General features: G+C 75.1%; 56 protein-coding genes, 1 tRNA gene, 1 pseudogene and 1 riboswitch (2 of these 59 running past the window's edge). Of the genes and pseudogenes, 12 read left to right on the plus strand and 46 right to left on the minus strand.

The genetic code is table 11. From position 1 onward, the window contains the following. The 7 genes from ACRYRX_RS09395 to ACRYRX_RS09425 all read right to left on the minus strand — a co-directional run. A protein-coding gene (locus tag ACRYRX_RS09395) for an ABC transporter permease (protein ID WP_432511593.1) crosses the window boundary here: on the minus strand, window positions 1-665 show its 5' portion. The gene continues 193 nt to the left of window position 1, outside the view; only the first 665 of its 858 coding nucleotides appear in the window; it begins with the start codon at window positions 663-665; its stop codon lies beyond the left edge, outside the window. Continuing rightward, complete coding sequence (locus ACRYRX_RS09400) at window positions 662-1,597, minus strand: ABC transporter permease (RefSeq protein WP_432511594.1); 936 nt, start codon at window positions 1,595-1,597, stop codon at window positions 662-664. The genes ACRYRX_RS09395 and ACRYRX_RS09400 overlap by 4 nt, the downstream gene beginning before the upstream one ends. A 37-nt stretch (window positions 1,598-1,634) precedes the next feature. Then, entirely contained in the window at window positions 1,635-3,287 is a 1,653-nt protein-coding gene (locus tag ACRYRX_RS09405) for a TIGR04028 family ABC transporter substrate-binding protein (RefSeq protein WP_432511595.1), read from the minus strand. 355 nt (window positions 3,288-3,642) lie between these two features. Beyond that, a riboswitch (SAM riboswitch) is annotated at window positions 3,643-3,737 on the minus strand. Between the two features lie 110 nt (window positions 3,738-3,847). Further along, window positions 3,848-4,780, minus strand: coding sequence for an ABC transporter substrate-binding protein (locus ACRYRX_RS09410; protein WP_432511596.1), 933 nt, complete (start codon window positions 4,778-4,780; stop codon window positions 3,848-3,850). Then, entirely contained in the window at window positions 4,777-5,532 is a 756-nt protein-coding gene (locus tag ACRYRX_RS09415; RefSeq protein WP_432511597.1) for an ABC transporter permease, read from the minus strand. Before ACRYRX_RS09415 ends, ACRYRX_RS09410 begins: the two co-directional genes overlap by 4 nt. Window position 5,533: 1 nt before the next feature. Continuing rightward, window positions 5,534-6,190: an ABC transporter permease gene (locus tag ACRYRX_RS09420; RefSeq protein ID WP_432511598.1), complete on the minus strand. Its 657-nt coding sequence runs from the start codon at window positions 6,188-6,190 to the stop codon at window positions 5,534-5,536. Further along, window positions 6,187-7,140 (minus strand): ABC transporter ATP-binding protein, encoded by a 954-nt coding sequence (locus ACRYRX_RS09425; protein WP_432511599.1) that lies wholly within the window; start codon window positions 7,138-7,140, stop codon window positions 6,187-6,189. Before ACRYRX_RS09425 ends, ACRYRX_RS09420 begins: the two co-directional genes overlap by 4 nt. A 137-nt stretch (window positions 7,141-7,277) precedes the next feature. Between ACRYRX_RS09425 and ACRYRX_RS09430 the strand changes: the two genes are divergently transcribed. Continuing rightward, window positions 7,278-8,768 carry an aromatic amino acid lyase gene (locus ACRYRX_RS09430; protein WP_432511600.1) on the plus strand — a complete coding sequence of 497 codons (1,491 nt, stop codon included), beginning with the start codon at window positions 7,278-7,280 and terminating at the stop codon, window positions 8,766-8,768. Between the two features lie 85 nt (window positions 8,769-8,853). Here the strand turns inward: ACRYRX_RS09430 and ACRYRX_RS09435 are convergent, their stop codons facing one another. Both ACRYRX_RS09435 and ACRYRX_RS09440 read right to left on the minus strand, forming a co-directional pair. Next, window positions 8,854-9,366: a cysteine dioxygenase gene (locus ACRYRX_RS09435; protein WP_432511601.1), complete on the minus strand. Its 513-nt coding sequence runs from the start codon at window positions 9,364-9,366 to the stop codon at window positions 8,854-8,856. After that, window positions 9,363-10,268: an amidohydrolase family protein gene (locus ACRYRX_RS09440; protein WP_432511602.1), complete on the minus strand. Its 906-nt coding sequence runs from the start codon at window positions 10,266-10,268 to the stop codon at window positions 9,363-9,365. The genes ACRYRX_RS09435 and ACRYRX_RS09440 overlap by 4 nt, the downstream gene beginning before the upstream one ends. Window positions 10,269-10,363: 95 nt before the next feature. On the opposite strand from ACRYRX_RS09440, the gene ACRYRX_RS09445 reads away from it, so the two are divergent. Next, window positions 10,364-11,428, plus strand: coding sequence for a LacI family DNA-binding transcriptional regulator (locus ACRYRX_RS09445; RefSeq protein ID WP_432511603.1), 1,065 nt, complete (start codon window positions 10,364-10,366; stop codon window positions 11,426-11,428). Here the strand turns inward: ACRYRX_RS09445 and ACRYRX_RS09450 are convergent. Both ACRYRX_RS09450 and ACRYRX_RS09455 read right to left on the minus strand, forming a co-directional pair. Then, entirely contained in the window at window positions 11,365-12,789 is a 1,425-nt protein-coding gene (locus ACRYRX_RS09450; RefSeq protein WP_432511604.1) for an aromatic amino acid lyase, read from the minus strand. The two genes, ACRYRX_RS09445 and ACRYRX_RS09450, sit on opposite strands and share 64 nt — an antisense overlap. Further along, the gene (locus ACRYRX_RS09455) at window positions 12,786-14,165 is read right to left on the minus strand and encodes a serine hydrolase domain-containing protein (RefSeq protein ID WP_432511605.1); all 1,380 of its coding nucleotides are present in this window, start codon (window positions 14,163-14,165) and stop codon (window positions 12,786-12,788) included. Before ACRYRX_RS09455 ends, ACRYRX_RS09450 begins: the two co-directional genes overlap by 4 nt. Window positions 14,166-14,352: 187 nt before the next feature. Between ACRYRX_RS09455 and ACRYRX_RS09460 the strand changes: the two genes are divergently transcribed. Continuing rightward, window positions 14,353-15,981 (plus strand): ABC-F family ATP-binding cassette domain-containing protein, encoded by a 1,629-nt coding sequence (locus ACRYRX_RS09460; protein ID WP_432511606.1) that lies wholly within the window; start codon window positions 14,353-14,355, stop codon window positions 15,979-15,981. Further along, window positions 15,978-16,244, plus strand: a complete 267-nt coding sequence (locus tag ACRYRX_RS09465; protein WP_432511607.1) for a hypothetical protein — start codon at window positions 15,978-15,980, stop codon at window positions 16,242-16,244. The genes ACRYRX_RS09460 and ACRYRX_RS09465 overlap by 4 nt, the downstream gene beginning before the upstream one ends. Window positions 16,245-16,627: 383 nt before the next feature. On the opposite strand, the gene ACRYRX_RS09470 is transcribed toward ACRYRX_RS09465, so the two are convergent. Genes ACRYRX_RS09470 through ACRYRX_RS09480 form a run of 3 tightly spaced genes read right to left on the minus strand, consistent with a single transcriptional unit; the run spans window position 16,628 to window position 19,268 of the window. Beyond that, window positions 16,628-17,587 carry a co-chaperone YbbN gene (locus ACRYRX_RS09470; RefSeq protein WP_432511608.1) on the minus strand — a complete coding sequence of 320 codons (960 nt, stop codon included), beginning with the start codon at window positions 17,585-17,587 and terminating at the stop codon, window positions 16,628-16,630. A 35-nt stretch (window positions 17,588-17,622) separates the two neighbouring features. Beyond that, entirely contained in the window at window positions 17,623-18,624 is a 1,002-nt protein-coding gene (locus ACRYRX_RS09475; RefSeq protein ID WP_432511609.1) for a hypothetical protein, read from the minus strand. Then, window positions 18,621-19,268: a hypothetical protein gene (locus ACRYRX_RS09480; protein WP_432511610.1), complete on the minus strand. Its 648-nt coding sequence runs from the start codon at window positions 19,266-19,268 to the stop codon at window positions 18,621-18,623. The genes ACRYRX_RS09475 and ACRYRX_RS09480 overlap by 4 nt, the downstream gene beginning before the upstream one ends. Window positions 19,269-19,526: 258 nt before the next feature. Between ACRYRX_RS09480 and ACRYRX_RS09485 the strand changes: the two genes are divergently transcribed. Then, window positions 19,527-20,000 (plus strand): DoxX family protein, encoded by a 474-nt coding sequence (locus ACRYRX_RS09485; RefSeq protein ID WP_432511611.1) that lies wholly within the window; start codon window positions 19,527-19,529, stop codon window positions 19,998-20,000. 16 nt (window positions 20,001-20,016) lie between these two features. On the opposite strand, the gene ACRYRX_RS09490 is transcribed toward ACRYRX_RS09485, so the two are convergent. Further along, window positions 20,017-20,358 (minus strand): thiamine-binding protein, encoded by a 342-nt coding sequence (locus ACRYRX_RS09490; protein WP_432511612.1) that lies wholly within the window; start codon window positions 20,356-20,358, stop codon window positions 20,017-20,019. Between the two features lie 105 nt (window positions 20,359-20,463). Here ACRYRX_RS09490 and ACRYRX_RS09495 point away from each other — a divergent pair, with 105 nt between their 5' ends. After that, complete coding sequence (locus ACRYRX_RS09495; RefSeq protein WP_432511613.1) at window positions 20,464-21,558, plus strand: coiled-coil domain-containing protein; 1,095 nt, start codon at window positions 20,464-20,466, stop codon at window positions 21,556-21,558. On the opposite strand, the gene ACRYRX_RS09500 is transcribed toward ACRYRX_RS09495, so the two are convergent. The 3 genes from ACRYRX_RS09500 to ACRYRX_RS09510 are packed head-to-tail and all read right to left on the minus strand — an operon-like array spanning window position 21,552 to window position 23,640. Beyond that, window positions 21,552-22,259 carry an alpha/beta hydrolase gene (locus tag ACRYRX_RS09500; protein ID WP_432511614.1) on the minus strand — a complete coding sequence of 236 codons (708 nt, stop codon included), beginning with the start codon at window positions 22,257-22,259 and terminating at the stop codon, window positions 21,552-21,554. The two genes, ACRYRX_RS09495 and ACRYRX_RS09500, sit on opposite strands and share 7 nt — an antisense overlap. Next, window positions 22,252-23,319 (minus strand): threonine aldolase family protein, encoded by a 1,068-nt coding sequence (locus ACRYRX_RS09505; RefSeq protein WP_432511615.1) that lies wholly within the window; start codon window positions 23,317-23,319, stop codon window positions 22,252-22,254. The genes ACRYRX_RS09500 and ACRYRX_RS09505 overlap by 8 nt, the downstream gene beginning before the upstream one ends. A gap of 24 nt (window positions 23,320-23,343) precedes the next feature. After that, window positions 23,344-23,640, minus strand: coding sequence for a hypothetical protein (locus ACRYRX_RS09510; RefSeq protein ID WP_432511616.1), 297 nt, complete (start codon window positions 23,638-23,640; stop codon window positions 23,344-23,346). Window positions 23,641-23,834: 194 nt separating this feature from the next. Between ACRYRX_RS09510 and nucS the strand changes: the two genes are divergently transcribed. After that, on the plus strand, window positions 23,835-24,530 hold the full coding sequence (gene nucS / locus ACRYRX_RS09515) for an endonuclease NucS (RefSeq protein WP_432511617.1): 696 nt from the start codon (window positions 23,835-23,837) through the stop codon (window positions 24,528-24,530). A 98-nt stretch (window positions 24,531-24,628) separates the two neighbouring features. Here nucS and ACRYRX_RS09520 read toward each other — a convergent pair. After that, window positions 24,629-24,916, minus strand: a pseudogene (locus tag ACRYRX_RS09520) (STAS domain-containing protein); the annotation flags it as partial. A 355-nt stretch (window positions 24,917-25,271) separates the two neighbouring features. Here ACRYRX_RS09520 and ACRYRX_RS09525 point away from each other — a divergent pair. Next, entirely contained in the window at window positions 25,272-25,604 is a 333-nt protein-coding gene (locus ACRYRX_RS09525) for a hypothetical protein (protein WP_432511618.1), read from the plus strand. A gap of 13 nt (window positions 25,605-25,617) precedes the next feature. Here ACRYRX_RS09525 and ACRYRX_RS09530 read toward each other — a convergent pair whose 3' ends face one another. From ACRYRX_RS09530 to argS, 23 genes are all read right to left on the minus strand, one after another. Next, window positions 25,618-26,058 (minus strand): DUF2550 domain-containing protein, encoded by a 441-nt coding sequence (locus ACRYRX_RS09530; RefSeq protein ID WP_432511619.1) that lies wholly within the window; start codon window positions 26,056-26,058, stop codon window positions 25,618-25,620. A 16-nt stretch (window positions 26,059-26,074) separates the two neighbouring features. Then, window positions 26,075-26,350, minus strand: coding sequence for a F0F1 ATP synthase subunit epsilon (locus ACRYRX_RS09535; protein ID WP_432511620.1), 276 nt, complete (start codon window positions 26,348-26,350; stop codon window positions 26,075-26,077). Then, on the minus strand, window positions 26,350-27,810 hold the full coding sequence (gene atpD / locus ACRYRX_RS09540; RefSeq protein ID WP_432511621.1) for a F0F1 ATP synthase subunit beta: 1,461 nt from the start codon (window positions 27,808-27,810) through the stop codon (window positions 26,350-26,352). The genes ACRYRX_RS09535 and atpD overlap by 1 nt, the downstream gene beginning before the upstream one ends. A gap of 59 nt (window positions 27,811-27,869) precedes the next feature. Further along, on the minus strand, window positions 27,870-28,778 hold the full coding sequence (locus ACRYRX_RS09545; RefSeq protein ID WP_432511622.1) for a F0F1 ATP synthase subunit gamma: 909 nt from the start codon (window positions 28,776-28,778) through the stop codon (window positions 27,870-27,872). Between the two features lie 52 nt (window positions 28,779-28,830). Next, a complete protein-coding gene (atpA, locus tag ACRYRX_RS09550) occupies window positions 28,831-30,471 on the minus strand; it encodes a F0F1 ATP synthase subunit alpha (RefSeq protein WP_432511623.1) in 1,641 nt (546 codons plus the stop codon). An 85-nt stretch (window positions 30,472-30,556) separates the two neighbouring features. Then, window positions 30,557-31,384, minus strand: a complete 828-nt coding sequence (locus tag ACRYRX_RS09555; RefSeq protein WP_432511624.1) for a F0F1 ATP synthase subunit delta — start codon at window positions 31,382-31,384, stop codon at window positions 30,557-30,559. Next, the gene (locus ACRYRX_RS09560) at window positions 31,381-31,947 is read right to left on the minus strand and encodes a F0F1 ATP synthase subunit B (protein ID WP_432511625.1); all 567 of its coding nucleotides are present in this window, start codon (window positions 31,945-31,947) and stop codon (window positions 31,381-31,383) included. Before ACRYRX_RS09560 ends, ACRYRX_RS09555 begins: the two co-directional genes overlap by 4 nt. A gap of 48 nt (window positions 31,948-31,995) precedes the next feature. Further along, entirely contained in the window at window positions 31,996-32,217 is a 222-nt protein-coding gene (gene atpE, locus ACRYRX_RS09565) for an ATP synthase F0 subunit C (protein WP_432511626.1), read from the minus strand. 64 nt (window positions 32,218-32,281) lie between these two features. Further along, a complete protein-coding gene (atpB, locus tag ACRYRX_RS09570) occupies window positions 32,282-33,070 on the minus strand; it encodes a F0F1 ATP synthase subunit A (RefSeq protein ID WP_432511627.1) in 789 nt (262 codons plus the stop codon). 88 nt (window positions 33,071-33,158) lie between these two features. Further along, a complete protein-coding gene (locus ACRYRX_RS09575; RefSeq protein ID WP_432511628.1) occupies window positions 33,159-33,380 on the minus strand; it encodes a hypothetical protein in 222 nt (73 codons plus the stop codon). Between the two features lie 5 nt (window positions 33,381-33,385). Beyond that, a complete protein-coding gene (locus ACRYRX_RS09580) occupies window positions 33,386-33,823 on the minus strand; it encodes an ATP synthase subunit I (RefSeq protein ID WP_432511629.1) in 438 nt (145 codons plus the stop codon). A 143-nt stretch (window positions 33,824-33,966) separates the two neighbouring features. Further along, on the minus strand, window positions 33,967-35,130 hold the full coding sequence (locus tag ACRYRX_RS09585) for a glycosyltransferase family 4 protein (protein ID WP_432511630.1): 1,164 nt from the start codon (window positions 35,128-35,130) through the stop codon (window positions 33,967-33,969). After that, window positions 35,127-35,861: an L-threonylcarbamoyladenylate synthase gene (locus ACRYRX_RS09590; protein ID WP_432511631.1), complete on the minus strand. Its 735-nt coding sequence runs from the start codon at window positions 35,859-35,861 to the stop codon at window positions 35,127-35,129. The genes ACRYRX_RS09585 and ACRYRX_RS09590 overlap by 4 nt, the downstream gene beginning before the upstream one ends. 58 nt (window positions 35,862-35,919) lie before the next feature. Further along, window positions 35,920-36,765, minus strand: coding sequence for a peptide chain release factor N(5)-glutamine methyltransferase (prmC, locus tag ACRYRX_RS09595; protein ID WP_432511632.1), 846 nt, complete (start codon window positions 36,763-36,765; stop codon window positions 35,920-35,922). A 1-nt stretch (window position 36,766) separates the two neighbouring features. Beyond that, window positions 36,767-37,873, minus strand: a complete 1,107-nt coding sequence (locus ACRYRX_RS09600; protein ID WP_432511633.1) for a serine hydrolase domain-containing protein — start codon at window positions 37,871-37,873, stop codon at window positions 36,767-36,769. Window positions 37,874-37,993: 120 nt separating this feature from the next. Continuing rightward, the gene (gene prfA / locus ACRYRX_RS09605) at window positions 37,994-39,055 is read right to left on the minus strand and encodes a peptide chain release factor 1 (RefSeq protein WP_432511634.1); all 1,062 of its coding nucleotides are present in this window, start codon (window positions 39,053-39,055) and stop codon (window positions 37,994-37,996) included. 96 nt (window positions 39,056-39,151) lie between these two features. Then, entirely contained in the window at window positions 39,152-39,367 is a 216-nt protein-coding gene (rpmE, locus tag ACRYRX_RS09610; RefSeq protein ID WP_432511635.1) for a 50S ribosomal protein L31, read from the minus strand. A 134-nt stretch (window positions 39,368-39,501) separates the two neighbouring features. Next, entirely contained in the window at window positions 39,502-41,553 is a 2,052-nt protein-coding gene (gene rho, locus ACRYRX_RS09615; RefSeq protein ID WP_432511636.1) for a transcription termination factor Rho, read from the minus strand. A 361-nt stretch (window positions 41,554-41,914) separates the two neighbouring features. Further along, complete coding sequence (gene thrB, locus ACRYRX_RS09620) at window positions 41,915-42,892, minus strand: homoserine kinase (protein WP_432511637.1); 978 nt, start codon at window positions 42,890-42,892, stop codon at window positions 41,915-41,917. A 40-nt stretch (window positions 42,893-42,932) separates the two neighbouring features. Continuing rightward, window positions 42,933-44,012, minus strand: coding sequence for a threonine synthase (gene thrC / locus ACRYRX_RS09625; RefSeq protein ID WP_432511638.1), 1,080 nt, complete (start codon window positions 44,010-44,012; stop codon window positions 42,933-42,935). Next, on the minus strand, window positions 44,012-45,310 hold the full coding sequence (locus ACRYRX_RS09630) for a homoserine dehydrogenase (protein WP_432511639.1): 1,299 nt from the start codon (window positions 45,308-45,310) through the stop codon (window positions 44,012-44,014). The genes thrC and ACRYRX_RS09630 overlap by 1 nt, the downstream gene beginning before the upstream one ends. Before the next feature lie 79 nt (window positions 45,311-45,389). After that, complete coding sequence (gene lysA, locus ACRYRX_RS09635; RefSeq protein ID WP_432511640.1) at window positions 45,390-46,781, minus strand: diaminopimelate decarboxylase; 1,392 nt, start codon at window positions 46,779-46,781, stop codon at window positions 45,390-45,392. A gap of 3 nt (window positions 46,782-46,784) precedes the next feature. Then, window positions 46,785-48,449 (minus strand): arginine--tRNA ligase, encoded by a 1,665-nt coding sequence (gene argS / locus ACRYRX_RS09640; RefSeq protein WP_432511641.1) that lies wholly within the window; start codon window positions 48,447-48,449, stop codon window positions 46,785-46,787. A gap of 131 nt (window positions 48,450-48,580) precedes the next feature. On the opposite strand from argS, the gene ACRYRX_RS09645 reads away from it, so the two are divergent. From ACRYRX_RS09645 to ACRYRX_RS09655, 3 genes are all read left to right on the plus strand, one after another. Next, window positions 48,581-48,652: transfer RNA gene (locus ACRYRX_RS09645), tRNA-Arg, on the plus strand. A 55-nt stretch (window positions 48,653-48,707) separates the two neighbouring features. Further along, a complete protein-coding gene (locus tag ACRYRX_RS09650) occupies window positions 48,708-49,385 on the plus strand; it encodes a DUF1345 domain-containing protein (protein WP_432511642.1) in 678 nt (225 codons plus the stop codon). 50 nt (window positions 49,386-49,435) lie between these two features. Beyond that, window positions 49,436-50,134, plus strand: coding sequence for a SprT-like domain-containing protein (locus ACRYRX_RS09655; protein WP_432511643.1), 699 nt, complete (start codon window positions 49,436-49,438; stop codon window positions 50,132-50,134). Here ACRYRX_RS09655 and ACRYRX_RS09660 read toward each other — a convergent pair. Then, window positions 50,121-51,173, minus strand: coding sequence for an NAD(P)-binding domain-containing protein (locus tag ACRYRX_RS09660; protein ID WP_432511644.1), 1,053 nt, complete (start codon window positions 51,171-51,173; stop codon window positions 50,121-50,123). The two genes, ACRYRX_RS09655 and ACRYRX_RS09660, sit on opposite strands and share 14 nt — an antisense overlap. A gap of 77 nt (window positions 51,174-51,250) precedes the next feature. On the opposite strand from ACRYRX_RS09660, the gene ACRYRX_RS09665 reads away from it, so the two are divergent. Next, window positions 51,251-51,751 (plus strand): phosphoribosyltransferase, encoded by a 501-nt coding sequence (locus ACRYRX_RS09665; RefSeq protein WP_432511645.1) that lies wholly within the window; start codon window positions 51,251-51,253, stop codon window positions 51,749-51,751. Here ACRYRX_RS09665 and hrpB read toward each other — a convergent pair. The 3 genes in view from hrpB to ACRYRX_RS09680 are tightly spaced (at most 24 nt apart) and all read right to left on the minus strand, a layout consistent with a single transcriptional unit that may run on beyond the window. Further along, the gene (hrpB, locus tag ACRYRX_RS09670; RefSeq protein WP_432511646.1) at window positions 51,743-54,214 is read right to left on the minus strand and encodes an ATP-dependent helicase HrpB; all 2,472 of its coding nucleotides are present in this window, start codon (window positions 54,212-54,214) and stop codon (window positions 51,743-51,745) included. The two genes, ACRYRX_RS09665 and hrpB, sit on opposite strands and share 9 nt — an antisense overlap. Window positions 54,215-54,218: 4 nt before the next feature. After that, entirely contained in the window at window positions 54,219-55,022 is an 804-nt protein-coding gene (locus ACRYRX_RS09675; RefSeq protein WP_432511647.1) for a hypothetical protein, read from the minus strand. A 24-nt stretch (window positions 55,023-55,046) separates the two neighbouring features. Next, window positions 55,047-56,573: the 3' portion of a DEAD/DEAH box helicase gene (locus tag ACRYRX_RS09680; protein ID WP_432511648.1), read on the minus strand. 21 nt of this gene lie beyond the right edge of the window; only the last 1,527 of its 1,548 coding nucleotides appear in the window; the start codon falls outside the window, past its right edge — the gene reads right to left on this strand; its stop codon occupies window positions 55,047-55,049.

Below are 56,573 nucleotides of genomic sequence, written 5' to 3' on the forward strand. Positions count from 1 at the left end.
AGGACGGCCGAGCCGAACTGCAGCGCGGCCAGCGCCACGACGGGGGTCAGGGAGTTCGGCAGGACGTGCCGGCGCAGCACCGAGCCGAAGGTGCCGCCGGAGCCGTAGGCGGCCTCCACGTACTCGCTGACGCGCACCCGCACGACCTCGGCGCGGGCCAGGCGGGCGAAGACGGCGATGGAGGTGACGCCCACGGCGACGGCGGCGTTGGTGGTGCCGAAGCCGAGCAGGATGACGACGCTGAGGGACAGCAGCAGGCCGGGGACGGCGAGCAGGACGTCGACCAGGCGCATGAGGACGTCGTCGACCGCGCCGCCCAGCGACCCGGCCAGGACGCCGGTCAGGGTGCCGACGGCGAAGCCGACGGCGACGGCCACGACGGCGCCGAGGATCGAGTGCGAGGCCCCGTGGACGACGCGGGTGAACAGGTCCCGCCCGGTGGCGTCGGTGCCGAACCAGTGCTCGGCGCTGGGGGCCTGCAGCGACGGGGCCACCGTCGCGGTGGGGCTGCCGGGGGCGAAGACGCCCGGGACCAGCGCCCAGGCCAGGGCGAGCAGGACGACGGCGGCGGGGACCAGGACCCCCGCCGGGACCCGGCGCCGTCGCCGGCGCGGGGCGTCCGGGGCCGGCACGGGCGGGGTGGGTGGGGTGGTCGTGGCGCTCATCGGGCTCCTCCGGTGCGCAGCCGCGCGTCGAGCACGGGGTAGAGCAGGTCGACGACGAGGTTGATCACCACGTAGGCCACCGTGGACAGGACCACGACGGCCAGCAGGACGGGGGTGTCGCGGTTGGCGACGGCCTGGGCGGTGAGCTGCCCGATCCCGGCGCGGCCGAAGACAGCCTCGGTGACCACGGCGCCGCCGACGAGCTCGCCGAACAGCAGCCCGGCCATCGTCAGCGCGGGCAGGACGGCGTTGCGGCTGACGTCGTGCCACAGCAGCCAGCCGGTGCCGGCGCCGCGGGCGCGCACCACGGGGACGAACGGCATCCGGACGACGTCGTCGACGCTGCGCATCAGCACCTGCGCCAGCGGCGCCGCGATGGGCACCGCGATGGTGAGGACGGGCAGCACCAGCGCCTCGACGGGGCCGGCGCCGATGACGGGCACCAGCCCCAGGCGGAAGGACAGGACCTGGATGAGCAGGATCCCGATCCAGAACACCGGCAGCGACACGAACAGCGGCGGCAGGTTGCGGAACGCCCGGCGCAGCCAGCGGCCGCGGCCGTGGGTGGCGACGACGGCGATGACCACGGCCAGGACCACGGCCAGGGCCAGGCCCAGCGCGGCCAGCACCAGGGTCGAGGGCAGGGCGGCGGCCAGGAGGGTGGAGACCGCGGCCCCGCTCTGCACCGAGTACCCCAGGTCCCCGCCGAGGAAGGCCCACGCGGACTCGGCGAACCGCACGGGCAGGGGCCGGTCGGCCCCGTAGGCGGCGCGGATGTCGGCCAGCTGCTCGGGGGACAACCCCAGTTCGGGGCTGCCGAAGCGGGCCAGGACGGCGTCGCCGGGCAGCGCGGCGAGCAGGACGTAGGTCAGCGCGTAGGCCAGGACCAGGACGACGACGGCCTGGCCGGCGCGCCGCAGCACGTACGTCACCGCCGTCCTCCCGGTGCGCCGGCCGGGGACGGGGTGCTCACCGGTTCAGCCACGTGGCGTGGAACAGGGGCCGGCCCACCGACTCGGTCGCGAAACCCTGCACGTCGGAGCGGAAGCCGAACACCTGCGGTTCCTCGAACAGCGGGACGACGTAGGCCTGCTCGGCCAGCCGGCGCTGCGCGGCCTCGGAGGCGGCCTGACGCGCGTCGGTGGTGGGTTCGGAGGCGATGTCGTTCAGCAGGGCGTCGAGCTCGGGGTCGCCGAGGGACCCGTCGGTGGTGTCCAGGTTCAGCAGGGTGTTGCGGTTCCTGGAGAAGAACTGCGACTTCAGGACGTCGTAGTCGGCCCGCCCGACCATGGAGTGGTAGACCTGCACGGTCTCGGGGTCCAGGGAGGCGGCGGTCTGGGCGGCCTGGTCGCCGGGGAACAGGTCGACGCGGATCCCGAGGTCGGCCAGCTGCTCCTGGACCAGGGTGACGACCTCCTTGGAGCGCGGTTGCGGCAGGGCCTCGTTGAACGTGATCGCCAGCGGGACGCCGTCCTTCGCGCGGACGCCGTCGGCGCCCACCGTCCAGCCGGCCCCGTCGAGCAGCCGCGCCGCCGCGGCCGGGTCGTGCCGGTACTCCTCCGAGGTGTCGACGTACCCGAGCGCCGACTTCGCCAGGACGCCGGTGGCCAGCACGTAGCTGTCGCTGAACAGGGTGTCGATGACGGCCTGCCGGTCGATGCCGGCGACGATCGCCTGCCGGACGGCGAGGTCCTGCAGCTGCGGGGTCCGGAACCGGAAGCTGAACCCGTTGTTGACGCCGTTGGTGGCGGCGGCCAGCAGCGCCAGTCCGTCGGCGCTGAACTGCGCCTCGTCCGGCGCCTCGATCTGGCGGGCGAGGTCGGCCTGGCCGGCGACGACGGTGCCGACGCGGACGCTGTCCTCCCCGGCGACGACGACGTCGATGCCGTCGAGGTACGCCCGGCCCTGGTGGGGCCGCGACGGCGGCGCCCAGGCGTAGTCCTCGCGCGCCACGAGGGAGATCCGGGTGCCGACCTCCTCCGAGTCGACCACGAACGGCCCGGAGCCGATGACGGTCGCGGCGCTGCCGGGCCCGAAGCCCTCGCTGTCCTGCGCCAGGGTGGACGTGGCGAGCAGACCGGAGTTGATGGTCGACACGGCCTGCGCGAAACCCGGTGCGGGAGCGGTGAAGTGGAACCGGACGGTGCGTTCGTCGACGACCTCGCCGCGGTCGTAGTTGTTGATGGCCTCCGACACCGTCAGGGCCCGGGCGGGGTCGCCCTTGCCGAAGAGGTCGAGGTTGGCGACCACGTTGGCCGCGTCCAGCGGGGACCCGTCGGAGTAGGTGACGCCCTCGCGCAGCGTGAAGGTGTACTGGGTGGCGTCGGCGTTCACCTCCGGCAGCGCGACCGCGATCCACGGTTCGAGCTCGAGGGTCTGCGGGTTCTGCCACAGCAACCGGTCGGTGATGTTGTTGACGATCCCCCCGTTGGGGTAGAACCCCGCGGCGGGCGGGTACAGCGTGGTCCACGTCTGCGGTTCGAGGTAGGTGAGCTTGCCGCCGGTCTTGGGCTCCCCCACCGGTTCCTGCTCACCCGCGGATCCCGAGGAGCAGCCGGCGAGCATCCCGCCGAGGGCGGCGGCGGCTGCGGCGGCGAGGGTGGTGCGGCGACGGACGAGCATGGCGGGCTCCAACGGTGGGGCGCCCGGTCTCCTGGCGCGCAGGACCGGGTCGGCGGTGGGGTTCGTGAGGGGCGGGCGGGGACCGGGGGGTGGTCACCGCGCGCGGGTGCGTGCGAGGCGGTTCGGCTGCCGCGCAGCCCACCTCACCGGCGCCCCGGGCAGGGCTGCGCCGTGCCGTCGGGTCGTGCCCCGCGGGGACGGCGGACGGGCCGGGCGGACGGTCGTCCGCCCCGGCCCCGGGTCAGCGCCGGTGAGCGTGGGGGGTCAGGAACAGAACGTGGCGCCGCAGCGGCAGTAGTCGATGTGACGGCGGCGCGAGGCGAAGAAGCCCCGGGCGCAACTGCTCGACAACGTTCCTCCATCGGTTCTGGCGGAAGCACCCACGCCCGCTCGCGCGGAGGGTTGCTGCGGAGTCACGGAGCCAGATCTCTCAGCCGCTCTGGATGGGTGTGCGCGGGCCACACTGCCCGACGCGTTCGCCGCGTGTCAACACCCGCCGGCCCCACCGGGGGGTGCGGGGGTCGCGGGCCGGACGCGCCGTCCGGCCCGCGACGGGCGGCTCAGACGAGCCCGTTGGCCGTCAGGAAGTCCTTCGCCACGGCGGCGACGTCCTTCTTGTCCACCTGGACCTGCGCGAGGTACTGGGTGAGGTTCTCGGTCGTGAGCTTGGCCGAGAACGCGTTGAGCGCGTCGGTGATCGTCTGGTCGTTCTTCGACGACCGGATGAGGGGCAGGACGTTCTGGGCCAGGAACAGGTTCTTCGGGTCCTCCAGCACGACGAACCCGTTCGTCGTGATGGCGGAGTCGGTGGTGAAGATGTTCGCGACCTGGATGGTGCCGTCCTTGAGGGCGCCGACGGTGAGCGGGCCACCGGGGTCCAGCGGCTTGAACTCCTTGAACTCCACGCCGTACAGCTCCTTGAGCCCCTCCAGGCCCTGGTAGCGCTCCTGGAACTCCGGGCCGCCGCCGGCGACGAGGTCCTTCGCGACCGGGGCGAGGTCGGCGATCGAGGTCAGGCGGTACTGGGTGGCGGTGGCCTCGGTGACCGACAGCGAGTCCTTGTCCTCCGCGGCGGACTGCTCGAGCACCTCGGTGCCCTCGGGCAGCACCTGCTTCAGCGCCTCCAGCACCTGCTCGGGGGTGGAGACCCCCTCGGGGGCGCCGCCCTCGGACAGCGCGGCGAGCAGCGCCCCGTTGTACTCGGGGATGAGGTCGATCGAGCCGTCGTCGAGGGCCTTGAGGTACAGCTCGCGCGCACCGATGTTCGGCTTGCGCTGCACCTCGACGCCCTCGGCCTCCAAGACCTGCGCGTACATCTCCATGAGCAGTTCGCTCTCGGGGAAGTTCGCCGAGCCGACGATGACGGCGGAGGTGGCGGTGGAGTCCCCCGAGCCGGCGTCGGAGGCCAGCGGGTCGTCGCCGCCGCCGCACGCAGCCAGCCCCGCCGTGAGGGAGCCCACGAGGGCCAGACCGAGCAGGTTCCTGCGGTTCATGACGTGCCTTTCGACGTTCCTGCGCTGACGAGTTCGGGTTCCGGGCTCGCCCCGGACTCTCCCACGGATCGCGTGCCCCGTGCGCGCCGCAGGCCCCGGCCGGTCAGGCCGGGTGAGACGGCGTACCGCTGGACCAGGCCCAGCAGCAGGTCCAGCGCGATCGCCAGGACGGCGACGACGACGGCCCCGGCGACCATGCGGCCGTAGTCGTTGAGGGCCAGGCCGTCGATGAGCAGGCGGCCCAGCCCGGACAGCCCGACGTAGGCGGCGACCGTCGCGGTCGCCACGACCTGCAGGACGGCGGCGCGGATGCCGCCGAACACGACGGGCAGGGCGATCGGGAGCTCGACGCGGAACAGGACCTGCGCCGAGCTCATCCCCATCCCCCGGGCCGCGTCCACGGCGTTCGGGTCGACCGCGCGCAACCCCGCGTACGTGGACGTGAGGATCGGCGGGATCACGAGCACGACGAGGGCGATGAGCACCGGGGTGAAACCCAGCCCCATGAGGACCACGAGCAGGCTCAGCAGACCCAGCGTCGGCAGCGAGCGCCCGGCGTTCCCGGCGTTGATGGCCAGGAACGACCCCTTGCCGGTGTGCCCGATGAGCAGCCCGACGGGGAACGCGATGAGGAAACCCACGAGCACCGAGATCGCGGTGTAGCCCAGGTGGGCGACGATCAGGTGCGGGATGGTCCCCGGGCTCGACCAGGCCCAGTGGGCCGCGTCGAGCAGGTACGGCGCGTCGTCCACGTCAGGCCCCCTTCACGGCGCGGGTCCAGGGCGTCACGGCCCGCTGGAACCCGACGATGAGCAGGTCGGCGACCGCGGCCAGGGCGATCGACAGCACGATCCCCACGATGATCGGCGCGGTGTAGTCCAGCTGGAAACCCCGGGTGAACAGCGCCCCGAGGCCACCGACGCCGAGCAGCGCGCCGACGCTGACGAGGGAGATGTTCGACACCGCCGCGACCCGGGCCCCGGCCAGGATCACCGGTGCGGCCAGCGGCAGCTCGACCTCCAGCAGCCGGCGGGTCCGCTGGTAGCCCATGGCGGTCGCGGCCTCGGTGAGCGCGGGGTCCACCGAGCGCAGGCCGTCGGCGACGGTGCGGGCCATGAGGGCCACGGTGTAGAGCGCGAGCGCCACGACGATGTTCACGGGGGACAGGATCTTCGTGCCCAGCACGTACGGCAGGGCGACGAACACGGCCAGCGACGGGATCGAGTAGATGAGCCCGGAGACGTTGAGCAGGGGGTGGTACAGCCACCCGAAGCGCACTCCGAGGTACCCCAGGGGCAGGGCGACGGCCACGCCGAGCAGCAGCGGCAGCACGGCGAGGACGACGTGCTGGCCCAGGGCGTCGAGGATCGTGGCGGAGTTGTTCCGCGCGTACTCCAGGACCTGGTTCACCGACGGGTCTCCAGCAGGTCGACGACGTCGCGGTGGTGCACGGTGCCGATGGGGGTCCCGTCGCCGTCGACCTTCACGGCCGTGCCGGACGGGGAGGTGAGGGTGAGGTCGACGACGGTGCGCAGGGAGTCCCCGGCGCGGAAGACGCCGTCGGGCCCCGGGGCCGGGGAGGCGCCGTCGAGGGGGCGGACCGGCAGGTCGTCGCTGCTGAGGAAGCTCAGGCCGCGGTAGCCGCGGTCGCGGCCGACGAAGCCGCGGACGAACTCGTCGGCGGGTTTCGTCAGCAGTTCCTCCGGGGTCCCGACCTGGGCGAGGTGCCCGCCGGCGCGGAAGACGGCGATGCGGTCGCCGAGGACGACGGCCTCGTCGATGTCGTGGGTGACGATGGCGATGGTCTTGCCCAGCTCGGCCTGCAGGCGCAGGAACTCCTGCTGCAGCTGGCCGCGGACGACGGGGTCGACGGCGCTGAAGGGCTCGTCCATGAGCAGGACGGGCGGGTCGGCGGCCAGGGCGCGGGCGACGCCGACGCGCTGCTGCTGGCCGCCGGACAGCTGGGCGGGGTACCGGTCGGCGAGGGCGGCGGGCAGCCCGACGCGTTCGAGGAGTTCCAGGGCGCGGGTGCGGTCGCGGCCGCGGCCGACGAGGCGGGGCACGGTGAGCACGTTGTCGAGGACGGTCCTGTGCGGGAACAGCCCGGCGTGCTGGATGACGTAGCCGATGCCGCGGCGCAGCCGGGCCGGGTCCTGGGTGCGGACGTCCCGGCCGTCGACGGTGACGGTGCCGCCGGTGGGTTCGACCATCCGGTTGATCATGCGCAGGGACGTCGTCTTGCCGCAGCCGGAGGGCCCGACGAAGACTGTGGTCCTCCCCGTGGGGAGCTCCAGGTGGAGGTCGTCGACCGCGACCGTCCCGTCGGGGAACTGCTTGCGGACGGCCTCGAAGGTGATCACTGCGGCGGCTCCCGGGTTGGGCCTGTCGGCGGGTACATGCTGAGCACAGGCCGGTGAGCGGTCAACGGGGCGCGGTCGGCCGTCATCCGATCGTGACCTCACCCAGCCAGGTCCGGCGGCGGTCGTGCGGAGGTCAAGTGGAGCACCAGGGGGTTCCGGACGCGACCCGGGGGGTCGCGGTCGCCGGCCGGGCGCTGTCCCCGGCGGACCTGGACGACGTGGCGCACGGCCGGGCCCGGCCGGTGGTGGACGGGGCGGCGCTGGCCTCCCTGGGCGCGGTGCACGCGGCGATGGAGGCGGCCCGCGCGGCGGGGGCGGTGTACGGGGCGACGACCGGGGTGGGGGCGAACAAGGACGTCGGGGTCGGCGAGGAGCAGGGCGAGCACCCCCGGGCCCACGGGCTGCGGTTGCTGCGCTCGCACGCGGCGTCGCTGGGGCCGGTGGAGGACGAGCCGACGACGCGGGCCGCGCTGGTGGTGCGGCTGAACCAGCTGCTGGCGGGGGCGCACGCGGGACTGGGCGCGGGGATCAGCCCGCCGGTGCTGGGGGCGCTGGCGGAGGCGGTGCGCTCGGGGGCGCTGCCCACGATGCACCGCTTCGGCGGGATCGGGACGTCGGACCTGGCGCCGCTGGCGGAGCTGGGCCTGACGCTGGTCGGGGAACGCCCGTGGCGCACCGGGTCGGTGGACCCGGTGCCGCTGGGCCCGGCGGACGCGCTGCCGTTGATCTCCTCGCACGCGCTGACGCTGGCGACGGCGTCGCTGGCGCTGGTCCGGGTGCGGCAGCTGCTGCTGGCCGGGTTGGGGGTCTCGGCGCTGTCGTTCCTGGCGCTGCGCGGCAACGGGCAGGCGTGGGCGCCGCGGGTGCACGCGGCGCGCCCGCACCTGCGCCAGCCGCAGGTGGCGGCGGCGCTGTCGGCGCTGGTCGCCGGCGGCCCGCCGCCGGCGCGGTTGCAGGACCCCTTCGCGCTGCGGACCGTCCCGCAGGTGCTGGCGCCGGCGTTCGCGGCGGCCGACGCCCTGGCCGACGTGCTGGCGCTGGAGGCCTCGACGCCGGGGGAGAACCCGCTGGTGGGCGCCGACGGGGTGTTCCACCACGGGCAGTTCCACGCCGCCTCGCTGGCGACGGCGCTGGACACGTTGCGCGCCACCACGTTCGGCGTGCTGACGTTGTCGGCGGCGCGGCTGGCGCTGCTGCTGCGCCCCGAGCACACGGGGCTGCGGGCGTTCCTGGCCGCCGGCCCGCGCGGCAGCTCGGGGCTGATGATCGGCGAGTACGTCGTGCAGGACGTCCTGGCCGAGCTGCGGCCGGGGACGGCGCCGATGACGGCGGGGACGGTGTCGATCTCGCTGGGGCTGGAGGAGCACGCCAGCTTCGCGACGCAGGGGGCGCGGGCGTTGCGGCACACGGCGGAGCTGGCTCCGCTGGTGCTGGCGGTGGAGGCGCTGGCGGCCGTGCGGGCGCTGCGGTCGGCGCCGGACCGGCTGACGCCGGGGGCGGCGGCGCTGTTCGCGGTGTTCGACGAGGTGCTGGACCGGGACGCGCGGGACGCCCCGATCGGGCCGGACGTGCAGCGGGTGGTGGAGCGGGTGCCGCAGCTGGCGCTGCTGCTGCGGCTGGAGGGCTGAGGCCGCGGCGGCGGGTTCGGATCGTTGGACCCGCGCTCCCGATGATCGAGAGCGCGGGTCCAACGATCCGAACCCCCGCGACCGGCTACTCCCCCAGCGGGCGCAGCTCGTCGGCGTAGCTGACCGACAGCCGCCGCATCACCCCCGAGGGGCTGATCGAGTACTGCCCCATCCGCCACAGCGGCGGGGAGTAGGCGTGGATCGAGACCGACCCGTCGACGGCGCCGCTCATGCGGTGGATGTGGTCGGGGCCGAAGGCGAACGACCGCCCGGCCGCGACGGTGCGGACCACGGGGTCGCCGCCCATCCGGGGGTTGGCCTCGGTGACGGCCCCGCGGGTGACGGCGACGGCACCGGCGGAGGTGTCGTGGTCGTGCCAGCCGGTGTCGTCGGCGGTGTTCCAGCACAGCACCCAGACGTCGAGGTCGCCGTCGCGGTACAGGCTGGCGAAGTGCCGTCCGCCGGTGTCGTGCCGGACCAGGTGCTCCCACGCCCCGGGGTTCCGGGCGGCCTCGTCGACCCAGTCCTTCAGCTCGCGCGGGCTCAGGGTCCGGCCGGGGGCCTCGGGCAGTCCCGGGGTCTGCGGTGCGATCGTCACGGTCGGCTCCCTTCGAGGAGGTGGGTGGGGTTGGCGACGGTCAGGGCGTGGGCGAAGGCGGCCCCGAACCCGGGCAGGCCGGTGGCGTCGAACGCCTCGGCGTAGGGGCGGTCGGTGCCCAGGACGACGGGGTCGACGCCGACGACGCGGACGACGGCGTCGATCGCGCGGGGGCCGTAGGAGCTCGTCTCGTAGTGGACGCCGGGGTCGAGGCGGCCCAGCGCGCCGCCGCGGGCGCTGAGCCGCTCGTGGTGCAGGGGGGCCAGCCCGGCCAGGGCGACGAAGGCGATCCGCAGCCGGGGGTGGCCGGCGCGGCCGGCGACGTGCCAGGCGAGCCAGGCGGCGTGCAGCTGCTGCACGTAGGGCACCAGCGCGGGCCACCAGCCGGGGACGTCGTGGCCGGCGCCGGCGGGGCCGGGGTGCACGAGGACGGGCCGGTCGGCGTCCTCGCACTCGGCCAGCAGGGGGCCGAGGCGCTCGACGGCGCGCGGGTCGGCCAGCGCGGTGGCGGGCAGCTGCAGCCCGACGACCTCCTCGCGCCGGAGGGTCTTGCCCAGGGCGACGGGGTCGAGGTCGGTGACGCCCGCGGCGGCCCACACGCCGAACGGGGCGCCCAGGCGCGCGGCGCCGTCGTGCCAGGCCTCGAGCAGGGGTTCGGCGTCCTCGCCGGGCAGGTGCTCCAGGCCGAGCGGGGACGACAGCGAGACGAGGGCGCGGCCGGTGCCGTCGGCGCGCTCGCGGGCGCGGCGGGCCTCGACGTCGTGGGCGGCGGGGTCGATCCGGCACGGGGGCTCGCCGGGCAGGTGCAGGGTCCAGCCGCGCAGGAGCGGCGGTTCGCGGCGGGCGCGCAGGGCGTCGAGGAGCTCGGGGGGCCACAGGTGCTGGTGGCAGTCGGTCCGCACGGCGACCTCCTCTCGTGAAGCGCTTCACCGTTGAGTGAAGCGCTTCACGGCCGAGTCGTCAAACCGGCCGCGCCGCCGCGGGCTACTGTGCAGCCGTGCCGAGGGGGACCCGCCGGACGCTGCAGGACGTGGCCGACGCCGCCGGCCTGTCGCTGGCCGCCACCTCCTACGCGCTGCGCGGCACCCGCGGCTCGGCCGCCACCATCGAACGCGTCCAGGCCCTCGCCGACCAGCTCGGCTACCGCGTCGACCCCATCGCCCGGGCCCTGGCCAGCGGCCGCACCGGCACCGTCGGCATCAGCGGCTCGCTGCGCGACCTGTGGCAGCAGGACCTGTCCGTGCAGCTCACCCGCGCGCTGCGCACCCTCGACAAGGACGCGACCATCGCCGACGCCGACGCCGACCCCCACGCCGAGCGGCGCGTCGTCGAGCGGTTCGCCGCCCAGCGCGTCGACGGCGCCCTGGTCTCCCCCGTCGACCCGTCGGCCGACTACTGGCGGCTGCTGACGCCCTCCACCGCCGTCGTCTCCCTCGGCGACGCCCTCACCGCCCGGCCCGGCAGCGGGGCCGTGCTCTTCGACAACCGCTTCGGCATCGCCTCGGTGCTGGACCACCTGCACGGCCTGGGCCACCGCCGCGTCGCCCTGCTGACCCCGTCGCTGCCGACCACCCCCGGACGCCCGTCGGAGCTGCTGGCCGTGGAGCTGGCCGCCCCGCTGGGCGTCGACCTGCTCGTCGTCCCCGCCCCGGCCTCCCCCGCCGGTGCGGCCGAGGCGGCGGCCGGGCTCCTGTCCGGCCGCGACCGGCCCACCGCGGTCTTCTGCCTGTCCGACTCCCTGGCCTTCGGCGTCTACCGCGCCGCCGCCGACCTCGGGCTGCGCATCCCCGGCGACGTCTCCGTCGTCGGGTTCGACGACCACCAGCTCGCGGCCCTGGTGGCCCCCGCGCTCACCACCGTCTCCTGGGACGAGGACGCCATCGTCGCCGCGGCCGTGCGGCAACTGCTCGCCCTCGACGCCCGCGGCGAGGACGGCCCGGCCCCCGAGCCGGTCGTGTTCCGCCCGCACCTCGTCGTGCGCCGGTCCACCGCCGCTCCTCAGCCGGGCGCCGACCACCCCGCGCGCAGCAGGTCGGCGACGGCCTCCACGTCGCGGCCGTAGGGCCGGTCGCGCACGTCGTCGCCCAGCACCCCGGCCACCTCGTCCAGCGCGGCGACCAGCTCCGGGGCCAGACCCGCGAGCCCGCCGCGCAGCAGCCGGGCCCGGTGCACCGCCAGCAGCTCGACCGCCAGCACCTCCCGCAGCCCCGCGAGCACCTCGGCCAGCGCCTCGGCCGACTCCAGCCCGAAGCTCTGGACGTCCTCCTGCCCCAGCGACGTCTCCACCGCCCCGACGGCGGCCGGGACCGCGAACCGGCGCAGCCGGTGCACCACCCCCACCGCCCGCTTGTGCACCGCCACCAGGCCCGCCTGGACGCCCGGTTCGGGCGACAGCTGCGGCGGCAGGCCCGTCAGGCGAGCGTCCAGCGCCCGGTGGGTGCGGGCCACGCCGGTGTCGGCCAGGTGCAGCAGCGCCGCACCGAGGGCGTCGGAGTCGGCCGCCAGCTCGGTGCCCGCGAAACCCGCCGTCCCGACGAACCGCCCCTCCAGGAACGCCGGGGAGTCGGTGACGCCCTCCAGGGCGCGGTCGGCCGCCGCCGCCAGCTCCCGCACCCGGCGACGGGCCAGGGCCAGCGCGGCGGGCGCGACCCGCACCGACACCGGCGCCTGCAACCCGGTCACCCCCGGGGCCGGGCGCAGGGCCCGCACCCGCGCGTGCACCGCGGCCAGGGACCCGTCGGCCCGGGCCACGCCCTCGCGCACCGGGTCCGGGCTGGCCCGCAGCACCTCCGACGTCGCCGCCAGCACCGCCTGCGCCTGGTCCAGCAGGAGGTCGGCCTCCCCCACCTGCAAGGTGGCCAGCGCCGTCGCGACCGGGACCCCCTCCAGGACGGCGACGCCCTCCTTCGCCCCGAACCCCGCGGGCCCGGCCGAGTTCCCGTCCAGGGTGTCCGCCCCGCCCAGCAGCACCGCCCCGACGTGCGCGAGCGCGAGGATCTCCCCGGCCGACCCGTTGCCGCGCCACGGGACCCGCGGATGGACGCGCCGGTTCAGCAGGTCCGCCAGCCGCAGGCACAGCTCCGGGGAGACCCCCGCCTCCGGGTGCAGGAACGTGCGCAACCGGACGGCGAGCACCGCGCGGGACTGCTCCACCGACAGCCACGGCGCGGACCCGACGGCCCGGCCCACGACGAGGTTCTCCTGGTGCGCGGCGCGGGCCCGCGCGTCCAGGGCGACCCCGGCCATCGCCCCCATCCCCGTCGTCACCCCGTACACCGGGCCCGCGCCGCCCAGGGCCGCGAGCAGCGCGAGCCGGGACGCGGCGACCGTCTCCAGCAGCCCGGGGGCGAGTTCCACCGGCGCCCCGGCCGCGATCCGCGCGACGGCGGCCCGGTCCAGGTCGGGGCCCCGGTGGACGATCACTCCGGCCGGCGCAGGGTCGACAACGCCGGGGCGTGCAGCGGCTCGGTCTGCCAGCGGCCGGTGAACACCCCGTCGGCGAGGTCCAGGTGCAGCAGGTGCGGGGTCTCGGCGAACCGGACGTCGACCCGCGTCCCGGCCCCGCTGACCGACAGCGGACCCGAATCGGCCCAGGTCCCGTTCCCGATCGCGGCGCGCAGCTCGTCCCCGGAGTCGCGCAGGACCAGTTCCCCCCCGGCGACGCGGACCGCGGTGAGCGAGGCGGGCCGGCTGCCGGGCGCGGGGGCGAACTCCCCGTCGGCGACCGGCGGGCCCTCCAGCGGGGCCAGCGCCAGCGACCCCAGCCGGGCCGCGAGCGCCGCGTCGTGGTCCGCGGCGTCGGCGGGCAGCTCCCCGGACAGCGCGGGCAGCAGGTGCTCCCAGGCCGCGTCGAGGACGGCCTGCATGTCCGGGCTCTGCGAGGTGATCGCCACGACGGCGTCCTGCTCGGGCAGCACGACGCAGAACTGCCCGTAGGCGCCGTCGCCGCGGTAGCCGTGCCGGGCGACCCAGAACTGGAAACCGTAGCCCTGCTGCCAGTCGGGGTTGTCGTTGAAGCTCGCGTTGTCGATGTGCGACCGGGTCGCCTCGGCGACCCACGCCGGCGGCAGGAGCTGCCGGCCGTCCCAGGAACCGTTCTGCAGGTACAGCTGCCCGAGCTTGGCGACGAGTTCGGTGGGGGCGTGGAAACCGGACCACCCGAGTTCGCGGTCGCGGCCGTCCCGCAGCCACCCGAGGTTCGCGGGGTCGACCCCCAGGGGCTCGAACAGCCTGGGGCGCAGGAACTTCAGCAACCCCTGCCCGGCGGCGCGCTGCACGATCGCCGAGAGGGCGAACGTGCAGGGCTGGTTGTAGCAGAACAGGGTCCCCGGTTCGGCGTCGGGACGGATCCTCAGGAAACCCGCGACGACGTCCCCGCCGGGGTCGGCCACCGCCCGGTCGAGGGTCTCCTCGCGGTGACCGCTGGCCATGGCCGCGACGTGCCGCACGAGGGTGCGGCGGGACCGGTCGTCGGTGACCTCGGCGTCGAGCTCGGGGAAGTACGACAGCACCGTCGCGTCCAGGTCGACCAGGCCCTCGGCGACGGCGAACCCCAGCGCCGTGGACGTGAAGCTCTTCGACAGCGAGTACAGCAGGTGCGGGCGGTCGGGGCGGAACGGCGCCCACCAGCCCTCGGCCACGACGTCGCCGTGGCGCAGGACGACCAGGCTGTGCGGTTCCACCCCGGGGGTGTTCTCCAGGGCGTCCACGAACGCGGCGACACCGCGGGCGTCGACGCCCCGGGACGACGGCGCGCTGCGGGGCAGGGGGACTTCTCGGACGGTGGCCTCGGTGCTCACGGGGCCGACTCTAGGACTCGGTGCCGCGAAAAGGGCTTGCGGGGGCGCGGACGGCGGACGCACGCTCGTGGGGTCCTGCCCCCGACCGAGGAGCCGCTGCGGTGCTCATCTGACGTGCCCCGATCCCCCGGACCCCGCTCCTGCGCGAGCGCGGGTCCACTCGGCGTACGTCACGTGAGGAACCCGCATGCCCGTCCACACCACCGCCCGGACCACCACCTCCCTCGCCCTGCGCGGCGTCTCCAAGGGCTACGACCACGTGCTGGTCCTGACCGGCGTCACCGTCGCCTTCACCCCCGGTGTCGTCACCGGCGTCATCGGCGAGAACGGCTGCGGCAAGTCGACGCTGCTGCGCGTCCTGGCCGGGGCCGAACCCGTCGAGACCGGTCGCGTCGTCGCCGTCGCCGCCGGCGGCGTCGGCTACCTGCCGCAGGACGCCGGGGCACCGTCGCGCACCACCGTCGGCGCCGTCCTGGACGCCGCCTTCGCCGACCTGCGCGCCCTGGAGCAGCGCCTGCGCGACCTCGAGGACCGGATGCAGGGACCGGACCCGGAAGCCGCCCTCGCCGAGTACGGCGACGTGCAGACCGCCTACGAGCTGCGCGACGGGTACGGCGCCGACGCGCGGCTGGAGCAGTCCCTCGCCGGGCTGGGGCTGCCGTCGCCGGAGCGCGGCCGGGAGGTCGCCACCCTGTCCGGCGGTCAGCGTTCCCGGCTGCACCTGGCCGCGCTGCTGGCCGCCGCCCCGGAGGTGCTGCTGCTGGACGAGCCGACCAACCACCTCGACGACGACGCGGCGCGGTGGTTGCAGGCGCACCTGCGCTCGCGCGCGGGCACCACCGTCGTCGTCTCCCACGACCGCGACTTCCTCGACGCCGTGGCCCACGAGCTCGTCGAGGTCGACCCGCACCACGAGCACGGGGTGGCCCGCTACCCCGGCCCCTACGGGGAGTACCTGCGGGCCAAGGCCGCCGAGCGCCGCCGCTGGGAGCAGGCGCGCGCGCAGTGGGAGAGCGAGGTGGAGCGCCTGGACACCACCGGGGACCAGCAGGCCCGCGCCGTCAACCACGCGCGGGCCCGCCGGGACAACGACAAGATGCAGTACGACTACAAGGGCGGACGGGTCCAGGAGTCGCTGGCCTCCCGCGTCCGCGCCAACGCCGAGAAGCTGCGGCGGCTGCAGGAGGCGGAGGTGCCGCGCCCGCCGGAACCGCTGCGGTTCACCGCGCCGCCGGGCGCCTCCGGGCGACGGGGGTCGCTGCACGCCGAGGGGGTCTCGGTGGACGGCCGGCTCGCCCCGGTGGACCTGCACCTCGGCCCCACCGGCCGCCTGCTGGTGGTGGGGCCGAACGGGACCGGCAAGTCCACGCTGCTGGAGGTGCTGGCCGGCGCCCTGCGCCCGGACACCGGCACCGTCCGGCGCCGCGGGCGGATCGGGCTGCTGCGGCAGGACCCGGCCACCGACGACCTCGGCCGCACCGTCCTGGCGGCCTTCGCCGCCGGCCGGCCCGGCAGCGCCGACGACCACGCCCGCGCGCTGCTGCGCACCGGGCTGTTCGACCGCGAGCGCCTCGGGGTCGCCGTCGGGAAGCTGTCCACCGGGGGGCGGCGACGGCTCGACGTCGCCCGCCTGCTCGCCGGCCGGCACGACGTGCTGCTGCTGGACGAGCCGACGAACCACCTCGCCCCCCAGCTGGTCGAGGAGCTGCAGGAGGCCGTCGACGGGTTCGCCGGCGCGGTCGTCGTCGTCAGCCACGATCGCCGGTTCCGCCGCACGTTCCGCGGGGACGTGCTCGACCTGGGCGGTGCGGCGTGAGGCTGGTCGGCCCGCTGCCGCTCGGCGAGGGGTCCCGGCCGGTGCTGGTGGTCGCCGGCGAGGGGGCCGTCCACGTCAGCCGGGGTGAGGGCGTCCTCAGCTCCGTCGCGGCCGACGGCACGGTGCGCGGCGTCGCGTGCCCGGACGGGACGGACCCCCACGGCCTCGCGGTCACGCCCGGCGGTCTGCGGTTCACCGCCTCGGCGACGTCGTGGACGTCGCGGACGTCGTGGAGGTCGTGGACGGCACCGGTCTGCACCTGAGCGCGCTGCCGCCGGGGGCGGACCCCGAGCTGGTCCCCCTGGGCGGGGGCCACGGCCCGGTGGGGATCGCCGCCGACGCGCACGGCCTGCGCTGGGCCGAGATCACCAGCGGCACGCTGGGGATCCGCGACCCGGACGGGACGGTGCGCCGGACCGCGCTGCCGGGCCCGGCCCCACGACCGCACGCCGTGCTCACCGACGCGCGGGGGCACGTTCGTCACGTGCTGGGGGCGCGACGGCCTCGTGCCCGTCGCCGCCGACGGCACCTGCGAGGAGCTCGCGTTCGCGGCGGGGTCCGCACGGGCCGTGCCGCGACGCCGACGGCCGCGTCCGCGTCGCGCTGGAGGCCGGCCGGGTCGCCGTGGTGGACCCGGCCGGGAACCTCAGAACAGGGCGCGGGTGAGGGCCTGCCGGGCCTTGACGGTGCGCGGGTCGGTGGTCCCCACGACGGCGAACAGGTCGACGAGGTGGGTGCGGGCGGCGTCGCGGTCGTCCCCGGCCGTGCGCTGCACCAGGCCGAGCAGCCGGTTGAACGCGTCCTCGACGTGACCGCCGACGAGGTCGAGGTCGGCGACGACGATCTGGGCGGCGACGTCGTCCGGGGCGGCGGCCGCGGCGGCCCGGGCCTGCGCCGGGTCGACCCCGGCGACGCGGCGCAGCACGCCGACGCGGGCCAGGCCCTCGGTGGCGGCGGTGTCGCGCGGGTCCTGCGCCAGCGCCTTGTTCCAGGCCGCGGCGGCGGCGTCGAAGTCGCCGGCGTCGACGGCGGCCAGCGCCTCGGCGTGCAGCGGCGGCACCGGCGCGGCGGCCGGTTCGGCGGCCTCGACGGCACCCTCGACGCGACCGGTCACCCCGTTGGCCTCGGCGACCCTGAGGACCTCCTCCAGGATCGGGCGGATCTCCTCGGCCGAGGGGTAGGAGCCGGTGAACAGCGGCAGCGGCTGCCCCTTGACGATGGCCGCGACCAGCGGGATCGCGCGGGCCTGCAGCGACTGCACGAGCGACTGCGCGAGCTGCGGTTCGGCCTGGGCGTCGATGCGCCCGAGCAGGAACGCCCCGGCGTACTCGTCGGCGAGGGCCTGCAGGGCCTCGGCCCCGGTGTCGTAGCCCTCGGCCCACAGGTCCAGCACGAGGGGCACCTGGACCGACCCCTGGACGAGCTCGGCGAACGTCTCCTCGGTCACGTCGACCACGAACGGGGACCGCGCCCCCGCGGCGTCGGGGTCGGTCGCCGCGCGCCGGGCGACCTCCTCACGACGGGTGTTGCGGGCCGCGAGGGCACCGAGATCCACGGCTCCACGCAGGTTCAGCGGGGAGCTCGGAGGCGTCGGCTGGGGAGTCATGCCGGTCACCTTCTCACGAGGGTCGCGCCGCTCACTCAGCCGACCGCGACCGAGACCGGGCCGCTCTGGGCGGCCACCGCGGCGACCTGCCCGGAGCCCGGCGGGACGGCGAGGACGACGACCTCCTCGCGGGTGACGGTGACGCTCAGCGCGTCGGCCGTCCCGGCCAGCGCGGCCAGCGCGGGGTCCAGGCGGCCCGCCAGGCCGCCCGCGGGACCGGCCACCGTGGCCGACCAGGAGTACGCCGCCACGACGAGCGCCCCGCCGTCGCGGGTGCGCACGGCCAGGACGCCGTCGGGCAGCAGCGAGCGCTCCTGGGTGTAGGTGCCGCCCGCGGCGGCCAGCGCGGCCTGCTCGGCGGCCGTGGCCGACTCCACCCCGCTGCGGTAGGCGTCGGCGGTGAACTCGGCGGCGTGCTCGCTGGCGGTGCCGGCCGTCAGGACGTCGGCGTAGTGCTCGGCGAGGGCCTGCGGGGCCAGCGGGAGGTTGGTGTCCTCGTCGGGGGCCACGACGGCGACGCCGTCGGCGGGGGCGGCCAGCGTCGGCAGGGAGGCGCCGGGCAGCAGGGTGGGGGTGGCCCAGACCGTGTAGGGCTCGCGCGCCGAGGCCGTGCGCAGCACGACCAGCGAGGGGGCCTGGTCGGCCCCGGGCGCGGTGACGGTCGCGAACCAGCGGGGGAACCCGCTCTGGCGGGGCAGGACGGAGGCGATGGCCTCCAGCTCGTCGGCGCCCCCGGTGGGCGGCGGGGTGGCACCGGCGGCGGCGATGGTGTGGGCGGCGGTCCGCAGCCGCAGCTCGGGGCCGCTGACCCGCGCGGCCAGGGCGGCGGGGTCGGTGGTGGCGGGGTCGGCGCCGGCGCGCAGGACGGCGTTGGCGGCCTCGACGACGCGCCCGGCCTGGACGGGCTGGACGGCCAGCGGCTCGCGCCCCGTCGCCGCCGGGGCGGTGGCGGTGGGCAGCTGGGCGCAGCCGGCGAGCAGCAGTGCGGCGACGGCGGTGGCGGCGGCCGGGGCGAGGACCCGGGGACGGCGGTTCACGCGTGCCTCCTGGTGGGCCGGCGGGGGGTCAGCAGGATCCCGAGGGCGCCCAGGACGACGAGCACGCCACCGGCGACGACGAGCGGGAGCCCGGCCGGGTGGGTCGCGGACCGGCCCTGCGCGGCCCAGCCGAGCCGCACCGAGGCCGGGGCGTCCGCGACCCCGTCGGTGGCCACCAGCGCGACGACCCCGCCGGCGTCGCGGAGGTCGTCGTCGGAGGCGGTGGGCCAGGTGAGCCGGGCGGTCCCCTCCCCGGTGGCGGTGGCCAGCCACACGTCGGCGGCGCGCGGGTCCGCGGCCGTGCCCGTCCCGGTCGTGCGGGTGTCGGCCACGGGGTCGGACAGGCTGCCGGTGACGGCCGTGACGGTGGTGCGCCGGGCGTCGCCGAGCCAGGCGGTGACGTCCTGCGCGCGGCCGACGGCGACGAAGACGTCCCCGCCGTCCCCGGCGGTGGCGCTGACGGTGGCGTCGGGGCCGGACAGGTCGAGCAGGCCGGGGGCGGTGACCACGGCGACGCCGGGGTCGTCCACGCGGGCGTCGACCTCGATGCGGTCCGGCGGCGCCAGGACGGTGAGCAGGGCGGCGCCGGCCAGGGCGGCCAGCAGTCCACCGGCCAGCAGCAGCCAGGCGACCAGGCGTCTCAACGTCTCGGTCCTTCCGTCGGGGCTGGGGGCGGGCCGACGGCCACCCTAGGGCGTGCGCCGACCGTCCCCGCCCCGTCGTGACGCTGCGCGCTCGCGGGACGGCTGCCGGTGCCCGGTGTGGTGCAGGACACGCCGAACGGGTGAACCGGGCGTGCCCCGGCGTCGTGGAGGGGGTGCAGGCGAGTCCCGCTCGCCCTCCGTCCCCGCCAGAAGAGCCGCCGCACCGGCGGTTCCCTCCCGACGCAGAGGACCGACCCCATGAGCAACCTGCCCGGCGCGACGAGCGCCCCCACCCGCACGGCCGACGACCTCCCCCGGGTCACCCGCGCCACCCCGGCCGCCTCGCTCGGCCTGCTGGCCCTGCGCCTGGCCACCGGGGCGCTGCTGCTGGTGCACGGCGTCCCCAAGCTGTCCAACCCCGCCGGGGCCACCGGCATGGCCGCCTCCCTGGGCGTCCCCGCCCCCGACCTCGCCGGCTGGCTGGTGATCCTCGGCGAGGTCGGCCTGGGGACGCTGCTGATCGCCGGCCTGGCGACCCGCGCGGCCGGTGGGCTGCTGCTGGTGCAGATGGCCGGCGTGTGGCTGCTGGCCCACGCCCCGGACGGGTTCCTCGTCCAGGGTCAGGTCAACGGCGAGAACGCGCTGCTGTTCGCCGCCGTCGGGCTGGCGTTCTGCCTGGTGGGCGCCGGCCGCTTCAGCGTGGACGGGGTCCTCGCGCGCCGGCGGCGGTGAGCGGCGCCGGCCGGGGTCACTGACCCCGGCCGGCCTCCCCCTGCGCCCGTTCCACGGCCGCCTCGAGGCGTTCGAGCTTGCCCTCCATCTCCCCCGTGCGGCCCGGGCGGATGTCCGCCTTGAGGACCAGGGAGACCCGCGAGCCGTGCCGGCCGACGGCCTCGGTGGCCCGGCGCACGACGTCCATGCACTCGTCCCAGCTGCCCTCGACGGTGGTGAACATCGAGTCGGTCCGGTGCGGCAGCCCGCTGGAGCGCACGACGAGCACGGCGTCCGCGACGGCCGCGCTGACCGAGTCGGGCTCGCCCCCCACGGGGGCCGGGCCACCGGAGGGGGCGACGGAGAAGGCGACGATCACGCAGCGAAGCTACTCCGTCACCGTGTCCGACCGGACCGGCGGGGGCCGCGCGGCTACGCTGCGGTCAGTCCGTACCCGCCATCTCGTCCCACCGGAGGTCAGCCGGTGTCCACCGACTCCCACGACGCGTTCAGCATCGTCGTCCGCGGCTACGAACGCAGCCAGGTCGAAGCGCGCCTGAAGCACCTCGACGACGCGCTGGCGGAGGCCCGTGCCCGGGTCGCGCAGCGCGACCACGAGCTGCGCCAGGCCGAGGAGAAGCTCGCCGAGGCGCACAAGGAGCTGCGCGAGCACGAGAAACCCTCCTACGCGGGTCTCGGGGCGCGGATGGAGAAGCTGCTGCGCCTGGCCGAGGACCAGTCCTCGGAGATCCTGCGCTCGGCCCGCCGCGACGCCGACCGGTTGCGCGAGGAGGCCCGCGCCGAGGCCGCCGCCACGCGCGCGCAGGCCGACGAGGACGCCCGCCGGCGCACCGGGGAGGCCAGCCGCGACGCCGAGGAGATCGTCGCGCGCGCCAAGCACCAGGCCGACGGCATGGTCGACGCCGCCCAGCGCACCGCCGCCGAGCTCACCGCCGCGGCGCACCGCCAGGCCGAGCAGCTCACCGCGAGCGCGCAGCACGAGAGCGCCGAGCTGATCGCGGCCACCGAGCGGCAGGTCGCGGCCCAGCGCAGCCAGGCCGAGCGCGAGGTCATCGAGCTGCGCTCCTCCACCGACGCCCGGGTCCGCGAGCAGGAGCTCGCGCTGGCCGCCGCCCGGGAGCAGGCCGCCGAGGAGGACCGGCAGCGCCTGGAGGTCGCCGCGGCCCGCACCGCGGCCCGCATCGCCGAGGCCGAGCAGCGGGCGGCCGAGGCCGAGGAGCGCGCCCAGCAGGCCGTGGCGGCGGCCGAGGCCATCCAGGCCGACGCGATCGCGCAGGCCGCGCTGCGCGCCGAGACGGCCCGCCGGGAGTCCGACGAGCTGCTCGCCGACGCCCGCGCCCGCGCGCAGGCGATGGTCGAGACGGCCCGCGAGCAGGCCGAGCGGTCCCGCGCGAGCGCGCAGAGCGAGGTCGACGAGCTGATGAACCAGCGCGACCAGATCACCGACCAGCTCGACGACCTGCGCGGGCTGCTCGGCCTGGCGCCGAAGCTGCCCGCCCGCCCCGCCGAGGGGGAGGTCGACCTGCGTCAGGTCGAGGTCGTCGAGGCGGCTCAGTAGTCCGTCGGCAGGGGTGATCGCGCGGGGTTGACCCGCGCGACCACCTCGTCGAGGACGCGCCGGACCGAGTTCTCGCCGACCCACAGGTGCTTGGCGCCCTCGACGGGCACGACCTCGCACTGGGTCAGCGGGGCGAACCGCCGCACGGCCTCCGCCGGGCGCAGGAAGTCGTCGAACTCCGGGACGAGGGCGGTGACGGGACGGCCGAACTCCGCCCAGGCGCGCAGGTCGTCCTCGGTGGACCACCGCAGCGGCGGCGACAGCAGGATCACCCCCTCCACCGAGGGGTCCCGGCCGTGCACGAGCGCCAGGTCCGTCCCGAAGGACCAGCCGAGCAGCCAGACGTGCGGCAGGTCGTGGAACTCGGCGAACTCCAGCGCCGCGGCGACGTCGAAGCGCTCGGCGCGCCCGGCGTCGAAGGTCCCCCCGCTCGTCCCCCGCGGTGAGGTCGTCCCCCGGGTGTTGAACCGCAGCACGGCCAGGTCGGCCAGCGCCGGCAACCGGTTGGCGGCCTTGCGCAGCACGTGGCTGTCCATGAAGCCCCCGCTGGTGGGCAGCGGGTGCAGCGTCACCAGCGTCGCGACGGGGTCCTCCTCGGCCGGCAGCGCGAGCTCGCCGACGAGGGTCACGCCGTCGGCGGTGTGCAGCTCGATCTCCTCCCGGCGGGCGGGCAGGACGGTGTCGGAACGGATCTCAGCCACGGGCCAGCTCCTCGCGCAGCACCGCGGCGAAGCCCTCGACGTCGGCGGCCGTCGTGTCGAAGCTCGCGACGAGCCGCACCTCGACGGTGGCCGGCGAGTACGCGGGGTCCCACACGTGGAACGGGACGCGCGCCGCCGCGCGGGCGGCGACCTGCGGGGGCAGCTCGGCGAACACGGCGTTGGCCTGCACCGGCCGGGTCGTGCGGACCCCCGCGGACCGCACCGCCGCGGCCAGGTCGGCCGCCGCCGCGTTCGCGGCCCCGGCCGTGCGGCGCCACAGGTCCGTGCCGAACAGCGCGAGCAGCTGCGCCGAGACGAACCGCGTCTTGGAGGACTGCTGCATGGAGGGTTTCACGAGCCGGTGCAGCGCCTGCGCCGTCGCCTCCTCGCGCACCACGACGACCTCGGCGAAGCCGCCGCCGTTCTTCGTCCCCCCCAGGGAGACCGCGTCGACGCCGAGCCCGGTGGTCAGGTCCGCGAACCCGGCGCCGAGGGAGACGGCCGCGTTCGACAGCCGGGCCCCGTCGACGTGCACCCGGACGCCGAGCCCGTGGCTGACGCGGACGAGGTCGCGCAGCAGCTCCACCGGGTAGGTGGTGCCCAGCTCGGTGCTCTGGGTCAGCGTGAGCGCCCCCACGGGCGCGCGCATCGGGTTGTCCGCCGCCGCGACCGCCCGCTCGACGTCGGCGGGGTCGACGAGCCCGTCGACCGTGGGCAGCGCGATGACCTTCACGCCGCCGACGTGCTCGAGGCCACCGGCCTCGTCGTGCAGGACGTGCGCCTGGTCCGAGGCCAGCACCGACTCCCAGCGCCGGGTCAGCGCCTGCAGGGCCACGACGTTCGCGCCGGTCCCGGTGAGGACGACGGCGCTGCGCGTCCCGGCCCCGAAGTGCTCGCGCAGCGCACCGGTGAGGGCCGCGGTGTAGGGATCGCCGCCGTAGCTGGCGACGTGGCCGCCGTTCGCGGCGACGAGGGCTTCGAGGACCTCGGGGTGCATGCCGGCGGCGTTGTCGCTGGCGAAACCCCGGACGGCCGGGTCGTGGAGGGGGCGGGCGCTCACCCCGGGCACGCTACCGGGGTGCCCTCAGCGGCGGTGGGCGCGGGCGGCGAAGCAGGACCGGTGCCAGTGACGCCGTTCGCTGGCCCCGTCAGCGGGCGCGAACGTCCCCCGGGAGGGCCAGACGACCAGGTGCGCGGTGCCCGGCGGGATGTCCTGCCAGCACCCCGGGCAGCGGTACGTCTTGGTCGAGGAGGTGCCGCGCAGCTCGCGGACGACCCAGTCCCCGTCGGGGGCGGAGACTGTGCGGTCGACGCCGCGGCCCAGCGGTGCGCGCGGCGGCGGGTCCTGACGGCGTCGGTTGGCGCGGGGCACGCGCCCCATGGTCGCAGGCCGGTGCGGCGGACCGACCGGGCGCTGCCGCGGTGGTGTCCCCTCCACACCACCGTGGCCGCGCTCGGTCCGCCCGGTAGTCGTCGCCGGGCCCGGATTCGTTACACGCCCCACCGGGCTGCGCCGGGTCCCGCCGGGTCCCGCCGGTGACGGCCCGGGCGCGCGGTCTCGTAAGCTCGCCCCTCGTGCGTCTCGTCATCGCCCGCTGCTCCGTCGACTACGCGGGGCGGCTCAACGCCCACCTGCCGCTGGCGACCCGGCTGCTCATCGCCAAGGCGGACGGCAGCGTCCTAGTGCACTCCGACGGCGGCTCGTACAAGCCGCTGAACTGGATGAGCCCGCCGGCGAAGCTGACCGTCGCCGTCCCCGACGAGGACGCCCGCGAGGCCGGCGTCGTGGAGACCTGGACCGTGCAGCACGCCAAGACCGACGACCGGCTGGTCGTGTCCATCCACGAGGTGCTGCACGAGTCCGAGCACGACCTCGGGGTGGACCCGGGGCTGGTCAAGGACGGCGTCGAGGCGCACCTGCAGAAGCTGCTGGCCGAGCACATCGCCACCCTCGGCGAGGGGTACACCCTCGTGCGCCGCGAGTACATGACGGCGATCGGCCCGGTCGACATCCTGGCCCGCGACGCCGGGGGCCGGGCCGTGGCGGTGGAGATCAAGCGCCGCGGGGAGATCGACGGCGTCGAGCAGCTGACCCGCTACCTGGAGCTGCTCAACCGGGACCCGCTGCTGGCCCCGGTGGCGGGCGTCTTCGCCGCGCAGGAGATCAAACCGCAGGCCCGCACCCTCGCCACCGACCGGGGCATCCGGTGCGTGACCCTCGACTACGACGCCTTGCGCGGCATCGACGACGTGGAGTCCCGGCTGTTCTGAGCCCCGCTGCGGGCGGTGCGCCGCGCGTGCGGGCTCAGCAGGGCCTGCGCGCGGACCAGCCGCACCGCGGCGCGCTCGGCGGCGAGGGCCTGCTCGTCCTCGACCTGCAGGACGCGGTGCAGCCGGGTGACCCGCAGCAGGCGCAGGGCCGGCAGCGGGACGCTGCGCAGGACCAGCCGGCGGCCGGTGCGCTGGGCACGCCGGTGCGCACCGACGAACACCCCCAGGCCGGTGGCGTCGGCGACGACGATGTCGGCGACGTGGACGACGAGGTCGCCGGTGCCTGCGTCGACGGCCGCGTGCAGCGCCTCGCGGACGGCGGGGACGGTGTGCACGTCGAGCCGGCCGCCGACGTGCACGACCTGCCCCTGCACCTCCTCGCCCACGTGGGCGTCGTGGCCGGGCGCCGAGCGGGCCGCCCGCCGGGCCGCGACGTCGTCGGCCGCGCTGGGCACCTGCCCGCCGTCGGTCGTCGCCAGTGCGATCGCCATGTGATCCTCCCCCGAGGACGCCGGTCGTGATCGTGTGATCGTCACCGGTAGGACGCGGTGGGCCCCCGATCGGTTGCACCCGGTTCCCGGGAGGTCCACGGCGACCCCTCACGACCCCGGGGACACCACGACCGACGGTCACCCTTCGAGCACACTCTGCCAGCGCGCAGTACCGCCGTGGGGGTGGTCCACCCGCCCGTTGCCGAACGGTGACCTATCGGCCCGCGCGCCCGAGGAGGATGATGCGGCAGTGGACTCGACCGACTGGGGCAGCTACTCCTACGCGTTCGGCCCCGTCATGGCCCTGCTGGCCGTCGGGGTCCTCGTCGTGCTGCTGCGGTGGACCTACGCGCGCGGCAAGTCCGTCGTCGAGCGCCGCCCCGCGCAGGGGTCGAGCGACGACTACGGACTGCTGGAGGTCGTGTCCGCTCCCCCGACGTTCGTGGAGGCCGAGGTCCAGCGCCGGACCCTCGTGGACGCGGGGATCCGCGCCACCCTGGCCCCCACCACCGAGGGACCACGCGTCATGGTGTTCCCCACCGAAGCCGGACTGGCCCGGCAGATCCTCGAGCAGCAGCGCTGAGCCGGGCGGCCGGTCAGGCCACGTTCACACCCTGCCCCGGTGGGGCGGACTCCAGCCAGCTCGCGAACCCGGTGTAGGCGTCCTCGCCCATCGCCAGGTCGATGTCCTCGCCGTCGAGGCGGCACTCCACGACGACGGCGCCCGGCTGCACCGCGACGGTCTCGCTGCCCTCCGGCTCGCGGAAGGTGGTGACCACCAGCGCCTGCCGGGCGAAGCTGCACGACGGTCTGGGGGACAGCGAGAACGTGCGGTACCAGTCCAGTCGGTCGGTCTCGTACTGGGCCACGCCCAGGGCCCAGCGTCGGCGGCCGCGCCGGGCTCGCCGCACCGAGCAGTCGAAGGTGCCCAACCGGGCCATCAGTCGGCGTCGACGGACGACCACGAGGAGGAGCACCACGATCAGGGCGACGGCGCACGCGCCTGCGATCTCCAGGGAGAGCAGGACCTCGTGCACCGTCGCCCAGCCGTTCTCAGCGCGTGCCGGAACCCGCGGCGACCTCGACCTGCTCGGCGACGATCGTCACCTTGTCGTGGTCCACCGAGAAGAACCCCCCGGTCACCGTGGCGGTCAGGCCGGCCGAGCCGGAGCCCTGGATGGCGACCTCCCCCGGCGCGAGGATGGCCAGGATCGGCTCGTGACCGGCCATGATGCCGATGTCGCCCTCGGCCGTGCGGGCCCGCACGAGGGTGGCCTCGCCGGACCACACCGAGCGGTCCGCCGCCACGAGCTCGACCTGCAGAGCCATCAGGCGGTTTCCTTCTGGATGCGAGCCCAGTTGCGCTCGACGTCCTCGAGGCCACCGACGTTGAAGAAGGCCTGCTCGGCGATGTGGTCCAGCTCGCCGTCGGCGATCTTCGAGAAGCCCTCGATGGTCTCCTTGAGCGGGACCGTCGAACCGGCGACACCGGTGAACTTCTCGGCCATGTAGGTGTTCTGCGAGAGGAACTGCTGGATGCGGCGAGCACGGCTCACCGTCAGCTTGTCCTCCTCCGACAGCTCGTCGACGCCGAGGATCGCGATGATGTCCTGCAGCTCCTTGTTGCGCTGCAGGATCTGCTTCACGCGGACCGCGGTGTTGTAGTGGTCCTGCGAGATGTACAGCGGGTCGAGGATGCGCGACGTGGAGGTCAGCGGGTCCACGGCCGGGTACAGACCGCGCGAGGCGATCTCGCGGGAGAGCTCGGTCGTCGCGTCGAGGTGCGCGAACGTCGTCGCCGGCGCCGGGTCGGTGTAGTCGTCGGCGGGGACGTAGATCGCCTGCAGCGAGGTGATCGAGTGACCACGCGTCGAGGTGATGCGCTCCTGGAGCACACCCATCTCGTCGGCCAGCGTGGGCTGGTACCCCACGGCGGACGGCATGCGGCCGAGCAGCGTCGACACCTCGGAACCGGCCTGGGTGAACCGGAAGATGTTGTCGATGAACAGCAGCACGTCCTGCTTCTGCACGTCGCGGAAGTACTCCGCCATCGTCAGGGCGGACAGGGCGACGCGCAGGCGCGTGCCCGGCGGCTCGTCCATCTGGCCGAAGACCAGCGCGGTCTTGTCGAAGACGCCGGCCTCCGCCATCTCGGCGATGAGGTCGTTGCCCTCACGGGTGCGCTCACCGACACCGGCGAACACCGACACACCACCGTGGTCCTGCGCGACGCGCTGGATCATCTCCTGGATGAGGACGGTCTTGCCGACGCCCGCACCGCCGAACAGGCCGATCTTCCCGCCCTGGACGTACGGGGTGAGCAGGTCGATGACCTTGATGCCGGTCTCGAACATCTGCGTCTTGGACTCGAGCTGGTCGAAGCTCGGGGCCTTGCGGTGGATGGGCCAGCGCTCGGTGACCTCGAGCTTCTCGCCCTCCTCGAGGTTCAGCGCCTCGCCGATGGCGTTGAACACCTTGCCGAGGGTCACGTTGCCGACGGGCACCGAGATCGGCGCGCCGGTGTCGACGACGGCCGCACCGCGGACCATGCCGTCGGTCGGCTTCAGGGAGATCGCGCGGACCATGTTGTCGCCCAGGTGGGAGGCCACCTCGAGCGTCACGGTCTGCGTCTGGCCGCCCATCGTCACCTCGGTGGTGAGGGCGTTGTTCTGGTCCGGCATCGTGTCGGCCGAGAACTCGACGTCGACGACGGGCCCGATGACTCGGGCGATGCGGCCGGTCGCACCCTTGCTGGTGCTGGACGGCGCTTCGTTGACGGTGGCGGTCATGTCGCTCCTCGGGCTTCCTTCGTCGAGTGAGTTCTTCGTGAGTGGTGGGGGGCTGCGCGTCAGGCGCGCGAGCCGGAGGAGGCCAGTGCGTCGGCGCCGCCGACGATCTCGCTGATCTCCTGGGTGATGTCCGCCTGGCGGGCGTTGTTGGCCAGCCGCGTCAGCTTCTTGATGAGCTCGTCCGCGTTGTCGGTCGCGCTCTTCATGGCCCGCTGACGGGCGGCGAGCTCGGAGGCCGCCGCCTGCAGGAGGCAGTTGAAGATCCGGCTGTTGACGTACTGCGGCAGCAGCGCGTCGAGGACCGCGTCGGCGCTCGGTTCGAACTCGTACAGCGGCTGGAGCTCGCCACCGGCGGGCGCCTCGACGCCCTCGACGACCTCCAGCGGCAGGAGCCGGATGACCCGGGGTTCCTGCGTCACCATGCTCACGAAGTGCGTGTACACGACGTGGATCTCGTCGACGCCGCCGTCGGAGGAGTCCTTGCCGAAGTCGGCGAGGAGACGGTCGCCGATCTTCTTGGCGTCCTCGTAGGTCGGCGAGTCGGTGAAGCCCGCCCAGGAGTCGACGACGGTGCGGCGGCGGAAGTTGTAGAACGCCGCCGCCTTCCGGCCGACCAGGTACGGGGCGACCTCCTTGCCCTCCTCGCGCAGGGCCGCGGACAGCCGCTCCCCCTCGCGCAGGACGGACGAGGAGTAGGCCCCCGCCAGACCCCGGTCGGACGACAGCAGCAGCAGGGCTGCGCGCTTGACCTGGGTCTTCTCGGTGATCAACGGGTGGTCGAGCGAGGAGTTCGACGCCGCCGCCGACACCGCGCGGGTCAGCGCCCGCGCGTACGGGGTCGACGCGCGCACGTTCGCCTGCGCCTTGATGATCCGCGACGCCGCGATGAGCTCCATCGCGCGGGTGATCTTCTTGGTCGCCTGGACCGAGCGGATCTGCCGCCGGTAGGCCCTCAGCTGGCCTGCCATGTCCTGCTCCTCTTCCTTGCTCCGCTCGGTCCTTCGACTACCCCTGCGCCTCTCAGCGCTTGGTGGTGGTGATCTGCTCCTGCGAGATGTCGTCCGCGTCGGTCCGGCCGTGGTCCTCGTCGGCCGGGGCCGCGGAGGCACCGTCCTTGCCCGGGGTGAACTGCGGCTTGAAGGCGTCGATGGCCTTCTTCAGCTCGTCCTTGGCCCCGTCGGAGAACTGCTTGCTCTCGCGGATGCCCTGCATGAGCTCGGCGTGGTTGCGCTTGACGTACTCGAGGAACTCGCGCTCGAAGCGGGAGATGTCCGAGACCTCGACCGAGTCGAGCTGACCGGTGGTGCCGGCCCAGATCGAGACGACCTGCTCCTCCAGCGAGAACGGCGTGTACTGCGGCTGCTTGAGCAGCTCGACCAGACGCGCACCGCGGGCGAGCTGGTTGCGCGAGGCCTGGTCCAGGTCGGAGGCGAACATCGCGAACGCCTCCATCGCGCGGAACTGCGCGAGGTCCAGCTTCAGCGTCCCGGAGATGCCCTTGATCGCCTTCGTCTGCGCGGCACCGCCGACGCGGGAGACCGAGATGCCGACGTCGATCGCCGGGCGCTGGTTCGCGTTGAACAGGTCCGACTGCAGGAAGATCTGGCCGTCGGTGATCGAGATGACGTTGGTCGGGATGTACGCCGAGACGTCGTTGCCCTTGGTCTCGATGAAGGGCAGACCCGTCATCGACCCGGCGCCGAGCTCGTCGGACAGCTTCGCGCAACGCTCCAGCAGACGGGAGTGCAGGTAGAAGACGTCACCCGGGTACGCCTCGCGGCCCGGCGGACGACGCAGCAGCAGCGACACGGCGCGGTAGGCCTCGGCCTGCTTGGACAGGTCGTCGAACACGATGAGGACGTGCTTGCCGGCGTACATCCAGTGCTGGCCGATGGCCGAGCCGGTGTACGGGGCCAGGTACTTGAAGCCGGCCGGGTCGGACGCGGGGGCCGCGACGATGGTCGTGTACTCCATCGCGCCGGCCTCCTCCAGCGAACGCTTCACCGAAGCGATCGTGGAGCCCTTCTGGCCGATGGCGACGTAGATGCAGCGGACCTGCTGCTTGGGGTCGCCCGAGGCCCAGTTGGCCTTCTGGTTGATGATCGTGTCGATCGCGATGGCGGTCTTGCCGGTCTGGCGGTCACCGATGATCAGCTGACGCTGACCACGGCCGACCGGGATCATCGCGTCGATCGCCTTGATGCCGGTCTGCAGCGGCTCGCGGACCTCCTGGCGCTGCACGACCGAGGGGGCCTGCAGCTCCAGCGCGCGACGGGTCTCGGCCTCGATCGGCCCGAGGCCGTCGATCGGCGCACCCAGCGGGTCGACGACGCGGCCCAGGAAGTCGTCACCGACGGGGACGGAGAGGACCTCACCCGTGCGGTGGACCTCCTGGCCCTCCTCGATGCCGGCGTAGTCGCCCAGGACGACCACACCGATGTCCCGGACGTCGAGGTTCTGCGCGAGGCCGAGGGTCCCGTCCTCGAAGCGCAGCAGCTCGTTCGCCATGACCGAGGGCAGGCCCTCGACGTGGGCGATGCCGTCGCCCGCGTCGGTCACGCGGCCGACTTCCTCACGCGCGGCGGTACCGGGGTCGTACGACGCCACGAAGGCGTCGAGAGCGTCCCGGATCTCCTCCGGGCGGATGGTCAGCTCGGCCATGGAAGCCCTGCTCTCCTTCTCGGGTCGTGCGTTCTCGAAGTCCATTGTCCCCCGCGTGTCGCGGGGGTGGGTGTTGCGCTGGTGCTCAGCCCGCGAGGCGGCGGCGGGCGTCGTCGATCCGGGTCGCGATCGACCCGTCGATCACGTCGTCACCGACGCTGACGCGCAGCCCGCCCACCAGGTGCGGGTCGACGTCGACGTTGACCCGGATCGGGCGCCCGTACTGCCGCGACAGCGAACCGGCGAGCCGGTCGCGCTGCGCCTCGGTCAGCGGGGCCGCGCTCACGACGTGGGCGACGAGCTGCTCGCGGCGCTTGGCCACGACCTCCACCCACTCCTCGAGCAGCCGCTCGGCACGCACCCCGCGGGGGGACACGGCCACGCGGCGGGCCAGCTGGACCGTCTCGGGGACCGCCCGGTCCAGCAGCAGCCGGGAGACCAGCGACGCACGGTTGGCGTCCGGGGCGCTGCGGTCGGCGAGGGCGTCGCGCAGGGCCGGGTTGCCGGCGATGGTGCGGGAGAACCGGAAGAGCTCGTCCTCCAGCGCGTCGAGGTGCCCCGACTTCTCCGCCTGCGTCACGACCGCCACCACGGCGAGCCGCTCGGCGGCGTCGGAGAGGTCGCGGCCGGCGGTCCACCGCGCGGAGGCCAGCGCGGCCACCGTCTCGACGGCGGCCGGGCTGATCTTCCCCGCGAAGGTGCGGCGGACGAAGTCGGCCTTGGCCGCGGAGTCCCGCGACGGGTCGGTCAGCGCGCGGCGCAGGCCGACCGAGGAGTCGAGCAGGCTGGTCACGGCGAAGAGGTCCTCGCCGGTCCTGCCCGCGTCCGTCCCCTCGGCGGCCAGCTGCGCGTCGAGCACCTGCTGCGCGGTGGCGAGGCTCGCCTTCGCGACGCCGGAGTCGAGCTCGTTCATCGGGAGGTCGCCCCCGACTCGCTGCGCTCGAGGTCGGCCAGGAACCGGTCCACGACACCGCTCTGGCGAGCGGGGTCCTGCAGCGACTCACCCACGATGCGCGACGCCAGGTCGGTCGCCAGGCGACCCACCTCGGCGCGCAGCTGCGCGGTGGCCTGGGCACGCTCGGCCTCGATGATCGCGCGCGCCGACGTCGTGATGCGGTCGGCCTCGGCCTGGGCCTGCTCGCGCATCTCGGCGAGGATCTGCGCACCCTGCTGGCGCGCCTCCTCGCGGATGCGGTTGGCCTCGCCGCGGGCGTCCGCGAGCTGGGCCTTGTACTCGTCGAGAGCGGCCTGCGCTTCGGCCTGGGCCTTCTCGGCCTTCTCGACGTTGCCCTCGATGGCCGCGCGCCGCTCCTCGTACATCTTCTCGAGGCGCGGGACGACCTTCTTGGCGATCACGGCGTAGATGATGATCGCGAAGACGATGCCGACGATCAGTTCCCCGAGGTGGGGAAGGATCGGGTACAGCGGGTCGCCCTCAACTTCTTCGCCTGCTGCGGCGAAGCCTGCTACGAGCACGTTTCCTCCTTCGGGCTCAGGGCAGCGGACGGGTGCTGATCAGCCGGGTCAGGCCGGAGCGTTGCCCGCGAACACGAAGGCGAGGGCGATGCCGAAGATGGCGAGTGCTTCCGCGAGGACGAAGCCGAGGATGGCGATGCTCTGGAGCATGCCGCGGGCTTCGGGCTGACGGGCAGCGCCGTTGATGTAGGCCGCGAAGATCAGGCCGATGCCGATGCCCGGGCCGATGGCGGAGAGACCGTAACCGACGATGGCGAGGGAGCCGTACATGGTCCTCTGTCATTCCTTTCGTTGCCGGAGCGCACGTCCGCGCCCGGGTTCTGGGTGGGGCGGTTCAGTGCTCGTCAGCGAGGGCGCTGGCGATGAAGGTGGCGGCGAGCATCGTGTAGACGTACGCCTGCAGGAACTCGACGAAGAGCTCGAACAGCGTCAGGGCGAAGGCCATGCCGATGGTCGGGACGCTCAGGAGCTTCAGGCCGAGGCCGCCGTGGAGGAGCATGTGCTCGGCGCCGGTGATGAACAGCACGAGGATCAGGTGGCCCGCGAACATGTTGCCGAAGAGCCGCAGGGTGATCGTCACCGGCTGGATGACGACGATGGAGAGCACCTCGAGCAGGAACACCAGCGGGACGATCGGCTTCGGCAGGCCGTGCGGCACGACGCCGGCGAAGTACGCGGCGAAGCCCTTCTTCCGGATGCCGACGACGTGGTACGTCAGGTAGAGCATGATCGTCAGCGCCAGCGGGAACGCGATGCGCCCCATCGTCGGGTACTGGATCGGCGGGATGACGCCGAACAGGTTGTTGACGAGGATGACCGTGAAGAAGGTGAACAGCAGCGGCAGGAAGCGGCGGAAGTCCTTGCTGCCGATGATGTCCCGGCCGATGGTGTTCCGGACGAAGCCGTAGACGGCCTCCACGGCCATCTGCTTCTTGCCCGGCACGACCGCGAGGCGCTTGGTCCCGGCCAGCAGCAGCCAGATGATGAGGACGGCGGACAGCGCGAAGACGATGGCCGGCCGCGTGATGGCGAACGGCCCGCTCCCGATCAGCGGCTGCCAGAAGATGCTCTGGTCGGGCGCTTCGTACGCGCTCTCCGCGGCAGCCAGCAGGGGCAGGCTCACGTCAACTCCTCCGTGCGAACTTCATCGTGGGTACGGGGCCGGTCTGCCGGCCGCGTGGCCCCCTGAACAGTGGTCGGGCGTCTCGCGGTCAGTGCGTACCGTACCGGAGCCACACGTAGTACAAAGTCAACGCCTTGCCGACGACCAGGCCGATCCCCACCACGAAGCCGGTGCCGAGCAGGTGGTCGACCCCCCAGCCCGCGAGCGCTCCGAGGAGCGCGCCGGAGATCAGGTAGGAGGTGATGCTCCAGGCGACCTTCTCGGTGAGGCCGTTGCCGATGTCGGTGCTCGGGTCGTCCGACGGTTTCACCAGGCTCACTTCGGCCCCTCGTCCGTCATGAAGACGGGGATGCGCATCTTCACGAAGCCGCGCAGCTCCGCCGCCAACCAGACGACGGCCGTGACGATGACGGTGAAGCCGAGGGCGGGACCGGAGATGCCGTCGACCCGGATGAGCAGCAGCATCGCCACGCCGAGCAGGACGACCTTGACGGTGTAGACCACCATCGCGGTCAGCATGATCATGTGCGGGTTCTTCTCGGTGACCTTGCGCATGACGACCAGCCGCGCACCGAAGAACGCGATCACGATCGCCCCGCCGATCAGCGACGAGAGCCCCGCGGACAGCCCCTGCCAGACGGCGGCGACCACGACGCAGACGACCGCGACGATCCCCGTCACGAGCGAGGCGCGGCGCAGCAGGGTGCCGAAGGCCTGGGCGGCCTGGACTCCTGCGTCGGTGCTCGTGCTCACGGGGTTCTCTCTCGTCGTCGGTGGGTCGTCCGGTGGGACAGGCCTATCGGCGGCAGCCCCGGTGTCGGGTGGAACCGGGGAGACTTCGTGAAAGCTATCACGAGCGGAAGGGTCTCCTACGCCGCGTCGTGGCTCACCTGAGCTCATGTGCGCGAAGTCTCATGCGTCACGTCACGCTCCTGCTCGGCCCGGTCACTCACGGTCCCCACCGTGCGCCGTCCGCGCCGCCAGTACAAGGGCAGGAACGTCAGCGCCAGCACCAGGCACCCCGCGGCGAAGGCCACCGCCAGGGCCTGCGTCAGCGGCAGGAACGCCGACGTGGCCGCCCCGAAGCTCAGGAAGGCCGCCCAGGAGTACATGGTGAGGACCGCCACGCGGTGCGAGTGCCCCATCTGCAGCAGGCGGTGGTGCAGGTGCTTCTTGTCCGGGTGCCAGAACGCCTTGCCGGCCCGGGTGCGACGCACGACCGCGAGCACCATGTCGCTGAACGGCACCAGCAGCACGGCGACGGGCAGCAGCAGGGGGAAGAACGCCGGCGCGATCTGCTCGTCGGCGACCGTCTCGGGGTCCACCGTGCTGGTCGCGGCGATGGTCGAGCTCGCCATGAGCAGGCCCAGCAGCATCGACCCCGAGTCGCCCATGAAGATGCGCGCCGGGTGGAAGTTGTGCGGCAGGAAACCCAGGCAGACGCCCACCGTGACGGCCGCGATCAGGGTCGCCAGCGAGGAGAAGTCGTCGGGTGCGCTCCCGCGCTGCAGGGCGTACGAGTACCCGAAGAAGGCGATCGCACCGATCCCCACGATCCCCGCGGCGAGGCCGTCGAGGCCGTCGACGAAGTTCACCGCGTTGACCGACACCAGGACGACGAGGATCGTGATGATCATCATGGTGCGGCCCGACAGCAGCGTCACCCCGCCGATGGGCAGCTGCAGCAGGCTCACGCCCTGCCAGCCCATGATGCCCGCGGCGAGGACCTGGCCCGCCAGCTTCGTGACGGCGTCGAGCTGGACGATGTCGTCGGCGACCCCGACGGCGACGACCACCGCGGCGCCGACCAGGACCCACACCGGCCCCGGGTCCGACTCGAAGACGCGGGACAGGAACGGGATCCGGCTCGCCACCACCAGTGCCGCGACCATCCCGAAGAGCATGGCCACGCCCCCCAGGCGCGGGATCGGCACCGAGTGCACGTCCCGGTCCCGCAACGGGGTGACCGCGCCGACGCGCTGGGCCACCCGTCGCACCAGGGGGGTCGTCAGGTACGTCACGGCCGCGGCCACGACGATGACGAGCAGGTAGGCCCTCATCCGCTCGCGGCTCCGGACTCCTCCGGTCCGGTCCGCTCGCCGGCTGCGCCGGCGGCGGCCGCCTCGTCGGGGGCGTCGGGGGCGTCGAGCTCGACCCAGCCCTTGGGCACGGCCGCGCGCAGCTCGGCCTCGCTGATCGCGCCGACCCGCAGGACGCGCAGCGGCCCGTCGGAGGCGTCCACGATGGTCGAGGGCGCCCCCTTCGGGCTGGCACCGCCGTCGAGGTACACGCGCACCGAGTCCCCGAGCTGGTCGACGGCCTCCTGCACGAGCGTCGCGGCCGGCTGACCCGACCGGTTCGCGCTCGAGACCGCCATCGGACCCGTGCGCTGGAGCAGTTCCAGGGCGACCGGGTGCAGCGGCATGCGCAGCGCCACCGTCCCGTTCGTGTCCCCCAGGTCCCACGTCAGCGACGGCTGCGCCCGGCAGACGATCGTCAGGGCGCCGGGCCAGAACGCGTCGATCAGCTCGCGCACCGCGAACGGGATGGAGCTGGCCAGCCCGTCGATGGTGCGCGTCTCGGGGACCAGCACCGGCGGCGGCATGTCCCGGCCGCGGCCCTTGGCCTCCAGCAGGCGCTTGACGGCGGCGGGGTTGAAGGCGTCGGCGCCGATGCCGTAGACGGTGTCGGTCGGCAGCACGACGACCTCACCGCGCTTGACGGCGTTGTGCGCCGCGGACAGACCGCGGTCTCGGACGACGGGGTCAGCGCAATCGAACGGGGGCCTCACGGGAGAAGAGTCTCGCACCGTCCGGGCGTGTCGCGACGACGACCTGGCGCCCGGCGCGTCAGCGGCGACGGGCGGAGGTGGCGCGGGGCCGTCCGGTGAGGTCGCGGTGGCTGCGCACGTCCACCCACTCCCGGTCGCCGAACATCTCCCGGGCCGCGGCCTCCTGGACCTCGGCGTGCTCGACGACCGCGTACCCGCCCGCGCGCAGCAACCGGGCGGCGGTGGCGACGACGCGGCGGGGCACCTGCAACCCGTCCTCCCCCAGGCCGTACAGGGCGACCTGCGGGTCGTGCCGGGCGACCTCGGCGTCGACGGGCACCGCTCCCGGCGGGACGTAGGGCGGGTTGCTCACGACGACGTCGACGGCGCCGTCGAGGTCGGCGAACGCCGTCGCCGCGTCACCGCGGCGCAGGTCCAGGCCCGGGGCGAACTCCTCCACGTTGCGGCGGGCCCACTCGTGGGCCATCGGGTCCAGCTCGACGGCGTGCACGCGGGCACCGGGCACCTCGGTGGCGACGGCGAGCGCGATGGCACCCGACCCCGTGCACAGGTCCACGACCACGGGGGCCTCGACGTCCCGGGCGGCGACGATCGCCAGCTCGGCGACGGTCTCGGTCTCGGGCCGGGGCACGAAGACGCCCGGGCCGACGTGCAGGTCCAGCGCGCGGAACCCGGCCCGGCCGGTCAGGTGCTGCAGCGGCACGCGGTCGGCCCGCAGCTCCAGCAGGTCGCCGAACCGGCCGGGGTCGACCCGCTCCCCCAGCGCCACGAGCACCCCCACCCGCGAGCGGTCCACCCCGAGGGCGTGCGCGAGCAGCAGCTCGGCGTCGGCGCGGGGGGTCGGGACCCCGGCGGCCGCGAGCCGCCGCTCGGCGTCCAGGAGCAGCTCGCGGGCGTCGATCACCTCACGAGGCTAGGCCCAGCAACCGGAGGGCGACCGTCTGGGTGTCCACCGCCTCCGACCCGCTGGGCGAGGTGACCACGGCCCAGGCCCCCGTCGCGGGCTCGGCCCACACCGACGCCTGGACCCCGGAGGTCGCGCCGTTGTTGTACAGCAGGGTCCGCCCGTCGAGGTCGACGGTGAACCAGCCCCACCCGACGCCCGACTCGCCGTCCTGCACCCGCGGCCGCAGGGCCAACGGGTCGAGCCCGCCCGTGGCGGCCGCCCGGGCGAGCCGGCCCAGGTCCTCGGCGGTCGACCACACCCCCGTCCCGGCCGGGGTGCTGCCGGCGGACAGCCACGGCTCCGCGACCCGGCCGTCCGGGCCCAGCTGCCGCGCCGCCCCGGCCGGCGGCGCGGGCGGGGCGGCGACCGTGGCGTCCAGGCCCAGGGGGGTCAGGACCCGCTCGGCGAGGAGCTGCGGGTAGGGCAGGCCGGCCCGCTGCGCCAGCGCGTTGCCCAGCAGCGCGTAACCCAGGTTGGAGTAGGCGTACCGGCCGCGCTCGGTGCGGAACGGCGTCCAGGCCGCGTCCCGCAGCAGGTTGTCCGGGGTGTCGAAGCGGTACGGGTTGCCGAGGGTGAACGAGGCCAGCAATCCCGCCGCGGCGGCCCGCGTGCTGAGGCGGGGCAGGCCCGAGGTGTGGGTGGCGAGCTCGTCGAGCGTGGTGGTGGCCAGCTCCCCGCGCAGGTCGGGGTGCACCTGCCCCAGCGTCGTCGCCGGCGTCACCTCCCCGCGCGCCACCATGTCGGCCAGCAGCAGACCCGTCAGCGACTTCGTGATCGAACCGATCTCCTGCGGCGTCCCGGCCTCCAGCGGGCGGTCGACGTCCGCGGTGCCGACGGCGGCCGAGGTCGAGCCGGTCGCGTCCCCGACGGCCGCGGCGAACCCCTGGCCGGGCAGGTCGGCGGTGGCGTCGCGCAACCGGGCCACCAGGGCCGGGTCACCCGTCGAGGCCGCCGACGGGCGCGGCGGCTGGGGGACGGCGGCGGCCGACAGCCCCGCGACGAGCGCGGCGCTCACCCCCGCCAGGCCGAGCTTCCGGACCAGGGGACGCAGGGAACGGGACGACACGGGACCACCTCAGTCCGGCAGCGGCGGGCAGGGCACGAGCGGACGACGCGCTCGGGCGCGACGCCGTCACCGCCCACGCTAGGGACGCGCAGCGGACCGGGGCATCCGACCTTCGGCGGATCAGGACGCCGCGAGCTGCGCCGCCTCGTCGGCGTCGACGGCCGACTGGATCACCGGGTCGAGGTCGCCGTCGAGCACGGCGTCGAGGTTGTACGCCTTGAACCCCGTGCGGTGGTCGGCGATCCGGTTCTCGCCGTAGTTGTAGGTGCGGATCCGCTCGGAGCGGTCGACCGTGCGGACCTGCGAGCGGCGCGCGGCCGAGGCCTGCGCGTCGGCGGCCTCCTGGGCGACGGCGTGCAGCCGCGCCCGCAGGATGCGCATCGCCTGCTCCTTGTTCTGCAGCTGCGACTTCTCGTTCTGGCAGCTGGCGACGATGCCCGTCGGCAGGTGCGTGATGCGCACGGCGGAGTCGGTGGTGTTGACGCTCTGGCCCCCGGGCCCGGAGGAGCGGAAGACGTCGACGCGCAGGTCGTTCGGGTCGATCGCCACCTCGACCTCCTCGGCCTCGGGCATCACCAGCACGCCGACGGCGGACGTGTGGACCCGCCCCTGCGACTCGGTGACGGGGACGCGCTGGACGCGGTGGACACCGCCCTCGTACTTCAGCCGGTGCCAGACCCCCTCGGCCGCGCTGCCGCGCGCCTTCACCGCGACCGACACGTCCTTGTAGCCGCCGAGGTCGCTGGGGGTGGAGTCGATGAGCTCGGTGGCCCAGCCGTGCCGCTCGGCGTAGCGCAGGTACATCCTCAGCAGGTCGCCGGCGAAGAGCGCGGACTCCTCACCCCCCTCCCCCGCCTTGATCTCCAGGATCACGTCGCGGGCGTCGTCGGGGTCGCGCGGCAGCAGCACCCGGCGCAGGCGCTCGCCGGCCTCGGTGACCGCCCGCTCCAGCGCGGGCAGCTCGGCGGCGAAACCGGCGTCCTCGGCGGCGAGCTCGCGCGCGGCCTCGGCGTCGCCGACGGCGGCGCGCCACGCCGAGTGCGCCTCCACGACCTGCCCCAGCTCGGCGTAGCGCCGCCCCAGGGACCGGGCCAGCCCCGCGTCGGCGTGCACCGCCGGGTCACCGAGACGGCGTTCGAGCTCGGCGTGCTCGTCGAGCAGCGGCTGGACGGACTCGAACACGGCGGGCTCCTGAGCAGGCGGGTGGACGGGGGGCGGGAACGCGACAGCGCCGGCCCCTCCGCCCGGAGGGGCGGTGGGACCGGCGCTGTGGACGTGCTACTTGGCGGTCTTCTTGCCGTAGCGCTGCTGGAAGCGGGCGACGCGACCACCGGTGTCCAGGATCTTCTGCTTGCCCGTGTAGAACGGGTGGCAGGCGCTGCAGACGTCGGCGCGCATCTCACCGGACTTCTCGGTGCTGCGGGTGGTGAACGTGTTGCCGCAGGTGCAGGTGACCTGGGTCTCGACGTACTCCGGGTGGATCCCAGCCTTCATGGTTCTCTCCTCTAGGCGCTCAGTCGGTACCGGGTCGCCGATCGTGCTGGCGTGAGCCGGTACCCGCGGTGTCGAAGCAGTCTCCCACAGGAGCCGCCGGGTAGTGGAACCCGGCGGCCCCCCGGAAGATTCCCTCAGTCCTTGGTGACCAGGGGGGTCGAGGTCTGCACCTGGTGCAGGAACTCGAGGTTGCTGCGGGTCTTCTTCAGGCGGTCGAGCAGCAGCTCGATGGAGGCCTGCGCGTCGAGCGCGGTGACGACGCGACGCAGCTTCCAGACGGTCTGCAGCTCCTCGCGGGACATGAGGATCTCCTCGCGGCGGGTGCCGGAGGCCGGCACGTCGACCGCCGGGAAGATGCGCTTGTCGGCCAGCTGGCGCGACAGGCGGACCTCCATGTTCCCGGTGCCCTTGAACTCCTCGAAGATGACCTCGTCGGCCTTGGAGCCCGTCTCGACCAGGGCCGAGGCCAGGATCGTCAGCGAGCCGCCGTTCTCGACGTTGCGCGCCGCGCCGAAGAAGCGCTTCGGCGGGTACAGCGCCGAGGCGTCGACACCACCGGAGAGGATGCGGCCGCTGGCCGGCGCGGAGATGTTGTAGGCGCGCGACAGGCGGGTCAGGGAGTCCAGCAGCACGACGACGTCGTTGCCCAGCTCCACCAGGCGCTTGGCCCGCTCGATGGCGAGCTCGGCGACCGCGGTGTGGTCGGAGGCAGGACGGTCGAAGGTGGAGGCGATGACCTCACCCTTGATCGTCCGCTGCATGTCGGTGACCTCTTCAGGACGCTCGTCCACGAGCACGACCATGAGGTGGCACTCGGGGTTGTTCGTCGTGATGGCGTTGGCGATGGCCTGCATGACCATCGTCTTGCCGGCCTTCGGCGGGGCCACGATGAGACCGCGCTGCCCCTTCCCCAGCGGCGACATCAGGTCGATGATCCGCGTGGTCAGGACGTTGGGCTCGGTCTCCAGCCGCAGGCGCTCCTGCGGGTACAGCGGCGTGAGCTTGGTGAACTCCGGACGGTGCCGGGCCTGCTCGGGCGCCGCGCCGTTGACCGTGTCGACGCGCACGAGCGCGTTGAACTTGGCGCGGGCACCGGTCTGCTCGCCCTCGCGGGGCTGGCGGACCGCACCGGTGACGGCGTCACCGGGGCGCAGGTTGTTCTTCTTCACCTGGCCCAGGGAGACGTACACGTCGTTGGCGCCGGCGAGGTAGCCGGAGGTGCGGATGAACGCGTAGTTGTCGAGCACGTCGAGGATCCCGGCGACGGGCAGCAGGACGTCGTCCTCGTTGACCTGCTCGTCGATCTCGGGCGCACCGCCGCCGTCACGGCCGCCGCGGCGGCCCTTGCGGTCGCGGTAGCGGTTGCGACGGCCACGGCGGCCCTCGCCCTCGAAGTCGTCGGACGGGCCGGTGTGGGCGGCCTGCGGACGCTCGGCGCGGTCCTCGCCCCGCGCCTCACCGCGGGTCTCCCCGCGCGCCTCACCGCGGTTCTCGCCACGGTTCTCGCCGCGGTTGCGGTTCTCACCACGGGTCTCGCCCTCGCCCGCGGCCTCGCGGCGGGGCATGTTGGGCAGCTCGACCTGCTGGTCGGGCTCACGCACGCGGTCGCGGCGGGCCCGCTCGCGGCGCGACAGGCGCGGCGGGGCGTCCTCGGGACGCTCGGTCCGCGCGGGGCGCTCGGTGCGGCCGCCGGTGAAGTCGTCCAGCGTCGGCTCGGGGCGCGGGGCCGGGGTGGTCTCCCCGGCCGGGGCGGGGGCGTCCGCGGCGGGCAGCTGGGCCGCGGGTGCCTGGGCCGCCGGCGGAGCACCGGCGGGCGCGCCGGCCCGGCGGGAACGGGTCCGCGGGGCCTGGATCCGCGCCTCGGCGGCCTCGGCGGCGGGTTCGGCAGCGGGCTGGACGGTGAGCTCGGCGACCGCGGGCGCGGCCTGCTCCACGACGGGAGCCGGGGCCTGCGCCACGGGAGCCGGCGCCTGGGCGGGTGCGCTGCGCTGCGGCCCGCCGGACTGGTGCTCCCGGATGGCGGCGAGCAGGTCCACCTTGCGCATGCGCCCGGTGCCGGAGATCCCGAGCTCGGTCGCCAGCGCCTGGAGCTGCGGCAGGCGCAGCGCTGACAGGCTCCCCGTCCGGCGCACGGGCGCGTCGGTGTTCGCGCCGTCGGTGGCAGCGGTGTCGGTGGTATCGGTCACGAAGGTCCTTCCCCCTCGTCGGAGCGACTGACCGGCGGATCCGGCGCTTCGTCGGGTCCGGGGGTGTCGCGGTGACTGCCCGATCGGGCAGCGGTTGGGAATCCACGGCCGCGCACAGCGCAGCAGATGAGTGGAGACGCACCCGGAGACGGGGGGACGAGCGCTGCAGGAAGCGGTCCTACGAGCAGAGGGGCTTCGACCAGCGTCCGTCGAACAGACGGTCCCGCCGTGAGTGCTGAGCCCATGCTAACACCCGAGGCCCCACCGGCGTCCCCCATCCCCCGAACGGCGGTGCGGCGCGTCGTCCCGTCCCCGCGCGGGAGCCGGCGGGCACCCGCTCAGCGACTGGGGGACAACGGCTTCAGCCGAGCGTCCACTGCACGCCCGTCGGGTGGACCGGGCGGTCGTGGACGTCCCAGTCACCCTGGTCCTGCGCGATCGCGCGCACCCTCCCCACGCCGGCCTCGTCGGTGAGGACGAGCACGCTGGGACCGGCACCGGAGACGACCGCGGCCAGCCCGGCGGCGCGCAGCGCGTCGAGCAGCTGCGCCGACCGCGGCATCGCCGGGGCCCGCTGGGCCTGGTGCAGGCGTTCCTCCGTCGCGTCCAGCAGCAGCGACGGGTCGGCGCTCAGCGCGTGCACGAGCAGCCCCGCCCGCCCCGCGGTGAACGCCGCGTCGCCGTGGGGGACGGTCGCCGGCAGCAGCGCACGGGCCCGTGACGTCGCGAGCTCCTCGGCCGGGACGCAGACGACGGCCCGCACGGACGGGTGGACCGCCAGCCGCACGGACCGCACCGCGTCCGGGTGCGTCGGGTCGCCGCCGTGCGTCCAGGCGATGGTGAACCCGCCGTGGACGGCGGGAGCGGCGTTGTCGGGGTGCCCCTCGCGCCGGGAGCTCTCCAGCAGGACCCGCTGCCTCGCCTCGGCGTCGGTCTCGGTGACCACGCCCGCGGCCTGCATCAGGCCCCGCGCCGCGGTGAGGCCCGCGACGATCGCCGACGCCGACGACCCCAGCCCGCGCCCGTGCGGGATGACGTTGCGGCACAGCAGGTCCAGCCCCACCGCCTCGTACCCGGCCGCCGCGAGCTCCTCGCGCAGGACGCGGACGACGAGGTGGCGGCCGTCGGTCGGGACGGCGTCGGCGCCCTGCCCCTCGACGCGGACGGTCAGGCCCTCGGCGGCCGTGACCTCGGCCCGCACCTCGTCGCACAGGTCGAGGGCGAGGCCGAAGGCGTCGAAGCCGGGGCCCAGGTTCGCGCTCGTCGCCGGGACCCGGACCGTCACGGCGGCACCGACCGGCAACCGGCCCAGGGTCCGGGGGCGGGTGGGGACGCTCATGCCGGCGTGCGGTGGCCGTGCGGCGCGGTGCGCACGCGGCTCAGACGTCCAGGCCGATGGCCCGGGCGATGGTCACGGCGTCGGGCTGCACGCGCACCGGCTCCACCGAGCCCTCGGCCCCGCCCGCGAGCTCCAGGGCCCACTGCGGGTCCTTCAGCCCGTGCCCGGTCACCGTGATGACGATGGTCTGGCCGGCCTCGACCTCACCGGCCTCGGCCGCCGCCAGCAGACCCGCGACCCCCGCGGCGGAAGCGGGCTCGACGAAGACGCCCTCCTTCGCCGACAGCCACCGGTGCGCGGCGAGGATCTGCTCGTCGCTGACCGCGTCGATGCGGCCGCCGGAGTCGTCGCGCGCGGTCGTGGCCCCGGTCCAGGAGGCCGGGTGGCCGATGCGGATCGCGGTGGCGATCGTCTCGGGCTGGTCCACGGGGTGCCCCTTGACGATGGGGGCGGCGCCGGCGGCCTGGAAGCCCCACATCTTCGGGGTCCTCGTGGCGACGCCGTCGGCGGCGTACTCGGTGTAGCCCTTCCAGTACGCGGTGATGTTCCCGGCGTTGCCGACGGGCAGCGCGTGGATGTCCGGGGCGTCGCCGAGCACGTCCACGACCTCGAAGGCACCGGTCTTCTGGCCCTCGATGCGGAACGGGTTGACGGAGTTGACCAGCTCGACGGGGTACGCCTCGGCGAGCTTGCGCGCCTGGTTCAGGCAGTCGTCGAAGTTGCCGTCGACCTGCAGGATCGTCGCGCCGTGGGCCACGGCCTGGGACAGCTTGCCCATCGCGATCTTGCCGTCGGGCACGAGGACGGCGCAGCGGATGCCGGCCGCCGTGGCGTACGCGGCGGCCGAGGCGGAGGTGTTGCCCGTGGAGGCGCAGATGACGACCTCGGCGCCCAGCTCCTTGGCCTTCGTCATCGCCATCGTCATGCCCCGGTCCTTGAACGAACCGGTCGGGTTGCAGCCCTCGACCTTCAGGAGCACGCGGCCCCGCACGAGCTCGGAGAGGTGGCGCGCCGGCACCAGCGGCGTGCCCCCCTCGCCGAGGGTGACCACCGGGGTGGACTCGGTCACGGGCAGCCGGTCCCGGTACTCCTCGATCAGGCCCCGCCACACGTGCGCCATCAGGCGTCTCCCCCTTCGACCCGCAGCACACCGGCCACGGAGTCCACGATGTCCAGCTGTTCGAGCTCGTCGACGGTGGCCGACAGGTCCGCGTCCGTCGCGCTGTGCGTCACGACGACCAGGACGGCGCGCCCGGAGTCGTCCTGGCGCTGCTGCACGGCCTCGATCGAGACGCCGTGCGCGGCGAACACCCCGGCCACCTGGGCCAGCACGCCGGGCTTGTCGGCCACGTCGAGCCGCACGTGGTAGCGCGTGACGGTCTCGGCCATCGGCTGGACCGCCAGCTCGGCGTACGCCGACTCCCCCGGGCCGCGGCCGCCGACGACCTTGTGCCGCGCGACGGCGACGACGTCGCCCATCACGGCGCTGGCCGTGGGCCGGCCCCCGGCGCCGGGGCCGTAGAACATGAGCTGGCCCGCCGCCTCGGCCTCGACGTAGACGGCGTTGAACGCCCCCCGCACCCCCGCGAGCTGGTGCTCCAGCGGCAGCATCGCCGGGTGCACGCGGACCGAGACGGCCTCGTTGCCGTCGGCGTCCGTGCCGCGCTCGCAGATCGCGAGCAGCTTGACGACGCAGCCCTGGACCTCGGCGGCGCGCACGTCGGCGGCGCTGACCTCGGTGATGCCCTCGCGGTGGACCTCGTCCAGGCCCACCCGGGTGTGGAACGCCAGCGAGGCCAGGATCGCGGCCTTGGCGGCGGCGTCGAAACCCTCCACGTCGGCCGTCGGGTCGGCCTCGGCGTACCCCAGGGCCTGCGCCTGCTCGACGGCCTCGGCGAAGCCCATGCCCGTCGTGTGCATCTGGTCCAGGACGTAGTTCGTCGTGCCGTTGACGATGCCCAGCACGCGCGTCACGCGGTCGCCCACGAGGGACTCGCGCAGCGGGCGCAGCAGCGGGATCGCGCCCGCGACGGAGGCCTCGTAGTAGAGGTCCGCGCCGTTCTTCGCCGCGGCCTCGTACAGCGCCGGGCCGTCGGCGGCCAGCAGGGCCTTGTTGGCGGTGACGACCGAGGCGCCGTGCTCGAGGGCGGACAGGATGAGCGAGCGCGCCGGCTCGATGCCGCCGATGACCTCGATGACGACGTCGGCGCGCGTCACGAGCTCCTCGGCGTCGGTCGTGAACAGCGACGCGTCGATGCCCTCACCGCGGTCGCGGCCCAGGCGGCGCACCGCGATCCCCACGAGCTCCAGCGGCGCACCCACGCGCGCCGCGAAGTCGTCGGCCTGCGTCGTCAGCAGTCGGGCGACCTCGGCGCCCACGACACCGCACCCGAGCAGCGCGACCTTCACCGGCTCCACCGCTTGCGCTCCCTCAGTTCGTCCAGCACGATCCGCCCTACCCTCTCACCTGCGCCGGGCCGTCCCGGCCACCGGACCGTCAGCCCGCGTCGAGCGCGAGCAGGTCCTCAGGGGTCTCGCGCCGCACGAGCAACCGGGCCACGCCGTCGCGCACGGCGACGACCGCGGGCCGCGGCACCTGGTTGTAGTTGCTGGCCATGCTGCGGCAGTACGCCCCCGTGCCGGGGACGGCGAGCAGGTCACCGGCCGCGGCGTCGGCCGGGAGGAACTCGTCGCGCACGACGACGTCGCCGCTCTCGCAGTGCTTGCCGACGACCCGGGACAGCACGCCCGCGGCGCCGGAGGCGCGCGAGGCGATCGTCGCGGAGTAGTCCGCGTCGTACAGCGCCGTGCGGATGTTGTCGCTCATGCCCCCGTCGACGGAGACGTAGCGGCGGCGGGTGCCGCCGTCGAGCTCGACGTCCTTGGTCGTCCCCACCTCGTAGAGCGTGAACGTGCTCGGCGCGGCGATGGCGCGGCCGGGTTCGACCGAGACGCGCGGGACGGCGATGCCCTGGACCAGGCACTCGCGCGCCACGATCTCGGCCAGGCGGCCGGCGATCTCGACGGGCGGCAGCGGCTTGTCCTCGGAGGTGTACGCCACGCCGTACCCGCCGCCGAGGTCGATCTCGGGCAGCTCCACCCCGTGGTCGCGCTCGACCTTGCGGTGCAGCTCCAGCAGCCGCCGGGCCGAGACCTCGAACCCGCCGAGGTCGAAGATCTGGGAGCCGATGTGGCTGTGCAGCCCGAGCAGGTGCAGCTCGGGGCGCGCGAGCACCTTCGCGACGGCGGCCTCGGCCTGCCCCGAGGCCAGCGACAACCCGAACTTCTGGTCCTCGTGGGCGGTGGCGACGTACTGGTGGGTGTGGGCCTCGACGCCGACGGTGACGCGCAGCATCACGGGGGCGACCAGGCCCCGCTCGCGGGCCAGGTCGGCCACGACGTCGACCTCCTCCAGGGAGTCCACGACGATGCGCCCGACACCGGCCTCCAGCGCCGTGGCGATCTCCTGGCGGGACTTGTTGTTGCCGTGCAACGCGATGCGTCCCGGCAGCACCCCGCCGCGCAGGCCCAGCGCCAGCTCACCGCCGGAGGCGGTGTCCAGGTGCAGGCCGTCCTCGGCGATCCACCGCGCGACCCCCGTGGCGATGAACGCCTTCGAGGCGTAGTAGACGTCGGCGCCGCCGCACAGGTCGGCGAACGCGTCGGCGAAGGCGTCGCGGAAGGCGACCGCCCGGGAGCGGAAGTCCAGCTCGTCGACGACGAACAGCGGGGTGCCGTGCGTGCGCGCCAGGTCGGCGACCGAGACGCCACCCACCTGCAGCGCGCCCGCCGCGTCGCGCTGGACGGTCCGGGCCCACAGCTGCGGCAGCAGCTCGTTGACGTCGGCCGGGGGCGTCAGCCACGCCGGCACGACCGCGATGTCCGCCACGTCCTACATCCGTTCCGGAGCCGAGACGCCGAGCAGGCCCAGGCCGTTGGCCAGCACCTGCCGCGTGGCGTCGTTGAGCCACAACCGCGTCCGGTGGACGTCGGTGACCTCCTCGCCGGCGCGGGGGGTGACCCGGCAGGCGTCGTAGAACTTGTGGAACCTGCCCGCGAGCTCCTCCAGGTAGCGCGCGACGCGGTGCGGTTCGCGCAGCTCACCCGCCCGGCGCACGACCTCGGGGAACTCCGCGAGGGCGGCCAGCAGCAGCGACTCGGTCTCGTCGGTCAGCAGCGCCGGGTCGAAGGCGTCCTCGCGGCGCACGCCGGCGCCCGCGGCGTTCACGGCCACGTTGGCGGTGCGGGCGTGCGCGTACTGCACGTAGAACACGGGGTTGTCGTTGCTGCGCCGGGTCAGCAGGTCCAGGTCGATGTCGATGCTGGAGTCGACGCTGGAGCGCACCAGGGAGTACCGCGCGGCGTCGACGCCGACGGCGCCGACGAGGTCCTCCATCGTCACCACGGTGCCGGCGCGCTTGCTCATGCGGACCGGGACCCCGTCCTTGACGAGGTTCACCATCTGCCCGATGAGGATCTCCAGGTTCCGGCCCGGCTCGTCGCCGAACGCGGCGCACATGGCCATCATCCGGCCCACGTAGCCGTGGTGGTCGGCCCCGAGCATGAGCACGCAGCGGTCGAAACCGCGCTCGCGCTTGTCGAGGTAGTAGGCGAGGTCGCCGGAGATGTAGGCCGGGTTCCCGTCGCTCTTGACGACGACGCGGTCCTTGTCGTCACCGAAGTCGCTGGTGCGCAACCAGATCGCGCCGTCGGACTCGTAGATGCGGCCGAGCTCGCGCAGCTTCGCCACGGCCCGGTCGACCGCGCCGGAGGTGTGCAGGGAGTCCTCGTGGAAGTACACGTCGAACTCGACGCCGAACTCCGACAGGCTCTGCTTGATCTCGGTGAACATCAGGGCGACGCCCTCGCGGCGGAAGGTCTCCTGCTGCTCCTCGCGGGGCTGCTCCAGCACCCCCGGGACCAGGGCCCGCACCTGGGTGGCGATGTCGGTGATGTAGTCGCCGCCGTACCCGTCCTCGGGGGCGGGTTCGCCGTTGGCCCGGGCCAGCAGGGACCGCGCGAACCGGTCGATCTGGCCGCCGTGGTCGTTGAAGTAGTACTCGCGGGTGACCGAGGCGCCGCAGGCCTCCAGGACGCGGGCCAGGGAGTCGCCGACGGCCGCCCAGCGGGTGCCCCCGAGGTGGATGGGCCCGGTGGGGTTGGCCGAGACGAACTCGAGGTTGACCTTCTCCCCGCTGGGCTCGGAAGCCGTCCCGAAGGCGGCGCCGGCCTCGACGACCGAGCGCGCCAGCTCACCGGCGGCGGCCGCCTCGAGGGTGACGTTGAGGAACCCCGGGCCGGCGATGTCCACGGCCTGCACGCCGGGGACCCGCAGCAGGCGCTGCTGCACGACGGCCGCGACCTCGCGCGGGGGCCGGCCGACCTTCTTGGCCAGCTGCAGGGCGACGTTGGTCGCCCAGTCGCCGTGGTCGCGGTTCTTGGGGCGCTCCACGCGGACCTCGGCCGGCACGTCGGCGGGGTCGAGGGACAGCTCCCCGGCCGCGACGGCCGTGGTCAGGGCATCCCTCAGGGCGGCTGAGAGCTCGGCGGGAGTCACGAGGGGCAAGCCTACCGGCGCGCACCGACCCGACCGGCCGCCCGGGGCGCCGGTGGGGACGCGCTGCCGATCGGTGGAGCCGTGGTCCGGACCGCCCCGCATCGCTGGTAGTGTCTGCGACGCACCGCAGGGCCCCCGTAGCTCAGCGGATAGAGCATCGGCCTCCGGAGCCGTGTGCGCAGGTTCGAGTCCTGCCGGGGGCACATCCGGGGGGCGTCGCGCGGTTCGTGCGGCGCCCTCTTCGTTACGGTGCGCCCCATGGCCCCGGTCCCGCTGCCGACCTCCCCGCTGCCCCGCCTGCTGCGGACGGAGTCGCGGCGCACCCACCTCTCCTTCCTGGCCCCGGCCGTCCCGTCCTTCGTGCTCTCGCGCGCCTTCGAGGACGGCCTCGGCTCCAGCTTCACGATCGTCGTCCTGTGGTACGGGCTCTACCTGCTCGCCTACTCCGCCGTCACCACCGCGACCTTCGTCCGGGACTTCGACGGCGCGTGCCGGGAGCGGATCGCGCGCAACCCCTCGTGGTGGCGCCGCCTGCTGGAGATGCCCGGCCGCACGCGGAACGCCGTGGCCTGGTCGGCGTTCGCCCTGGCCGCGGCCGCGGTGCTGGCCGCCCTCGGGGTCAGCGGGCGCTCGGTGCTGATGGCCGTCGGCACCGTCGTCCTCGTCGTGGGCGCCTGGGTCAACGTGCTGGTCAGCTACGCCGCCGAGTACGCCCGCACGCACTGCGCGAGCGGTGGGCTGGAGTTCCCCGGCGAGCCGCCGCGCGGCTTCGGCGACTACGTGTACTTCGCCGCGGCCGTGAGCACGACGTTCGGGCCGACCGACGTCGCGGTGGTCTCCCGGGCGGTGCGCCGGCAGGTCCTCGTGCACGGCCTCGTCGCGTTCGTCTTCAACACCGTCATCCTCGCGCTGCTCATCTCCACCCTGCTCGGCTGAACGTCGGGACCCCGTGCTGGGATGCCGGGCGGGACCGCGAGGAGGCACGGGTGGAACTGCAGGCGGCGCTGGCGATGGCGCGCGGGCTCCTGGACGAGCACGGCCTGACCGGGTGGACGCTGGTGCTGGACCGGGCCAGGACGCGGGCGGGGGTGTGCCGGGCCGACCGGCGCGAGATCGGCCTGAGCGCACCGCTCACCGCCCTGCACGACGAGGCCGAGGTGCGCGACACCGTCCTGCACGAGGTCGCGCACGCGCTCGTGGGGCCGCGGCACGGTCACGACGCGCTCTGGCGGGCGACGGCGCGCCGCATCGGCTGCTCGGCCGAGCGGACGTCGACGGCGGCCCGCGTCCCCGGGGCGTGGACCGGCACCTGCCCGGCGGGGCACGTCGTGACCCGGCACCGCAGGCCCTCGCGGGTGGTGTGCTGCGGGCGGTGCGGCCGCCGCCCCGACCCGGCGAACGTCGTCAGCTGGACCTTCCGGGGCCGCCCGGTGCCGCCGGAGGCGATGCCGCCGGGCTACCGCCGGGACTGGGAGCTCCTGCACAGCGGCGGCCCCGGGGACCTCCCGCACCGGCTCCTGCCGGTGGGCGCGCGGGTCCGGGTCGGCGGCGGCGGGCGCCACGCCGGGACGACGGGGCAGGTGGTGCGGGTGGGCCGCAGCCGCTACCACGTCCGGACCCGGGCCGGGGTGCTCACCGTCCCGTTCGCCCTCGCGCAGGAGGAGCCGGGCGTCAGCGGCCGGTGAGGACCGCGCGGACCGCCTCGCGCGCCGCCCGCCCCGCGCCGATCGTGCTGGCCGACGGCCCGTACCCCAGCAGGTGCAGCCGCGGTTCGCGCACCACGCGCGTGCCGTCGACGAGGATCCCCCCGCCCGGCTCCCGCAGCCGCAGCGGCCGCAGGTGGTCCAGCGCCGGCCGGAAGCCGGTGGCCCACAGGATCGCGTCGGCGCGCTGACCGGACCCGTCGGCCCACCGCACGCCGTCGGGCACGACGCGCTGGAACGGCGGGTGCCGCTTGAGGACGCCCTGGTCGCGCAGCGCCGCGACCCGCGGGGTCAGGACGAGCCCGGTGGCCGACACGACGCTGCCGGGCGGCTCGCCCGCGGCGACCCGGCGGGCGACGACCTCGACGGCCTCGCGCCGCGCCTCCACGTCGAAGTCCTCCCGGTACACCGGCTCCCGGCGGGTCACCCAGGTGGTGCCGACCCCGGCGCCGTGCAGCTCCTCCAGGTGCTGCACGGCCGAGATCCCACCACCGACCACCACCACGTGCTGCCCGGCGAACTCCTCCGGCCCGCGGTAGTCCGCGGTGTGCAGCTGCCGGCCGGCGAAGGAGTCGCGCCCCGGGTAGGAGGGCCAGAACGGCTTCGTCCAGGTGCCGGTGGCGTTGACCACCGCGCGGGCCGCGAACGCGCCCGCGGCGGAGTCGACGAGCAGCCGGGCCCCGGCGGTGCGGACCTCGCGCACCGCGACGGGCCGCCGGACGGGGTCCCCGAGCCGCCGCTCGTACTCGGCGAAGTAGGCCGGGACGACCTCGCGGGCGGGGCTGGAGGGGGCGACGGCGCCCAGGGGGTAGCCCGGCAGGTCGTGGACGCCGTTGACCCGGGCCATCGTCAGCCCCGGCCAGCGGTGCCGCCAGGCTCCCCCGGGGGCGTCGTCGGCGTCCAGGACGACGTAACCGCGGCCGGGGGCCAGGCCGGCGCGGTCCAGGAAGTGGGCGGCCGACAGGCCACCCTGCCCGGCGCCGACGACCACGACGTCGACGGTGCTCAGGGGCGGGCTCACGACGGTCCGCCCGTCCGTTCGGCGCCACGACTGGTCACAGTCGGTGATCGTAATCGGCCACCCCCTAGAGTGCGCCGGTGACGACCGCCGACCCCGCCCGCGAAGTGCTCACCTGGTCGGCCTTCGGGGAGGCCGTCCGCGAACTGGCCGCCACCGTCGTCGCCGACGGTTTCCGGCCCGAGGTGGTGCTCGGCATCGCCCGCGGCGGCCTGCCGCTGGCCGCCGGGCTGGCCTACGCCCTGGACGTCAAGGAGACCGCGACGATCAACGTCGAGTTCTACACCGGCGTCGGCTCCCGGCTGCCCGAGCCGGTCGTCCTGCCCCCGTCGGTGGACCTGACCGAGCTCGCCGGCCGGCGCGTCCTCGTCGTCGACGACGTCGCCGACACCGGCCGCACCCTGGCCGTCGTCGTGCGGATGTGCGCCGAAGCCGGCGTCGAGGCGCGGTCGGTCGTCGTCTACCGCAAGCCGACCACGCGGCTGGAGCCGGAGTACGCCTGGAAGGAGACCGACCGCTGGATCGAGTTCCCCTGGTCGGCGCAGGGGCCGGTTCCCGGGGCCGGCGACCGCTCAGCCTGAGCGCCGGGCCACGCGGGCCGTGGGCGCCGCCGCCAGCGGGTCCTGCGGCCACGGGTGCTTGGGGTAGCGCCCGCGCACCTCCGCCCGCACCGACGGGTAGACGTTGCGCCAGAACGACTCCAGGTCGGCGGTGACCGCGAGCGGACGGCCCGCCGGGGACAGCAGGTGCAGCACGACCGGCACCCGGCCGTCCACGAGCCGCGGCGTCGCCGTCCAGCCGAAGGCCTCCTGCAGCTTCAGCGCCAGCACCGGGGCGGCCGGGTCGGCGTAGTCGAGGCGGACCGCGCGGCCGGTGGGGACCGGCAGCCGTTCGGGGGCGAGCTCGTCGAGGCGGCCGGCCTGCGGCCACGGCAGCAGCGCCCGCAACGCCGCGAGGACGTCGAGGCGGGCCAGGTCGCGCCGCGAGCGGACCCCGGCCAGCTCCGTCCCCAGCCACTGCGGCAACGTGGCCAGCAGGTGCTCGTCCCCCAGGTCCGGCCACGGCTCCCCCTGCGCCGCGCGGCAGCAGGCGACCCGGGCGCGCAGCGAGGCCACCGCCGGGCCGAGGGTCAGCAGCCGCAGGCCCTCGCGCCGCACGCCCTCGGCCACGGCCTGCGCGACCGCCTCCGGGGGCGGGTCCGGCCACGGCCGCGACGACAGCTCCAGCGCGCCGAGGCGCTCGACCCGCCGCGCCCGCACGTCGCCGTCCCAGCGGACCTCCTCGACCACCTCGGTGCCGACGACGTCCCGCGCGGTCGCCTCGTCCAGCGGTGCGGCCGCCCGCACCCGGGCCGCGGCCCGGCCCGGGCCGCGGTCGGCGACCGCCACGGCCAGCCACGGCGCGGACCGCAGCCCGCTGCCCTCGGCGAGCTCCACCCCGGTCCCGCCCGTCGTGGCGTAGGCGGCCGAGCCCTCCGACCGCTGCCGCGCCACCCGCTCGGGGTGCGCCAGGGCGACGACGGCACCCGCGGCCAGGTCCCTCGGCAGGTCGTGCGGCCGCCCGCGCCCCGGGCGCTCGGGCACGGCGGCCAGCAGCCGGCGCACCTCCCGCTGCCACGGCGCGGGCCGCTCGCGGGTCGCGGCGCGCCAGGCGGCGACGAGGTCGTCCCCGGACCGGCCGGTCTCCTCCGACAGCAGGGCGACGACCTCCGCGGCGGGCCGCGGGCCGACCAGCTCGGCGCCGCGCAGCAGCGCCCGGGCCAGCCGCGGGTGCACCCCGACGTCGGCCATCGCCCGCCCCAGCGGGGTGACGACCCCGTCCGCGAGCGCCCCCAGCCGGTGCAGGGCGTCGCGGGCCGCGGCCAGCGGCCCGGCCGGCGGCCGGTCCAGGAGCGGCAGGTCGGCCAGGTCGCCCCAAGCGGCCGTCAGCAGCGCGAACGCGGTCAGGTCGGCCGTCATGACCTCGGGGGCGCTGTGCGCGGGCAGCAGCGCGTGCTCGGCCGCCGACCAGGCCCGCAGGACGGTCCCGGGCGCCTCGCGCGCGGCGCGCCCGGCCCGCTGGTCGGCCGAGGCGCGGGAGACCCGGACGGTGTCCAGGCCCCCGAAGCCGCGGGCGTGGTCGATCCGCGGGACCCGCGCCAGGCCCGCGTCGACGACGACGCGGACCCCGGGGACGGTCAGGCTGGACTCGGCGACGGCGGTCGAGAGCACGACCCGGCGGCGCGGGCCGGGGCGCAGGGCGTCGTCCTGCTCGGCGCCCGAGCGGCGGCCGTGCAGCGCGACGACGTCGACGTCCAGTCCCCCCAGGCGCCCCTGCACCGCCCGGATCTCCCCCGCTCCCGGCAGGAACACCAGCACGTCCCCGGTGGCCTCGGTGAGCGCGCGGCGCACGAGGGCGGCGACGTGGTCGAGCAGGGCGGGGTCGACGCGCAGGCCCTCGGGGGGCCGCACGGGCCGCGGGGGCGGGCACCAGAGCACCTCCAGCGGGTGGACGGGCGCGGTCGCGGTGACCACGGGCCCGCCGAGCAGCTGCGCGAGCTTGGGGACGTCGAGGGTGGCCGAGGCCGCGACCAGGCGCAGGTCCGGCCGCAGCAGCTCGCGGGCCTGCAGGGCGAAGGCGAGGACGAGGTCGGCGTCGAGCTGCCGCTCGTGGACCTCGTCGAGCACCACGACGTCCACGCCGGGCAGGTCGGGGTCGCGCAGCAGCCGGCGCAGCAGCAGACCCGTCGTGACGACCTCCACGCGGGTGCGCGGCCCGGCGCGGCGGTCCCCGCGCACGGCGTAGCCGACGCGGCCGCCGACCTCCTCGCCCAGCAGGGAGGCCATCCGGGCGGCGGCGGCGCGGGCGGCGAGGCGGCGCGGTTCGGCGACGACGACGCGGCCCCCGGCGACCGCGCCGTCGGCCAGCGCGAGCGGGACGAGGGTGGTCTTGCCGGTTCCGGGCGGGGCCTGCAGCACGGCGGTCCCGGCTCCGCGCAGGGCGTCCAGCAGGGCGGGGACGGCGGCCCCGACGGGCAGGGTCGTCAGGAGTCCGTCGGGCAGCACCCGGTCATCCTGCCCGCACCCGGGCGGCGCGCCGACGGCGCACCAGGGCACCGGCGCCGGCTGCGGCGGCCAGCGCGAGCACCGCGGCCTGCGCCGGGCCGATGACGGGACCGGCGCCCTCCCAGGCGTACCCGCCCGAGCTCAGCCCGGCCTCGCGCTCGAAGTGGTTGCGGGAGCCGGGGAAGAAGAAGTCGTCGACGCCGTAGGCGACGGGGAAGGCCGCCGGGCCGCCGATCAGCGTCGCGACGGCCCACTGGGGGCGGTGCCGCGACTCGTGCCGGGCCAGGTCGGCGGCCTCGGAGGGGACGGTGGGGAACCGGGGGGAGATCACCATGTCGCCGAAGTTCACCGTCCGCTTCCCGGCGACGGCCCGGGACTCGACGCCGACGTAGTAGTCGGCGGCCGCGTAGCGGCAGACGGTGAGGCCGCGCGCGTCGGCGTAGAGCATCGCCAGGCCGGTCTCCGGCCAGGTCGCGACCTTCTGGGCCAGCACCGAGGCGGTGGGCGGCGCGACCTCGACCGTCGACCCCCACTCCTCCCCCGGCGGGGCGCTGCACACGGGGGCGTCGCCGAGGTCGGTCAGGCTGCGCCAGGTGGTCCCGACGAGGACCAGCCCGACGGCCAGGCCCGCGACGACCCCCTGCGCGACCCGGACGGGCGCCGCGCGGACCGGCGCGTGCCGGCCCTTGAACCACCAGTAGAGGGCGCCGAGGACGCCGGCGACGAGCAGCCAGAACAGCAGGTGGGCGACGGCGCGGCTGTGCGGGTGGCTGTACCCCCACCACTGCCTCCCGCGCCGAGCGCCCACCCGCTCAACGTACGGTGCGGGACGTCAGCGCGCCGGGGTGCTCGTGCCGCCGCCGCGACCACCGCGACGGCGCCGGCGCGGTGCGCCGGTGGACCCCCCGGCCGACGGCGCGGCCGGGGCGGCCTGGGCGCGGGCCTTCGGGGCGCGCTGCGGCTGCGGCGGGGCGGTGGGCACGGGCGAGTCGGCCGGGTCCACCCAGTCGGCGGCGGGGCCGACGAGGCGGGCGGTGAGGTCGTGGCCGGTGCCCACGGCGGTCCACTGCGGGCTGATCCCGGCCTGCCGGGCCAGCGTGCGGACGTCGCCGCGCTGGTCGGGGGTGGCGACGGTGACGACGAGGCCGCCGGCGCCGGCGCGGGCGGTGCGGCCCGAGCGGTGCAGGTACGCCTTGTGCTCGGTCGGCGGGTCCACGTGCACGACCAGCCCGACCTCGTCGACGTGGATGCCGCGGGCGGCGATGTCGGTGGCGCACAGGACGCGCACCGACCCGTCGGAGAAGGCGCCGAGGTTGCGCTCGCGGGCGTTCTGGCTGAGGTTGCCGTGCAGGTCGACCGCGGGGATGCCGGCGGCGGTGAGCTGCTTGGCGAGCTTCTTGGCGGCGTGCTTGGTCCGGGTGAACAGGACCGTGCGGCCGCGGCCGGCGGCCAGTTCGCGCACGAGCGCGTTCTTGGCGTCCGCGGCGACCTCGAGCACGTGGTGCTCCATCGTGGAGACCGGGGCGACGGCGGGGTCGACCGAGTGCACGACCGGTTCGGACAGGTACCGCTTCACCAGGACGTCGATGCCGTTGTCGAGGGTCGCGGAGAACAGCAGCCGCTGGCCGACGACGGGCGTGGCGTCCATGAGCCGCTTGACGCCCGGCAGGAAGCCGAGGTCGGCCATGTGGTCGGCCTCGTCCAGGACGGTGACCTCGACGGCGTCGAGGCGGCAGTGGCCCTGGCCGATGAGGTCCTCCAGGCGACCCGGGCAGGCGATGAGGACGTCGACGCCCTCGCGCAGCGCGCTGACCTGCGGGTTCTGGCCGACGCCGCCGAAGACGACGGTGGTCCGCAGGCCCGCGGCGGCCGCCAGCGGGGTGACCGTGGCCGCGACCTGGTTGGCCAGCTCGCGGGTGGGCACCAGGACCAGCGAGCGCGGGCGGGTGGAGCGCCGCGGCTGCGCGGAGGCCGCCAGGCGCGCGACCAGCGGCAGGGCGAAGGCGATGGTCTTGCCGCTGCCGGTGCGGCCGCGGCCCAGGACGTCGCGGCCGGCGAGGGAGTCGGGCAGGGTCGCGGCCTGGATGGGGAAGGGGCGGTCGACGCCGCGGGCGGCCAGGACGTCGACGAGGGCCGCGGGCACGCCGAGCTCGGCGAAGGAGCGGTCGTCGGTGACGACCTCGGTCGCGGTGTCGGGGACGACCTGCGCGCGGGCGGGCTGCGGGCGGGTCGCCTGCTCGCGCTGGGCCGGCAGGCCCTGGGCGCTGCCGGCGCCGCCACCACCGCCGCGACGGCGACGGCGGGGACGGGGCACGGAGCCGTCGCCGGCGGGGGTGCTGGGGGTGGACGTGCGGGGGCC

Source organism: Kineococcus lubricus, assembly GCF_050871965.1.
Taxonomy (GTDB): domain Bacteria; phylum Actinomycetota; class Actinomycetes; order Actinomycetales; family Kineococcaceae; genus Kineococcus.

Bases quoted from the DNA above. Each gene is read 5' to 3' on its own strand.
- ACRYRX_RS09405 (WP_432511595.1), bottom strand. From the start codon at position 3,287: ATGCTCGTCCGTCGCCGCACCACCCTCGCCGCCGCAGCCGCCGCCGCC.
- ACRYRX_RS09410 (WP_432511596.1), bottom strand. From the start codon at position 4,780: ATGAACCGCAGGAACCTGCTCGGTCTGGCCCTCGTGGGCTCCCTCACG.
- ACRYRX_RS09460 (WP_432511606.1), top strand. From the start codon at position 14,353: ATGCCCGTCCACACCACCGCCCGGACCACCACCTCCCTCGCCCTGCGC.
- ACRYRX_RS09470 (WP_432511608.1), bottom strand. From the start codon at position 17,587: ATGACTCCCCAGCCGACGCCTCCGAGCTCCCCGCTGAACCTGCGTGGA.
- ACRYRX_RS09485 (WP_432511611.1), top strand. From the start codon at position 19,527: ATGAGCAACCTGCCCGGCGCGACGAGCGCCCCCACCCGCACGGCCGAC.
- ACRYRX_RS09510 (WP_432511616.1), bottom strand. From the start codon at position 23,640: ATGGGGCGCGTGCCCCGCGCCAACCGACGCCGTCAGGACCCGCCGCCG.
- ACRYRX_RS09535 (WP_432511620.1), bottom strand. From the start codon at position 26,350: ATGGCTCTGCAGGTCGAGCTCGTGGCGGCGGACCGCTCGGTGTGGTCC.
- atpD (WP_432511621.1), bottom strand. From the start codon at position 27,810: ATGACCGCCACCGTCAACGAAGCGCCGTCCAGCACCAGCAAGGGTGCG.
- ACRYRX_RS09545 (WP_432511622.1), bottom strand. From the start codon at position 28,778: ATGGCAGGCCAGCTGAGGGCCTACCGGCGGCAGATCCGCTCGGTCCAG.
- atpA (WP_432511623.1), bottom strand. From the start codon at position 30,471: ATGGCCGAGCTGACCATCCGCCCGGAGGAGATCCGGGACGCTCTCGAC.
- ACRYRX_RS09555 (WP_432511624.1), bottom strand. From the start codon at position 31,384: ATGAACGAGCTCGACTCCGGCGTCGCGAAGGCGAGCCTCGCCACCGCG.
- atpE (WP_432511626.1), bottom strand. From the start codon at position 32,217: ATGTACGGCTCCCTCGCCATCGTCGGTTACGGTCTCTCCGCCATCGGC.
- ACRYRX_RS09585 (WP_432511630.1), bottom strand. From the start codon at position 35,130: ATGAGGGCCTACCTGCTCGTCATCGTCGTGGCCGCGGCCGTGACGTAC.
- rpmE (WP_432511635.1), bottom strand. From the start codon at position 39,367: ATGAAGGCTGGGATCCACCCGGAGTACGTCGAGACCCAGGTCACCTGC.
- thrB (WP_432511637.1), bottom strand. From the start codon at position 42,892: ATGAGCGTCCCCACCCGCCCCCGGACCCTGGGCCGGTTGCCGGTCGGT.
- thrC (WP_432511638.1), bottom strand. From the start codon at position 44,012: ATGGCGCACGTGTGGCGGGGCCTGATCGAGGAGTACCGGGACCGGCTG.
- ACRYRX_RS09650 (WP_432511642.1), top strand. From the start codon at position 48,708: ATGGCCCCGGTCCCGCTGCCGACCTCCCCGCTGCCCCGCCTGCTGCGG.